The 55509-nt window shown below is 64.6% G+C and carries 58 protein-coding genes and 2 tRNA genes (1 of these 60 cut by a window edge); 34 read left to right on the top strand and 26 right to left on the bottom strand.

Annotated features, from left to right (window positions below; translation table 11 throughout):
* Positions 1-10: 10 nt before the first annotated feature.
* The 4 genes from ftsY to A6F65_RS09590 are packed head-to-tail and all read right to left on the bottom strand — an operon-like array spanning position 11 to position 4651.
* A complete protein-coding gene (gene ftsY, locus A6F65_RS09605) occupies positions 11-943 on the bottom strand; it encodes a signal recognition particle-docking protein FtsY (protein ID WP_067788193.1) in 933 nt (310 codons plus the stop codon).
* Positions 940-2136, bottom strand: coding sequence for a MiaB/RimO family radical SAM methylthiotransferase (locus A6F65_RS09600; RefSeq protein ID WP_067788191.1), 1197 nt, complete (start codon positions 2134-2136; stop codon positions 940-942). Before A6F65_RS09600 ends, ftsY begins: the two co-directional genes overlap by 4 nt.
* Positions 2118-2930 carry a diaminopimelate epimerase gene (gene dapF / locus A6F65_RS09595; protein ID WP_067788189.1) on the bottom strand — a complete coding sequence of 271 codons (813 nt, stop codon included), beginning with the start codon at positions 2928-2930 and terminating at the stop codon, positions 2118-2120. The genes A6F65_RS09600 and dapF overlap by 19 nt, the downstream gene beginning before the upstream one ends.
* Before the next feature lie 59 nt (positions 2931-2989).
* Entirely contained in the window at positions 2990-4651 is a 1662-nt protein-coding gene (locus tag A6F65_RS09590; RefSeq protein WP_237164807.1) for a putative bifunctional diguanylate cyclase/phosphodiesterase, read from the bottom strand.
* A 119-nt stretch (positions 4652-4770) separates the two neighbouring features.
* On the opposite strand from A6F65_RS09590, the gene A6F65_RS09585 reads away from it, so the two are divergent.
* On the top strand, positions 4771-5184 hold the full coding sequence (locus A6F65_RS09585; protein ID WP_157093111.1) for an EVE domain-containing protein: 414 nt from the start codon (positions 4771-4773) through the stop codon (positions 5182-5184).
* A gap of 14 nt (positions 5185-5198) precedes the next feature.
* On the opposite strand, the gene A6F65_RS09580 is transcribed toward A6F65_RS09585, so the two are convergent.
* Positions 5199-6848 carry a thiamine pyrophosphate-binding protein gene (locus tag A6F65_RS09580; RefSeq protein WP_067788185.1) on the bottom strand — a complete coding sequence of 550 codons (1650 nt, stop codon included), beginning with the start codon at positions 6846-6848 and terminating at the stop codon, positions 5199-5201.
* A 150-nt stretch (positions 6849-6998) separates the two neighbouring features.
* On the opposite strand from A6F65_RS09580, the gene A6F65_RS12930 reads away from it, so the two are divergent.
* Positions 6999-7196: a hypothetical protein gene (locus A6F65_RS12930; RefSeq protein ID WP_157093110.1), complete on the top strand. Its 198-nt coding sequence runs from the start codon at positions 6999-7001 to the stop codon at positions 7194-7196.
* Positions 7197-7200: 4 nt separating this feature from the next.
* Here A6F65_RS12930 and A6F65_RS09575 read toward each other — a convergent pair whose 3' ends face one another.
* Positions 7201-8541, bottom strand: coding sequence for an MFS transporter (locus A6F65_RS09575; protein WP_067788182.1), 1341 nt, complete (start codon positions 8539-8541; stop codon positions 7201-7203).
* A 119-nt stretch (positions 8542-8660) separates the two neighbouring features.
* Between A6F65_RS09575 and pgsA the strand changes: the two genes are divergently transcribed.
* Entirely contained in the window at positions 8661-9254 is a 594-nt protein-coding gene (pgsA, locus tag A6F65_RS09570) for a CDP-diacylglycerol--glycerol-3-phosphate 3-phosphatidyltransferase (protein ID WP_067788179.1), read from the top strand.
* A 26-nt stretch (positions 9255-9280) separates the two neighbouring features.
* On the opposite strand, the gene A6F65_RS09565 is transcribed toward pgsA, so the two are convergent.
* From A6F65_RS09565 to rnd, 3 genes are all read right to left on the bottom strand, one after another.
* Positions 9281-9658 (bottom strand): PilZ domain-containing protein, encoded by a 378-nt coding sequence (locus A6F65_RS09565; protein ID WP_067788176.1) that lies wholly within the window; start codon positions 9656-9658, stop codon positions 9281-9283.
* 72 nt (positions 9659-9730) lie between these two features.
* Entirely contained in the window at positions 9731-10627 is an 897-nt protein-coding gene (locus tag A6F65_RS09560; RefSeq protein WP_067788174.1) for a hydrogen peroxide-inducible genes activator, read from the bottom strand.
* Positions 10624-11871 carry a ribonuclease D gene (gene rnd, locus A6F65_RS09555; RefSeq protein WP_067788172.1) on the bottom strand — a complete coding sequence of 416 codons (1248 nt, stop codon included), beginning with the start codon at positions 11869-11871 and terminating at the stop codon, positions 10624-10626. The genes A6F65_RS09560 and rnd overlap by 4 nt, the downstream gene beginning before the upstream one ends.
* Before the next feature lie 212 nt (positions 11872-12083).
* On the opposite strand from rnd, the gene A6F65_RS09550 reads away from it, so the two are divergent.
* Both A6F65_RS09550 and aspS read left to right on the top strand, forming a co-directional pair.
* On the top strand, positions 12084-12941 hold the full coding sequence (locus A6F65_RS09550; RefSeq protein WP_067788170.1) for a JmjC domain-containing protein: 858 nt from the start codon (positions 12084-12086) through the stop codon (positions 12939-12941).
* Positions 12942-13059: 118 nt separating this feature from the next.
* Entirely contained in the window at positions 13060-14883 is a 1824-nt protein-coding gene (gene aspS / locus A6F65_RS09545; RefSeq protein ID WP_067788167.1) for an aspartate--tRNA ligase, read from the top strand.
* Between the two features lie 76 nt (positions 14884-14959).
* Here aspS and A6F65_RS09540 read toward each other — a convergent pair whose 3' ends face one another.
* A complete protein-coding gene (locus A6F65_RS09540) occupies positions 14960-15391 on the bottom strand; it encodes a PA2169 family four-helix-bundle protein (RefSeq protein ID WP_067788165.1) in 432 nt (143 codons plus the stop codon).
* 198 nt (positions 15392-15589) lie between these two features.
* Between A6F65_RS09540 and A6F65_RS09535 the strand changes: the two genes are divergently transcribed.
* The 9 genes from A6F65_RS09535 to A6F65_RS09495 all read left to right on the top strand — a co-directional run bounded on the left by A6F65_RS09535 (position 15590) and on the right by A6F65_RS09495 (position 23413).
* Positions 15590-15826 carry an acyl carrier protein gene (locus A6F65_RS09535; RefSeq protein WP_067788163.1) on the top strand — a complete coding sequence of 79 codons (237 nt, stop codon included), beginning with the start codon at positions 15590-15592 and terminating at the stop codon, positions 15824-15826.
* 96 nt (positions 15827-15922) lie between these two features.
* Positions 15923-17185: a beta-ketoacyl-ACP synthase II gene (gene fabF / locus A6F65_RS09530; RefSeq protein ID WP_067788161.1), complete on the top strand. Its 1263-nt coding sequence runs from the start codon at positions 15923-15925 to the stop codon at positions 17183-17185.
* A 1-nt stretch (position 17186) separates the two neighbouring features.
* On the top strand, positions 17187-18164 hold the full coding sequence (gene mltG, locus A6F65_RS09525) for an endolytic transglycosylase MltG (RefSeq protein WP_067788159.1): 978 nt from the start codon (positions 17187-17189) through the stop codon (positions 18162-18164).
* Between the two features lie 7 nt (positions 18165-18171).
* A complete protein-coding gene (locus A6F65_RS09520) occupies positions 18172-18699 on the top strand; it encodes a 2'-5' RNA ligase family protein (protein ID WP_237164806.1) in 528 nt (175 codons plus the stop codon).
* 55 nt (positions 18700-18754) lie between these two features.
* A tRNA-Met gene (locus A6F65_RS09515) sits at positions 18755-18831 on the top strand.
* Positions 18832-18916: 85 nt separating this feature from the next.
* Positions 18917-19426: a DUF421 domain-containing protein gene (locus tag A6F65_RS09510; RefSeq protein WP_237164805.1), complete on the top strand. Its 510-nt coding sequence runs from the start codon at positions 18917-18919 to the stop codon at positions 19424-19426.
* Between the two features lie 59 nt (positions 19427-19485).
* Positions 19486-20220 carry a trehalose-phosphatase gene (gene otsB, locus A6F65_RS09505; RefSeq protein ID WP_067788154.1) on the top strand — a complete coding sequence of 245 codons (735 nt, stop codon included), beginning with the start codon at positions 19486-19488 and terminating at the stop codon, positions 20218-20220.
* Complete coding sequence (locus A6F65_RS09500; RefSeq protein WP_067788151.1) at positions 20217-22022, top strand: glycoside hydrolase family 15 protein; 1806 nt, start codon at positions 20217-20219, stop codon at positions 22020-22022. Before otsB ends, A6F65_RS09500 begins: the two co-directional genes overlap by 4 nt.
* On the top strand, positions 22019-23413 hold the full coding sequence (locus A6F65_RS09495; protein ID WP_067788148.1) for an alpha,alpha-trehalose-phosphate synthase (UDP-forming): 1395 nt from the start codon (positions 22019-22021) through the stop codon (positions 23411-23413). Before A6F65_RS09500 ends, A6F65_RS09495 begins: the two co-directional genes overlap by 4 nt.
* 11 nt (positions 23414-23424) lie before the next feature.
* Here A6F65_RS09495 and A6F65_RS09490 read toward each other — a convergent pair whose 3' ends face one another.
* The 4 genes from A6F65_RS09490 to A6F65_RS09475 all read right to left on the bottom strand — a co-directional run bounded on the left by A6F65_RS09490 (position 23425) and on the right by A6F65_RS09475 (position 25907).
* Entirely contained in the window at positions 23425-23883 is a 459-nt protein-coding gene (locus tag A6F65_RS09490) for a response regulator (RefSeq protein WP_067788146.1), read from the bottom strand.
* Positions 23884-23968: 85 nt separating this feature from the next.
* Positions 23969-24409 carry an MAPEG family protein gene (locus A6F65_RS09485; RefSeq protein WP_237164804.1) on the bottom strand — a complete coding sequence of 147 codons (441 nt, stop codon included), beginning with the start codon at positions 24407-24409 and terminating at the stop codon, positions 23969-23971.
* Complete coding sequence (locus A6F65_RS09480) at positions 24409-24858, bottom strand: MAPEG family protein (protein ID WP_067788144.1); 450 nt, start codon at positions 24856-24858, stop codon at positions 24409-24411. Before A6F65_RS09480 ends, A6F65_RS09485 begins: the two co-directional genes overlap by 1 nt.
* Before the next feature lie 62 nt (positions 24859-24920).
* Positions 24921-25907, bottom strand: a complete 987-nt coding sequence (locus A6F65_RS09475) for a threonine ammonia-lyase (protein WP_067790443.1) — start codon at positions 25905-25907, stop codon at positions 24921-24923.
* A 55-nt stretch (positions 25908-25962) separates the two neighbouring features.
* Between A6F65_RS09475 and A6F65_RS09470 the strand changes: the two genes are divergently transcribed.
* Together A6F65_RS09470 and A6F65_RS09465 are read left to right on the top strand one after the other, a co-directional pair.
* Positions 25963-27039 (top strand): 1,9-bis(guanidino)-5-aza-nonane synthase, encoded by a 1077-nt coding sequence (locus A6F65_RS09470; RefSeq protein ID WP_067788142.1) that lies wholly within the window; start codon positions 25963-25965, stop codon positions 27037-27039.
* A gap of 176 nt (positions 27040-27215) precedes the next feature.
* Positions 27216-28421 (top strand): type III PLP-dependent enzyme, encoded by a 1206-nt coding sequence (locus tag A6F65_RS09465; protein WP_067788140.1) that lies wholly within the window; start codon positions 27216-27218, stop codon positions 28419-28421.
* A 27-nt stretch (positions 28422-28448) separates the two neighbouring features.
* Here A6F65_RS09465 and A6F65_RS09460 read toward each other — a convergent pair whose 3' ends face one another.
* The 3 genes from A6F65_RS09460 to murI all read right to left on the bottom strand — a co-directional run bounded on the left by A6F65_RS09460 (position 28449) and on the right by murI (position 32847).
* Positions 28449-30677: a putative bifunctional diguanylate cyclase/phosphodiesterase gene (locus tag A6F65_RS09460; protein WP_237164916.1), complete on the bottom strand. Its 2229-nt coding sequence runs from the start codon at positions 30675-30677 to the stop codon at positions 28449-28451.
* Positions 30678-30763: 86 nt separating this feature from the next.
* Positions 30764-31984, bottom strand: coding sequence for a 5-aminolevulinate synthase (gene hemA, locus A6F65_RS09455; protein ID WP_067788138.1), 1221 nt, complete (start codon positions 31982-31984; stop codon positions 30764-30766).
* A 68-nt stretch (positions 31985-32052) separates the two neighbouring features.
* Entirely contained in the window at positions 32053-32847 is a 795-nt protein-coding gene (gene murI / locus A6F65_RS09450) for a glutamate racemase (protein ID WP_067788136.1), read from the bottom strand.
* Between the two features lie 140 nt (positions 32848-32987).
* Between murI and plsY the strand changes: the two genes are divergently transcribed.
* The 4 genes from plsY (at position 32988) to A6F65_RS09430 (ending at position 36240) form a co-directional block, all read left to right on the top strand.
* Positions 32988-33587, top strand: a complete 600-nt coding sequence (gene plsY, locus A6F65_RS09445; protein WP_067788134.1) for a glycerol-3-phosphate 1-O-acyltransferase PlsY — start codon at positions 32988-32990, stop codon at positions 33585-33587.
* Between the two features lie 79 nt (positions 33588-33666).
* Entirely contained in the window at positions 33667-34773 is a 1107-nt protein-coding gene (gene dprA / locus A6F65_RS09440) for a DNA-processing protein DprA (protein WP_067788132.1), read from the top strand.
* Positions 34774-34786: 13 nt separating this feature from the next.
* Complete coding sequence (locus A6F65_RS09435) at positions 34787-35452, top strand: hypothetical protein (RefSeq protein WP_067788130.1); 666 nt, start codon at positions 34787-34789, stop codon at positions 35450-35452.
* Positions 35453-35529: 77 nt separating this feature from the next.
* A complete protein-coding gene (locus A6F65_RS09430; RefSeq protein ID WP_067788127.1) occupies positions 35530-36240 on the top strand; it encodes a hypothetical protein in 711 nt (236 codons plus the stop codon).
* Positions 36241-36259: 19 nt separating this feature from the next.
* Here A6F65_RS09430 and A6F65_RS09425 read toward each other — a convergent pair whose 3' ends face one another.
* Positions 36260-36796 (bottom strand): hypothetical protein, encoded by a 537-nt coding sequence (locus tag A6F65_RS09425; protein WP_067788125.1) that lies wholly within the window; start codon positions 36794-36796, stop codon positions 36260-36262.
* Positions 36797-36859: 63 nt separating this feature from the next.
* Here A6F65_RS09425 and A6F65_RS09420 point away from each other — a divergent pair, with 63 nt between their 5' ends.
* The 3 genes from A6F65_RS09420 (at position 36860) to A6F65_RS09410 (ending at position 40380) form a co-directional block, all read left to right on the top strand.
* Entirely contained in the window at positions 36860-37507 is a 648-nt protein-coding gene (locus A6F65_RS09420; protein ID WP_067788123.1) for a hypothetical protein, read from the top strand.
* A gap of 105 nt (positions 37508-37612) precedes the next feature.
* The gene (gene topA / locus A6F65_RS09415) at positions 37613-40198 is read left to right on the top strand and encodes a type I DNA topoisomerase (protein ID WP_067788121.1); all 2586 of its coding nucleotides are present in this window, start codon (positions 37613-37615) and stop codon (positions 40196-40198) included.
* The gene (locus A6F65_RS09410) at positions 40198-40380 is read left to right on the top strand and encodes a hypothetical protein (protein WP_067788120.1); all 183 of its coding nucleotides are present in this window, start codon (positions 40198-40200) and stop codon (positions 40378-40380) included. Before topA ends, A6F65_RS09410 begins: the two co-directional genes overlap by 1 nt.
* Positions 40381-40392: 12 nt before the next feature.
* Here the strand turns inward: A6F65_RS09410 and era are convergent, their stop codons facing one another.
* The 3 genes from era to lepB are packed head-to-tail and all read right to left on the bottom strand — an operon-like array spanning position 40393 to position 42829.
* Entirely contained in the window at positions 40393-41307 is a 915-nt protein-coding gene (gene era / locus A6F65_RS09405) for a GTPase Era (RefSeq protein WP_067788118.1), read from the bottom strand.
* Positions 41304-41975: a ribonuclease III gene (gene rnc / locus A6F65_RS09400; RefSeq protein ID WP_237164803.1), complete on the bottom strand. Its 672-nt coding sequence runs from the start codon at positions 41973-41975 to the stop codon at positions 41304-41306. The genes era and rnc overlap by 4 nt, the downstream gene beginning before the upstream one ends.
* Entirely contained in the window at positions 41972-42829 is an 858-nt protein-coding gene (gene lepB, locus A6F65_RS09395; protein ID WP_067788116.1) for a signal peptidase I, read from the bottom strand. Before lepB ends, rnc begins: the two co-directional genes overlap by 4 nt.
* Before the next feature lie 131 nt (positions 42830-42960).
* Here lepB and pgi point away from each other — a divergent pair, with 131 nt between their 5' ends.
* Together pgi and A6F65_RS09385 are read left to right on the top strand one after the other, a co-directional pair.
* Positions 42961-44499: a glucose-6-phosphate isomerase gene (pgi, locus tag A6F65_RS09390; protein WP_067788114.1), complete on the top strand. Its 1539-nt coding sequence runs from the start codon at positions 42961-42963 to the stop codon at positions 44497-44499.
* A gap of 23 nt (positions 44500-44522) precedes the next feature.
* Entirely contained in the window at positions 44523-44960 is a 438-nt protein-coding gene (locus tag A6F65_RS09385; protein WP_067788112.1) for a hypothetical protein, read from the top strand.
* Position 44961: 1 nt separating this feature from the next.
* Here the strand turns inward: A6F65_RS09385 and A6F65_RS09380 are convergent, their stop codons facing one another.
* The 3 genes from A6F65_RS09380 to A6F65_RS09370 are packed head-to-tail and all read right to left on the bottom strand — an operon-like array spanning position 44962 to position 47118.
* Entirely contained in the window at positions 44962-45384 is a 423-nt protein-coding gene (locus A6F65_RS09380; protein WP_157093109.1) for a hypothetical protein, read from the bottom strand.
* 52 nt (positions 45385-45436) lie between these two features.
* Complete coding sequence (gene aroB, locus A6F65_RS09375) at positions 45437-46546, bottom strand: 3-dehydroquinate synthase (RefSeq protein WP_067788108.1); 1110 nt, start codon at positions 46544-46546, stop codon at positions 45437-45439.
* Positions 46537-47118, bottom strand: a complete 582-nt coding sequence (locus tag A6F65_RS09370) for a shikimate kinase (RefSeq protein WP_067788106.1) — start codon at positions 47116-47118, stop codon at positions 46537-46539. Before A6F65_RS09370 ends, aroB begins: the two co-directional genes overlap by 10 nt.
* Positions 47119-47204: 86 nt before the next feature.
* Between A6F65_RS09370 and A6F65_RS12925 the strand changes: the two genes are divergently transcribed.
* The 5 genes from A6F65_RS12925 (at position 47205) to A6F65_RS09350 (ending at position 52610) form a co-directional block, all read left to right on the top strand.
* On the top strand, positions 47205-47342 hold the full coding sequence (locus A6F65_RS12925; RefSeq protein ID WP_157093108.1) for a hypothetical protein: 138 nt from the start codon (positions 47205-47207) through the stop codon (positions 47340-47342).
* Positions 47339-49174, top strand: a complete 1836-nt coding sequence (locus tag A6F65_RS09365; protein WP_067788103.1) for a hypothetical protein — start codon at positions 47339-47341, stop codon at positions 49172-49174. The genes A6F65_RS12925 and A6F65_RS09365 overlap by 4 nt, the downstream gene beginning before the upstream one ends.
* Positions 49174-50052: a tyrosine recombinase gene (locus tag A6F65_RS09360; RefSeq protein WP_067788101.1), complete on the top strand. Its 879-nt coding sequence runs from the start codon at positions 49174-49176 to the stop codon at positions 50050-50052. The genes A6F65_RS09365 and A6F65_RS09360 overlap by 1 nt, the downstream gene beginning before the upstream one ends.
* A 9-nt stretch (positions 50053-50061) precedes the next feature.
* On the top strand, positions 50062-51024 hold the full coding sequence (locus tag A6F65_RS09355) for an acetyl-CoA carboxylase carboxyltransferase subunit alpha (RefSeq protein ID WP_067788098.1): 963 nt from the start codon (positions 50062-50064) through the stop codon (positions 51022-51024).
* A 98-nt stretch (positions 51025-51122) separates the two neighbouring features.
* Positions 51123-52610 carry a M48 family metalloprotease gene (locus A6F65_RS09350; RefSeq protein WP_067788096.1) on the top strand — a complete coding sequence of 496 codons (1488 nt, stop codon included), beginning with the start codon at positions 51123-51125 and terminating at the stop codon, positions 52608-52610.
* Positions 52611-52762: 152 nt separating this feature from the next.
* Here the strand turns inward: A6F65_RS09350 and A6F65_RS09345 are convergent, their stop codons facing one another.
* Together A6F65_RS09345 and A6F65_RS09340 are read right to left on the bottom strand one after the other, a co-directional pair.
* Positions 52763-52936, bottom strand: coding sequence for a Flp family type IVb pilin (locus tag A6F65_RS09345; RefSeq protein WP_067788093.1), 174 nt, complete (start codon positions 52934-52936; stop codon positions 52763-52765).
* A 141-nt stretch (positions 52937-53077) separates the two neighbouring features.
* Positions 53078-53269: a Flp family type IVb pilin gene (locus A6F65_RS09340; protein WP_067788091.1), complete on the bottom strand. Its 192-nt coding sequence runs from the start codon at positions 53267-53269 to the stop codon at positions 53078-53080.
* A gap of 78 nt (positions 53270-53347) precedes the next feature.
* Between A6F65_RS09340 and A6F65_RS09335 the strand changes: the two genes are divergently transcribed.
* From A6F65_RS09335 to A6F65_RS09320, 4 genes are all read left to right on the top strand, one after another.
* Positions 53348-53758, top strand: a complete 411-nt coding sequence (locus A6F65_RS09335; RefSeq protein WP_157093107.1) for a (deoxy)nucleoside triphosphate pyrophosphohydrolase — start codon at positions 53348-53350, stop codon at positions 53756-53758.
* 76 nt (positions 53759-53834) lie between these two features.
* Positions 53835-53911: transfer RNA gene (locus tag A6F65_RS09330), tRNA-Arg, on the top strand.
* A gap of 365 nt (positions 53912-54276) precedes the next feature.
* Positions 54277-54762, top strand: coding sequence for a hemerythrin domain-containing protein (locus A6F65_RS09325; RefSeq protein WP_067788089.1), 486 nt, complete (start codon positions 54277-54279; stop codon positions 54760-54762).
* A gap of 28 nt (positions 54763-54790) precedes the next feature.
* Positions 54791-55509, top strand: partial view of a phospholipase D-like domain-containing protein gene (locus tag A6F65_RS09320; RefSeq protein WP_083989409.1) — the beginning only. 841 nt of this gene lie beyond the right edge of the window; 719 of the gene's 1560 nt are visible here — the first part of the coding sequence; the start codon lies at positions 54791-54793; its stop codon lies beyond the right edge, outside the window.

Below are 55509 nucleotides of genomic sequence, written 5' to 3'. Positions count from 1 at the left end.
GTGTCGTAGATTATGCCACACCCGCAATCACGCGTGCCACCAGGTCCGGGTCGAAGGGGCGCAGGTCGTCCATCGTCTCGCCCACGCCGATGGCGTGGATCGGCAGGCCGTACTGCTCCGCCGCCGCAACTAGGACGCCGCCGCGGGCCGTGCCGTCCAGCTTGGTCATGATCAGGCCGGTGACGCCCGCCACTTCCTTGAACACGTCGATCTGAGAAAGCGCATTCTGGCCATTCGTGGCATCCAGCACCAGCACGACGTCGTGCGGCGCCTCGGGGTTCAGCTTGCCAAGGACGCGGCGGATCTTCGCCAGTTCGTCCATCAGCTCGCGCTTGTTCTGCAGGCGTCCGGCGGTGTCCACCACCAGCGCATCGATGCCTGTATCGGTCGCCTGCTTCACAGCATCGAACACGATGCTGGCGGGATCGCCGCCTTCGGGACCGGTGACGATGGGCAAGCCGATGCGGTCGGCCCAGACCTTCAGCTGACCGATGGCAGCGGCACGGAACGTGTCGCCCGCCGCCAGAAGCACGCCGTAATCGTCTTCCTGAAACAGGTGGGCGAGCTTGGCGATGGTGGTGGTCTTGCCGCTGCCGTTGACGCCGATCACCAGCACCACCTGTGGGCGGGGGAAGGCGGTGACCTCCAGCGGCTTTGCCACCGGGCGCAGGATGGCGGCGATTTCCTCCGCCACCGCTTCCTTCAGCTCGGTTTCCGTGATGCTCAGGCCAAAGCGCTTTTCCGCCAGCTTCGCGCGGATGCGGCCGGCGGCAGCGGGGCCAAGGTCGGACAGGATCAGCGCGTCCTCGACATCGTCCAGCGTTGCATCGTCCAGCTTGGCCGTGCCGACCACGCCCGTCAGGTTCTCGCCCAACCGCTCCGACGTCTTGCGAAAGCCGCCAAACAGGCGGTCCGACCATGTCGATTGCGTGGGTTCACTCATGAAAGCAGGCCTTTTTTGTGTCCGGTCGGCGTGATGGGCAGGATTGTGCCGCGCGCTGTGCCAGGCGGCACGGCAACACGGGCGAAGTTCTCCGCATAGCCTGTCCCGTCGCTTTCCGCGACCACCTGCAGGCGCTGCCCGACGAGGGAGGTCAGCCATTCGTCGCGCAGGGCTGCGGCTTCGGCGCGAAGCGTAGCGGCGCGGGCCTTTACCGCGGTCCGATCGACCTGCGGCATGCGCGCGGCGGGCGTGCCGGGACGGGGCGAGTAAGGGAATATGTGTGCGTGGACGATTTCGCATTCACGGATGATGGAGAGGTTATCCGCATGATGCGCCTCCGTCTCCGTCGGGAAGCCGGCGATCAGGTCCGCGCCCACTGCGATGTCGGGGCGGGCAGCCTTCAGTCGCTGCACCAGCTCCACCGCTTCCGCGCGGCTGTGGCGGCGCTTCATGCGTTTCAGGATCAGGTCATGGCCGTGCTGCAGGCTGAGGTGGATATGCGGCATCATGCGATCGTGCCCGGCAAACAGCTCGAACAGCTCCTCATCCACCTCGATACCGTCGAGCGAGGACATGCGCAGGCGGGCCAATTGCGGGAATGTGTCCAGCACTGTGCGGACAAGCGTGCCGAGCCGCGGCGTGTCAGGCAGGTCATAGCCCCAGCTGGTGACGTCCACGCCGGTCAGGACCACCTCGGCTGCGCCGTGTTCCAGGTGGCGCTCCACTTCGCGCAGCACTTCTGCCGTCGTCAACGAACGGCTAGTGCCGCGGCCTTGCGGGATGACGCAGAAGGTGCAGGAGTGGTCGCACCCGTTCTGCACGGCGACGAAGGCGCGGGTGTGCTTTACGCTGGGCGCGGGTGCGGGGCGGGGCGCGATATTCCACGCGCGCGGGTCCAGCTTGGTGGTATTCGCGACCAGCCCGTCGACTTCGGGCATGGCTGCAAGCTGTTCGCGCTCGATATCGGCGGCGCAGCCTGTCACCAGCAGGCGCGATCCGGGGCGCGCGCGGCGGGCACGGCGGATCGCTTGCCGGGTCTGGCGCACGGCCTCGCTGGTCACGGCGCAGGAATTGACGATGACCACGTCCTCGTCATCGCGCAGCATCGCGCGAATGTTCTCGCTTTCCGACAGGTTCAGGCGGCAGCCGAGCGATATGACTTCCGGAGCATGGCTCACGCGTAATCGTCCCATTCGAAGCTGCCGCGATAGCTCTCGATCGCCGGGCCCGTCATGGTGATGCTGGCATCGTCGGATGGCCACGCGATGTGAAGGTCGCCGCCCGGCAGGCCGACGGTGACGGCGCGGTCGACGAGCTTCCTTCGCATCGCGGCAACCGCCGTGGCGCAGGCACCGGTCCCGCAGGCGCGGGTCAGGCCGGCGCCGCGTTCCCAGACACGCAGGCGTATGCGACTGCGAGTCTCGATGGAAGCGACATTCACGTTCACGCGCTGCGGGAAGAGCGGGTCATTCTCGATGACGGGGCCCAGCCGTTCCAGCTCTACCGCGTCGCAATCGGGCACGAGGAACACGGCATGCGGATTGCCGACATTGACGGCGACGGGGCGTTCAAGCGCCTCCCAGCCTACCGGCATGTCCAGCGTGTCCATCGGGTCCGCTAGCGGGATGTCCTGCCAGTCGAAGCGCGGCTGGCCCATATCCACTTCAATGCCTGCATCTGCGGGCGCGACATGCAGCAAGCCTCCAGCCGTGCGGATCGTGGCGGGTTTCCCCAGCAGCAGGCCAACGGCGCGGGTGGCATTGCCGCAGGCCTCCACTTCCCCGCCATCGTGGTTGAAGATGCGCATCGCGATATCGGCATTATCTGCTGCGCCGAGCACGATCAGTTGATCGCAGCCAATTCCCGTGTGCCTGTCCGCCAGAGCGGAGGCCATCGCAGGCGTCATCTCGGGCAGGGCCTGCGCGCGCGCATCCAGCACGACAAAGTCGTTGCCCAGACCGTGCATCTTGATGAATTCAGCGCGCATTGCCGCCAGTTAGGGGGCAGCGCGTCCAGAGGCAATGCCGGGGCGTGTCGGCCCGGCGCTCAGCTGGCCTTGGCCAGGCCCTCGTCACCGGGCTGATCGCGTTGTGCATCGCCCGCAAGCCGGCCTTCCTTACGCAGCATTTCGCGCGTTGCAGCGGCATCGGCAGGATGGCCGTAGAAATAGCCCTGGCCTTCCAGCTCACCCAGCTTGGCCAGCTGCGCCAGGACCGTCTCGTTCTCCACGCCCTCGGCCACTATGGGCATGCCCATGCTGCGGCCCAGGGCCACGATGGCGCCGACCATGGCACCCGAATCGCTTTCGCCGCCCAGCTCCGTCACGAAGCTGCGATCGATCTTGAGCCGGTCGAAGGGCAGGCTGCGAAGCTGGCTGAGGTTGGAATAGCCGGTTCCGAAATCGTCGAGGCTGACGCGCACGCCCTGGTTCTTCAGCGAGACCAGGATGGAGCGCACCATGGCCGGATTTTCATGCAGGCAGCTCTCGGTAATTTCAACGTCCAGCCGGTGCGGCGGGAAGCCGCTTTCCGAAAGGATCTTCAGCAGCTTCTGGGCAAACCACGGGTCGCGCAATTGCAGCGGAGAGATGTTGATCGCCAGCGAGAGGTTCGCATCCCACTCCTTGGCATCGTCCAGCGCGCGGCGGATCAGCTGTTCGGACAATTCGGAGATAAGCTCCATGTCCTCGGCCACCGGAATGAAGACTTCCGGCAGCACCGTGCCCAACTTGGGCGAGTGCCAGCGCGCCAGCATCTCGAAGCCGGTCAGCTCGCCCGATCCAAGGGCAATCTGACGCTCGTAATATGGCACGAATTCGCCGCGGCCGAGGCCTTCGCGAATCCCGTTTTCCAGCTCGCGGCGGAAGCGAAAATCGCTCTCCATGCGCGGTTCGAACCAGACGTGGCAGTTCCGGCCGCGGCCCTTGGCGTGGTACATTGCGATATCTGCGCAGTGCAGCATCCATTCGGCGTCCTTGCGCTCGTCTTCACGCTCCGCATCCGCATCGCTGCGGGCAATGCCGATGGACACGGTGATGCCGTATTCGGATTCCTCGTGCGTAATGGGTTTGCCCATGGCTTCGAGGATGCGCAGGACGACCTTCTCGATCCGCTCCTGGTCATCGCTCTCGAAGGCGATGGCGCAGGCGAATTCATCGCCGCCCGTGCGTGCCAGGATTCCGCCGACGGGCATTTCCCGGGTCAGGCGCGCTGCAGCCTCACGCAGCACGGCGTCGCCGACCTGGTGGCCGTTCTGGTCATTGACCTGCTTGAAATTGTCGAGGTCGAGTACGAGCACGGCTGCGGCCTGCTCATTCTCGCGGGCAGCCTGGATCAGCTCATCGATCCGGGCATTCGCGCTGCGGCGGTTGAGGCAGCCAGTGAGCGGGTCCGTCTCGGCCAGCAAACGCGCCGTTTCTTCTGCGCGGCGGCGTTCTTCCACTTCGCGGCGCAGCTCCGTGTACCGCCGCCATCCGAAGATCACGAGTGCGATATTGAGCAGCAACGCGTTGGTCAGAAGCAGGTCGGGCGGGGCCGCCGTGCCGAACCAGCTGTCCAGTACTTGCGGCATGATAGTGCCGCCGGTCCCCACAAAGAGGATCAACGCAGCGGCCGCAATGCCTAGCGTCACAATGTCGCGGTCTGCCTTCTGCAAGGCAGCCGAACGCGCGCCATCTTCGGCCTTTGCGCGTTTGCGGAATGCGATCACTCGTCCAGTCCCCCTAACTCGAAGGTCCGGGCATAATTGGTCAATGTCACTTTTCGGTTAATTGCGGTGAGGGGTCGGTTTCGCTAGGCCCGCCAGCCTTAGCTTGCAGGAGAAATTGCGTGGCCCGTCACTGGCTGATGAAATCCGAACCCTTCAAATACAGCTGGGACGACCTGCAGCGCGATGGTGAGACGGTATGGGACGGGGTTCGCAACCACCGGGCGAAGAACAACCTCGCCGCGATGGAGGTGGGCGACAAGATCTTCTATTACCACTCGCGCGAAGGGCTGGAGATCGTGGGCATCGCCGAGGTGAGCGAGGCGCATATCACCGACCCCACCGATCCGGAGGGTAAGTGGGCTGCGGTGAAGATCAAGCCGGTCCGCACACTGGATAACCCCGTGACCCTGAAGCAGATCAAAGCTGCATCGGACCAGCTGCCCGATATCGAGCTGGTGCGCCTGTCCCGCCTGTCCGTGGCGGAAATCCAGCCGGACGAGTGGGACATCATCTGCAAGATGGCCGAAGGCTAAGGGCGCAACGGGCCTTAGCGGGCGCGCAGCCCCTCGATCGTCACGCCCGATGCGGCGATCACGTCCTGATCCTGCAGGCAGTGGATCAGGCGAAGGCCCTTGGCGGAGACAGCCTGCTGTAGCGCCTCGGCAAATTCATCCGCCGTTTCCACGCGCCAGCTCTGCGCCCCGAACGCTTCGCCCAATTTCGCAAAATCCGGATTGGCAAGGCTGGTGCCGCTGACACGGCCGGGAAATTCCCGTTCCTGGTGCATGCGGATCGTGCCGTATGTCCCGTTGTCCACCACGATAACCAGCAGATCGAGGCCGTATTGCGCGGCCGTGGCCAGCTCCTGCCCGTTCATGAGGAAGTCGCCGTCGCCCGCCACCGCGACGACGCAGCGATCGGGCAGGGCCAGCTTCGCCGCGACTGCTGCGGGCACGCCGTAACCCATCGCGCCCGCGGTCGGCGCCATTTGCGAAGGATAGCCGGCATAGGGCCAGTACCGGTGCCACCAGCTGGAAAAATTGCCGGCCCCGTTGCAGATCACGCTGTCCGCCGGGAGGATCCGCCGCGCGGCGGCCAGGCATTGCGCAAGGTCCAGCTTTGTCCCGTCGCTGCCGGGCGTATTGAAGGCCAGCCATTGCTCATGCGCCTGCTGCCCGGCATCGAAGGACAGGATGTCGTGGTCCCACAGGTCCGCGCCCTCGGCAAACTCGCCCATGTCGGCGCAGATCGCCAGGTCTGCGCGATAGACGCGCTGGAGCTCCTCCGGGTCGGGATGGACATGGACCAGCAGCTGTCCGGGATGGTCCGGCGTGACGAGTTCATAGCCGTCGGTCGTGGCCTCTCCCATGCGTGCGCCCACCACCAGTAGCAGGTCTGCCTGCCTGATGCGCTCCAGCAGCTTGGGGTTCGGGCCGTAGCCCAGGTTTCCGGCATAGACCGGCGAGTCCGGGGAAATCGCGTCCTGCCGCCGGAATGCGGTGGCAACCGGCAGGCCGATGTCTTCGGCGAAACGGGTGAAGTGCTCGCGTGCCTTGGCATTCCAGCCTGCGCCGCCGACGATGGCGACGGGGGAAGACGCATCGCCGATCATCGCCATCATGGTGGCCAGCGCGTCGGGGCAGGGGGCCTGCGCCGGGCGGTGGACGAAGGGGCGCGGCTCCAGCCCCTCGACCTCGTCCGACAGCATGTCTTCGGGCAGGGCGATGACCACCGGGCCCGGACGGCCGGAGGTGGCGGTGGCATAGGCGCGGGCGATGTATTCCGGGATCCGCGCGGCATCGTCGATCCGGGCAGACCACTTGCAGATCGGGCCGAAATAGGCCGCGAAGTCCATTTCCTGGAAGCCTTCGCGGTCGCGCATCTCGCGCGCGACGTCGCCCACGAACAGGATCATGGGCTGCGAATCCTGCATGGCTACGTGGACGCCGATGCTGGCGTTGGTGGCGCCCGGTCCGCGCGTGACGAAGGCGACGCCGGGCCGCCCGGTGATGCTGCCATCCGCGCAGGCCATGAAGGCCGTACCGCCTTCCTGGCGGCAGATTATGGTTTCAATTCCGTCGCTATCGTGCAGGGCATCCAGCACGGGCAGGAAGCTCTCCCCCGGCACGGTGAAGATACGGCGGCATTCCTGCGCTTTGAGGCACTGGACGAGGAGCTTGGCGGCGCTTTGTTTCATGCGAAACCGATTAGCGGCGCGCCGCGGCGGCGGCAATGCGGCGCGGCGCACAAAACGCTCATGGTTGCCGGATTGGGTTAATGTCCCCGCTGTGGACAGGCGCATAAAGCCGGGGTTCCAAATGGTTAGCACCGCGTTAACCCCCTCGTCATGAGAAGAGCACTGGTCCTTACCGATGAGTCGGCCCGTCACCCTTTCCGGGCCAGCTTGCCCGCCTATGTCTGCAAGGACACGCGGCGTCGCCATCGCGCCTGGCGGGTGCCCTTCGCTGTGAATGCAGAGGATGTGCGCGGCTTTGCGCTCGCCTATTCCGCCTGCTTCGTCGCGGTGATGACCTTTATCTGGTAACGCCTCAGGCCGGGGCGGTCTCCGCCGCGTGGATCGCGGCATCCTGCTCCGCGCGGTAAAGTTTCATTCCCAGCCACACTGATACGAGGCACATGGCGCTCGACAGCAACACCTGCTCCGCCAGCGGTATCCCGATCGTACTGAGCGCGAAGGCCAGCAGCGAGCCGATCACCATCGAACCCGAATTCACGATATTGTTCGCCGCGACCGTGCGGCTGGCCATATTTGCCGCCACGCGCGTGGTCAGGAAGGCATAGAGCGGCACCACGAACATGCCGCCGAAAATTGCGATCAGCAGAAGGCTGCCGAGCACTACCCAGGCCAGCGGGTAGGACAGGAACATCGTCACATCCATCAGCTCGTCGCTGCGCAGCCCGGCATTCCATGCCCGGCATACCATGTAGAACAGCGCCACCATGATCCCCATCATCAGCACGGATATCGGGGCATAGCGGGCCGACACCCGGCCCTTCAGCAGCAGATTGATGGTGACCGATCCCACTGCCACGCCGACGGAGAAGGAGACGAGGAACAGGCTCGCCACCTTCGGATCGGCCAGTAGGACGTTCTTGGCCAGCGGCGGGAACTGGATGAACAGCACGCTGCCGATGGTCCAGAAGAAGCTGATAGCGATGATGGCGTAAAGGATCTCGCGGTTCTGCATCGTGTCGCGCAGCAGCGCCCAGGACGATGTGAAGGGATTGTAGTCGATCTTTTCCTTCTCGCCTTGCGGCGGGGCAGGCGGGACCTGCCGCGAAACGAGGTAGCCCATCACGGCAAAGGTAACGATGGCGAAGGCGGCAATCTCGACATTTTCGGACAGCAGGCCCGCCAGGATCGTCCCGCCCATGATGGCTATATAGGTCCCGGCCTCCACCAGGCCGGTGCCGGCCAGCACTTCATCCTTCTTCAGGTGCTGCGGCAGGATCGCGTATTTGATGGGGCCGAAGAATGCCGATTGCACGCCTGTGCCGAACAGCGTTGCCAGCAGCAGGGGGATGGCCACCGCATCCACCGCTATGCCGTTCCACGCCATGAACAGGCCCACGGCACCCACGCACATCAGCACGATTTCCGCCGCCTTGATGCGCCGGATCAGCACGGCCTTGTCGCGCAAATCGGACAATTGTCCGGCGATGGCGGAGAGCAGGAAGAAGGGCAGGATGAACAATCCGGAGGCGACGCTTGAGAACATCGTCTCGCTCTCCGCCGAATTGTAGATGGTGTAGACGACGAACAGCACCATCGTCGTCTTGTAGACGTTATCGTTGAAGGCGTTGAACAGCTGGGTGGCGAACAGCGGCAGGAACCTGCGCCGTTTCAGCAGGTGGGTGGAAGTAAACATCGTGCCCCTTGCATGGCGCCATCCGGCGTGTCCGGGCAGCTTAGCGGTGGAATTGCCGTGGGCAAGGCAAGCGGGGTCCTTTTTCCGGCACTCCGAACACGCTAGGGCTGCTGTCAGTCATGCTGAGCCTGCCAAACGTCCTGACCCTTTCGCGCATCGTCGCGATCCCGCTGCTGGCCTTCCTCCTGTGGTGGCCAGGCTGGGAACTGGGCTATGGCCTCGCCTTCGCACTGTATTGCGCGATGGGCATCACGGATTACTTCGACGGCATGTTGGCGCGCTCAAGCGGAGCGGTGAGCAAGCTGGGCATCTTCCTCGATCCGATTGCGGACAAGATCATGGTGGCCGCCGTCATCCTGGTGCTGGCGGCGCAGGGCGTGCTGCGCGGCCCCTATGTGGGCGACGCGCATGTGATCGCCGGGCTCATCATTCTGGTCCGAGAAATTGCAGTATCGGGGCTGCGCGAGTTTCTGGGCGGCCTGCAGGTCAGCATGCCCGTCAGCAAGCTGGCCAAGTGGAAGACCACTTTCCAGCTGGTCGCGCTGGGATCCCTGATTTTAGGGCAGGCGCTGCCTGGCTGGACCATGCCATTTGGCGCGATAGACGTGAACGTGCCGCACACCGTCGGCCTCACCACCTTGTGGGCAGCGGCCATCCTGACGCTGGTAACCGGCTGGGATTACCTACGCGTCGGCCTGAAACACATGGATTGAATCGCGGGCCGGAAGGCCGCGCAAGATCAGCCCAGGCGCGCACCGTCGACGATGGCGTCGCTGGCCCAGCTGTTCGTTTCCAGCGGGATGCCGAAGCGGTCGCGCGGATCGCTGGCGTCGAATTCCTCACCCGGCATGTAGCCCAGGCTTTCGACCAGGCGGCTGTGCAGCGGCACTTCGAACTTGACCCCGGCATTGCGGCCGCAGCGCCACACGATGCGGCCCGGCATCACCGTCATGTCGTTCAGGTGGACCTGGACAATGGCGTTGACCGCTGCGTCCGGGTGGCCCGTCTCGATCATGCAGCCCCCGCATGAGAGGTTGTACAGCTGCACGAAATCGCGACCACCGCTGATCGTGCAGGCAATTTCCCTGTCGGTTTCAAATCGATTGTAAGAACGCATGACCCGGTCCTGTTTTACTATTGTCCCGGATGCACTTTCCCAAATGGAGGTAAACTTGCGGTAAAACGCGTGTTAACCCGCTCTCAACTCTTCCGCGAGCAGGCGAAACTCGGCCGATCGCGGGGAATTTCGCCGCCAGATCAGGGCGATCTCGCGGTTCGCATTCTTGCTCTTCAGCGGCCGCGCGACGATATCCGTATCGCGCAGGATCCCGGCATCCACGGCCATGCGTGGCAGCATGGTCAGTCCAAGTCCGTTGTCCACCATCTGCACCAGCGTGTGCAGGCTGGTCCCGATCATGGTGGCGTTATCGCGCAGTTCCGGCCGGTTGCAGGCGGCCAGGGCATGCTCGCGCAAGCAGTGGCCATCTTCCAGCAGCAGCAGGCGGCCTTCGTCGATGGAGCCGGGGGAGACAATCTCAGGTGGATCGCGGGGGTCATCCTTGGGGAAGGCCACCATCAGCTCGTCGTCGCAGATCTTCGCGCTTTCCACTTCGCCCGTGGCAAAGGGCAGGGCAAGCAGGACGCAATCCGCCCGGCCATGATGCAGGCTTTCCACCGCATCGCCGCTGGTCTCCTCGCGCAGGAACAGCTTCAGCTGCGGGCGCTCGCGGCGCAGGCGCGGCAGGATCTTGGGCAGCAGGAAGGGCGCGATGGTGGGGATCACGCTCATGCGCAATTCGCCGGACAGGGGCTTCCCGCTGGCCTGCACCAGATCGGACAGCTCCTCCGCCTCGCGCAGCAGGCGGTGTGCCTTTGCCACCACCTGGTTGCCCAGCGGCGTGAAGCGCACGACGCGGCGGCTGCGTTCCACCAGCGTTACGCCCAGCAGGGTTTCCAGCTCGCGTATCCCGGCGGACAGGGTGGACTGCGACACGAAGCTGGCTTCTGCAGCACGCCCGAAATGATTGTGTTCGTGCAGCGCCACCAGATATTGCAGCTGCTTGATAGTGGGCAGGTACGTGCTCACTCCTGCGCGGTCTCGGGGTCGGTCTCGGGCTCCGGGTCAGGCTCGGTGGATTCGGCGGGCTCTTCGGGGCCTTTCGCAATGTCGGCAATGGGGGCCATCTTCAGCCTGCCACCCTCGACGGCAAAGGCCAGCTTTCCCTCCACCAGCTCGACCGCTTCCTTGCCGAACACCTCGTAACGCCAGCCTTCCAGAACGGGCAGGTCGCGCACGCCGGCGGCAAGCGCCTCCAGCTCGTCGGACCGGGTCAGCAGGCGGCTGGCGATCTCGATTTCGCGGCTGCGGATCTTAAGCAACAGCTTCAGCAGGTCCGCCACCAGCGCGCCTTCCTTGCCCAGCGGCGCGCCGCGCTTGGGCTTGGCCGGCATTTCGGACTTGGGCAATTCCTCCGCGCCTTCCAGCACCTTCATCAGGCGGCGACCGATGTCATTGTCCTTCCAGGCGTTGGAAAGGCCGCGCACCTTGCCGAGGTCCGCCTGTTTCTTGGGCGGATGGCTGGCGATGTCGGCCAGCGTCTCGTCGCGCATGATACGGCCGCGAGGAATGTCCTTGTCCTGCGCTTCGCCTTCGCGCCATGCGGCCAGCGCCTTCAGCCGGCCCAGCACCATGGCGTTGCGCGACGGTGCGCGGATCTTGCGCCACAGCTTTTCGGGATCGGCGTTGTAATTGGACGGGTCGGCCAGCTTTTCCATCTCCGCATTCAGCCAGGCACCGCGGCCGGTCTTGATCAGCTTTTTCAGCATGCGCGGGAATATCTGGGCGAGGTACGTCACATCGCCGATGGCATATTCGATCTGCCGTTCGGTCAGCGGGCGGCGGCTCCAGTCGGTAAAGCGCGCGCCCTTGTCGATCGTCTTGCCCAGCCAGCTTTCGACGAGGTTGGCATAGCCGATCTGCTCGGACTGGCTGATGGCCATCATCGCAATTTGCGTGTCGAAGATGGGATGCGGCGTCTTGCCGGTGAAGTTGTAGACGATCTCCACGTCCTGACCGCCGGCGTGGAAGATCTTCAGGACCTCCTCATTGTCGCACAGCAGGTCCCACAGCGGGGAGAGGTCGATGCCGTCTGCCAGCGGGTCGATGGCGGCGGCTTCCTCCTCATTGCCAAGTTGCACCAGGCAGAGCAGCGGGTAATAGGTATTCTCGCGCATGAATTCGGTGTCGACGCACACGAATTCGCTTTCCGCCATCTTTTCGCAGAAGTCGGCCAGCGTATCGCTATCGGTAATCAGCGGGTGTATCTTCATCGTCGCTTTTCAATCTGTGGGCGGAGTGCCGCCCCCGGGCCGGGCCCAAGGAAACCGTGCGGTTGAAGGCCGCGCCGGGCAAGGTAGCGGGAGTGCCCTGCGCACGGCAATGCCGCGCAGGCAGCTATGCACCGCTTCGCGAGCGCGCGCTGTAGAGGGGCATGGCCAGGGGTCAAGCTGGTCTTAACGGTATCAGCGTTAGGGAGGCGGCCATGCGGCATGACTTCCACCACGATGGCGACTGGATCGGCAGCGATATCGGCGTGTTCGATACGGACGCGCTGGCTGCCTGCTATCCGGACAGAGCGGCGCGTTTCGGCCATCTCCTCGCGCACCGGCAGTCCCTCTCATGGCCCGCGATCCGCGATGCGCTTGCCAGCGGCGCCCGCTCGCTGATGGAGGTGCGGGAAGATACGCCGGAGGGCCGCTTCCGTCCGCTCGCGGACCTTCCGGACGATTTCGGATCCTTGCTGGACGATCTCGCCACGGCCAAGCGCTGGATCATGCTGCGCGACCTTGCGCGCTGGCCGGATTTTGCCGATGTCGTTGCTGAGATCGTGACGGCCATCGGCCCTGTCGCGGAGAGCCCCACGGGCGCGCTGCTGCATCCGGTGGCGTTCCTGTTCGTCAGCTCGCCCGGGCTTCTGACGCCGCTGCATTTCGATCCGGAGTACAACGTCCTGTTGCAGATTGCGGGGAGCAAGCACTTTACAATTATCTCCCCCGAAGCGGGCCTGCCGTCGCCGCAGGACAACGAATATTACCATGCATCCGGCGACAATCTGCTGGAGTGGAGCGAGGGAGCCGCGCGTTTCGCGGTCCCGCATGAGCTGCGCAGCGGGGACGCCCTGCACGTGCCATTCAAGGCGGCGCACACGGTCACCGTGGGTGAGGAGCCGTCGGTTTCACTCTCGGTCACGTGGCGCTCTCGCAGCAGCCTGCTGCAGGACGATGCGTGGAGCTTCAATGCGGCGATGCGCCGGGTGGGCGTGGCCATGCCGCCGCCGGGGCAGTATCCATGGCTGCGCGGCGTGGCCATGCGGGCGCTCAGGCGCCTGCGGCTGGCCTGACACCGGCCAGACGAACCTTGACAAAACGCCGCCCGGTGGCTGTTAGGGGCGCGCTTTTGCGCGGCGCTCCAACGCGCGCGCAATTCCCGCTTATTCCGGCAGAAAGTTAGAGCTCCCCATGCACGCCTATCGTACCCACAACTGCGCCGCGCTCCGCCAAAGCGACGTCGGCGAGACCGTCCGCCTGTCCGGCTGGGTGCACAAGAAGCGCGACCATGGCGGCGTGCTCTTCATCGATTTGCGCGACCATTACGGCATCACCCAGATCGTGGCGGACGAGGATTCGGACGCGCTGCCGATCCTGGAAGGGCTGAAGCTGGAAAGCGTCGTCACCATCGATGGCGAGGTGAAGGCGCGGGCCGAGGCGACCGTCAATGCCAATCTGCCTACGGGTGAGATCGAAGTCTTCGCTCGGGCTGCCACGATCCAGAGCCGCGCGGAAGAATTGCCCATGCCGGTGGCCGGCGAGCAGCATTATCCTGAGGATATCCGCCTGAAGTACCGCTTCCTGGACCTGCGCCGCGAGACGATGCACCGCAACATCATGCTGCGCGCCAAGGTGATCGAGAGCCTGCGCGGCCGCATGCGCGATCAGGGCTTCACCGAATTCCAGACGCCGATCCTGACCGCCAGCAGCCCGGAAGGCGCGCGAGACTTCCTGGTGCCCAGCCGCATGCACAACGGCAAGTTCTACGCCCTCCCGCAGGCGCCGCAGATGTTCAAGCAGATGCTGATGGTGTCCGGCTTCGACCGGTATTTCCAGATCGCACCCTGCTTCCGCGACGAAGACCTGCGCGCTGATCGCAGCCTGGAATTCTACCAGCTCGATTTCGAGATGAGCTTCGTGACGCAGGAAGACGTGTTCCAGGCGCTGGAGCCCGTGCTGGCCGGCTGTTTCGAGGAATTCGCGGACGGCAAGAGCGTAACGCCGTCCGGCAGCTTCGCGCGCATCCCCTATGCCGAAGCCATGCTGAAATACGGCACGGACAAGCCGGACCTGCGCAACCCGCTGGTCATCAGCGATGTCACCTCGCATTTCGAGAAGTCCGGCTTCGGCCTGTTCGAGAAGATCGTGGGCGGCGGCGGGCGCGTGCGCGTGATCCCGGCGCCCAGCACTGCGGACAAGAGCCGCAAGTTCTTCGACGACATGAACAATTGGGCGCGCGGCGAAGGCTTCGCAGGCCTCGGCTATGTGACCCGCAAGGGCGGTGAGTTTGGCGGTCCCATCGCCAAGAACCACGGGCCGGAGCGGATGGAAGAGCTGTATAACGAGCTCGGCCTTGGCCCGGACGACGGATTGTTCTTCGCCGCCGGCAAGGAAAGCGAAGCGGCCAAGCTGGCAGGTGCCGCGCGCACGCAGGTAGGCGAGCAGCTGGAGCTGATCGAGCAGGATTGTTTCAAGTTCTGCTGGATCGTCGACTTCCCGATGTTCGAATATGACGAAGAGCAGAAGCGCGTCGATTTCAGCCACAATCCCTTCTCCATGCCGCAGGGCGAGATGGAAGCGCTGGAAACCAAGGACCCGCTCGATATCCTGGCCTGGCAATACGACATCGTGTGCAATGGCTACGAGCTTTCCAGCGGCGCGATCCGGAATCACCGTCCGGACATCATGTACAAGGCCTTCGAAATCGCCGGCTATTCGCAAGAGGAGGTCGATGCGAACTTCTCCGGCATGATCAACGCCTTCAGATATGGCGCGCCGCCGCATGGTGGCTCGGCCCCGGGCATCGACCGCATCGTGATGCTGCTGGCAGGCGAGCAGGCCATCCGCGAGGTCATCGCCTTCCCGATGAACCAGAAGGGCGAGGACCTGATGATGGACGCACCCAGCGCCGTCTCCGCCCAACAGCTGCGCGAGCTGGGTATCCGCATCGTGGAGCCGCCCAAGGCGGCCGCTGCGGAAAAGACGCCGACCGGCCAGGCAGGCGACGGCGCCTGAGCAGGACGCGGATTGGCATAGAAAAGGGCGCGAAACCAATCGGTCTCGCGCCCTTTTTCATGTGTGATGTGGGTGATTAGTCCATCTGGTTTTCGACCATGTCGCCAAAGCGTTCGCCTTCCGAAATCTCGGCATAGGCCTGCTGCACGACCTGGCGCTCTTCCATCTGCAGATCGTCATCGTTCAGCGCGCTTTCGAACTTTCCGCGCAGGTAATCTTCACCTTCCTCGACACGCTCTGCGGCATTCTCGTCGCCATTCTGGAACATGTCCGTCACCTTCATCCATGCCTGGTGCAGCTCACCCGACACCGTGCCTTCGGTGACGAGCTCTTCGCCCTGGCGCTGGAGTTCGGAATTCAGCGTGTTGAGCGTTTCCTGACGCTCGGTCAGCCGCTTGCTGAGTGCCTGCTTCATCGCCGGGCTGGAAGCGGATTCCGATGCCTTGCGATAGCCTTCGACCGAATCGAAGGTGGTGTCGACCAGCGTCTTGAATGCGGAGGTTGCCATGGAATATGTCCTTGAAATCAAAGTTGATGTTACCTGACCAACGGACGTGGATTGGGCCTGTTCCGGCCATTCGGCGGCCCATGGCACCGTTCGGCGCGCAGCATAGTCGCCCTGGCGCATCGGCTAGCCCTTGCGCTCTTACGCGCCGTTCATTAGGGCGAAAGGCGAGAGATTAACTCCCAAACGAGAGGGAACAGAATGAGCGATACTGCCGAACGCGTTAAGAAGATCGTTGTCGAGCACCTGGGTGTCGAGGAGTCCAAGGTGACTCCCGAAGCCAGCTTCATCGACGATCTGGGCGCCGACAGCCTCGACATCGTGGAACTGGTGATGGCGTTCGAAGAAGAATTCGGCGTCGAGATCCCCGACGATGCGGCTGAGAAGATCAACACGGTCGGCGACGCCATCAAGTACATCGAAGAGCACAAGGGCTGATCATTCGCCCATGCCGACCCGCCTCATCATAGGGCGGGACCTGACAGGCCCGACCCCCTTAGCGGGCCGGGCCTGTTGCATTTTTCGGAGACCAATATGCGCCGTGTCGTTGTAACCGGGCTGGGCCTTGTCACTCCGCTGGGCGGGGATGTGGATACGTCCTGGGCCAATCTCATCGCTGGCAAGAGCGGGGCGGGGCCGATCACCCGCTTCGATGCGAGCGACCAGAAATGCCAGATCGCCTGCGAGGTGAAGGGCAAGGATCATGAATTCGGCTTCGACCCGGACAAGCGCGTGGACACGAAGGTCCAGCGGCAGGTCGATCCCTTCATCGTCTACGGCATCGATGCTGCTGGCCAGGCGCTGGAAGATGCCGGCCTGACCGACATGGACGAGGCGACCAGGGCCCGCGCCGGCGTTTCCATCGGCAGCGGCATCGGCGGCCTTCCGGGGATCGAGAGCGAGAGCCTGGTGCTGGCGGAACGCGGCCCCGGCCGTGTGTCCCCGCACTTCGTACATGGCCGCCTGATCAATCTGATCGGTGGCCAGGTCAGCATCAAATACGGCCTGATGGGCCCGAACCACGCGGTCGTGACCGCGTGCTCCACCGGCGCGCATTCGATCGGCGATGCCGCGCGCATGATCAAGGATGACGATGCCGACATCATGCTGGCGGGCGGGGCGGAAAGCACCATCAACCCGCTGGGCGTGGCCGGCTTCGCGCAGGCCCGCGCGCTCAACTCCAGCTTCAACGACCGGCCGACCGAGGCCAGCCGCCCCTATGACAAGAACCGCGACGGTTTCGTCATGGGCGAAGGCGCGGGCGTCGTGGTGCTGGAAGAATACGAGCACGCAAAGGCGCGCGGCGCGACGATCTATGCCGAAGTGGTCGGCTATGGCCTGTCCGGCGATGCCTATCACGTCACTGCGCCCCATCCCGAGGGCAAGGGCGCCGAGGCTGCCATGCGCATGGCGCTGAAGAAGGCCGGCATGGAGGCGTGCGATATCGATTACGTCAATGCGCACGGCACCAGCACCATGGCCGACACGATCGAGCTTGCCGCGGTTAAGCGCGTGCTGGGCGATCATCTGTGCGGCGCCAGCATGAGCAGCACCAAGTCCGCCATCGGCCACTTGCTGGGCGGCGCGGGCGCGGTGGAGGCGATCTTCTGCATCCTGGCCATCCGTGACCAGATTGTACCGCCGACGCTGAACCTGGATGATCCGGACGAAGGCACGGACGGAGTCGACCTCGTTCCGCATCATGCCCGTGAGCGCGAAGTGCGCGCGGCGCTGAACAACTCCTTCGGTTTCGGCGGGACAAACGCCAGCCTGATCATCAAGCGCGTCGAAGACTAGGATGGCGCGCAAGGGTTGCAGCTTCCTGGCCGCCATCGCGCTGGCCTTCCTTGCCGTGGGCGGCTGGTTCGCCTGGGGCTGGTGGGGCACCAGCGCCGTCGGTGAGGAAGACCAGACCTTCATCGTGCCCAGCGGCTCCAGCCTGACGGCCATCGCAGGCAAGCTGGAGGACGAATCGATCATTTCCGACGCGCGCGGCTTCCTGCTGCGGGCCAAGGTGTTCGGCGGCGGCGAGGCCATCAAGGCGGGGGAGTTCATGCTTCCTGCAGGCGCCAGCCCCGCCACGATCCTGAGCACGCTGCAATCGGGCGATGTCATCCGGCGGATGATCACCATTCCCGAAGGCATGCCTTCCATCCTTGTTTACGAGGCGCTGATGGCGGAGCCGCTGCTGACGGGCGATATCGCCGTGCCGGCAGAAGGCAGCGTGTTGCCGCAGACCTATGACTTCGAACGCGGAGAAAGCCGCGGGGCCGTGCTGGCGCGCATGCAGCAGGCCATGAGCGAGACGATTGCCGAGCTTTGGCCCAAACGGTCGGCCAGGACCGTCGCGAAAACGCCGAACGAAGCCGTCACGCTGGCCAGTATCGTCGAGAAGGAAACCGGCAAGAAGGAAGAGCGCGGCATGGTCGCCGGGCTGTATTCCAACCGCGTGCGCACCGGCATGATGCTGCAGGCCGATCCGACGATCATCTATCCCATCACCAAGGGCAAGCCGCTGGGCCGCCGCATCCGCCGCAGCGAGATTGCCGCGATCAACGATTACAACACCTATACGATGGTTGGCCTGCCGCGCGGCCCCATCACCAATCCCGGACGCGCGAGTATCGAAGCGGTGCTCAATCCGGTCGACACGGATGTGCTGTTCATGGTGGCCGACGGCACGGGCGGACACGCCTTTGCCAAGACGCTGGACGAGCACAACGCCAATGTCGAAAAATGGTTCGCGATCCGGCGCGAGCGCGGCGAGATGGATTGAAGCGGTCTTGAGCGGGCAGGGCGAGCACGATGATGCGCCATTCATCCTGACGGCGCAGCTGCCAAAGGACATGGCCGCCTGGGCCACGGCGCTGCGGACCGAGCATTTCCCGCCGGAACGCAATTACCTCGACGCCCATGTCACCCTGTTCCACGCGCTGCCGCGAAGCTGCGAGGCGGAACTGCGTGAATGCCTTGCGCGCCTTGCCGGCGAATACGCGCCGCCAGCTGGCCATCTGGAAGGCCTGATGTCCCTGGGCGGCGGCACGGCGCTGAAGCTGACCAGCGCCGAAATGCTTTCAATCCGCGAGGAAATCGCCGATCGCTTCCACGGCATGCTGACGTCGCAGGACCAGCACAAGCCGCGCCTGCACGTCACCATCCAGAACAAGGTCACTTCGAAGGAAGCAAAGGCGCTGCAGGCGCGGCTCTCGCCCGAGATACAGCCGCGCGACTTCGCCTTTCGCGGCCTTGCCCTGTACATCTATCGCGGCGGCCCGTGGGAGTTCGTGCGCGACTTCGCGTTTCGCGGTTGACCGCCTGCCAAGCGCGCCCTAAATGCGCCGCCTTGCCCCGCGGGTCAGATCGTGTGGCGGAGTAGCTCAGGTGGTTAGAGCAGCGGAATCATAATCCGCGTGTCGGGGGTTCGAGTCCCTCCTCCGCTACCATTTTCCCTGATTCAGAAACCAATCGCCCGGCGGCGCGTCCTGACTGTGTAGCTTCAGGGGACGCACTATCTTTATTGAGAACGAATTGTTGGATGCAGCGCTTCGCGGCCTGATCCTGGGCGGGGTTGGCCTTGGATGGGTCGTGCTGATCGTCCGTTTCACCGGGCTGCGGTCCTTTTCCAAGATGACCAGCTTCGACTTCGTCACCACGGTTGCGCTGGGTTCATTGCTGGCCGGTGCGGCGCAGGCGAGCGACCTGCCTGCCTTCGTGCAGTCCATGGTCGGTATCGCCGGGCTGTTTGTCTTCCAATTCATGATATCCAAGGGCCGCAAGGTCAGCGACAATGTGGAGCATGTGCTTGCCAACAAGCCGTGCATCCTGATGCGCGATGGTGTGATCAACGAGGCCGCGCTGTCGCAAACACGCGTCACCCGCGCCGACCTGCTGGCGAAGCTGCGCGAGGCCAATGTCATGGCTTTTTCCGAGGTGCGCGCGGTGGTGCTGGAAAACACCGGCGACATCTCCGTGCTGCATGGCAAGGAGCTGGATGACGACCTGCTGGAAAGCATTGAGGAAATCGAGAAGGACGGCTGAATTGCAATACACGGGGCGCCCGTGTTGCAGTGCAGCGTGCAATCTGTAGGCTGCACGTCATGGAAGACCTTCCCCCGCCGCCATCTCTCGCGCACCTGCAGGGGCAGGGACCGGTCGCCCTATTCCTGGACTTCGACGGCACGCTGGTCGAGCTGGCACCTACGCCGGACGCAATTACCCCGCCGGACGATATCGCGCGCCGCATCCGGGCCTTGTCCGATAGGCTGGATGGCCGCGTGGCCGTGGTGACGGGCCGCGCACTGGACGACTTGCAGAAGCACACTGGCCCCCTGAGTGTGGCACGCGCAGGGTCGCACGGCAGCCACTGCCTCTCCGCCGATGACAGCATCTTGGGCGACGCTCCGCGCGAGCTCGACAGCGATGTCGTGAGCAGGCTGGAGACATTTGCCGCCAAGGAAGGCTTCCGCTTCGAGCGCAAGAGCCACGGCGCGGCGCTGCATTATCGCAGCGATCCCTCCCTGGAGGATAAGGGCCTTTCCTTTGCACAGGAACTGGCATCCGACGCCGGGCTGGACCTGAAGCGCGGCAAGGCCGTGATCGAACTAATGCACCCCGGAGCCGACAAGGGCAGCGCGGTGCGCGCTTTCATGCAGACCGACATCTTCGCCGGCGCGACGCCAGTGTTCGTGGGCGATGATGTAACGGACGAGGATGGCTTTGGCGCCGCCAGCGATCTTGGCGGCTTCGGCGTCCTTGTCGGCGAGATGCGAGAGACCGCGGCCAGCCACCGGCTGGACGGTGTAACCCAAGTACTGGATTGGCTGGACCTTTGACCCAAAGCACGCAGAACCTCGAACTCTGGCCGATCGGCAATTGCCAGGTTTCCGGCCTGATAGACCGCACTGGCTCATTGGTGTGGGGCTGCGTTCCGCGCGTCGATGGCGACCCGACCTTCTGCGCACTGCTGAATGGCGAGAAGCAGGATGCCGGCGTCTGGCGCTTCGAACTGGAAGGGCAGGTCAGCGCCAGCCAGGAATACATCCGCAACACGCCCAACCTTGTCACCACGCTGGAGGCGGAGGATGGCAGCGCGGTGGAGATCCTCGATTTCTGCCCGCGCTTCGAACACACCGGCCGCATGTACCGGCCCGTGGCGTTCTGCCGCATCGTACGCCCGATACGCGGCAATCCGCGCCTGAAAGTGGTGCTGCGGCCGATGAAGAACCACGGCGCGGCCCTGCCGGAGACGACCAACGGCACGAACCACATCCGCTACCTCATCGATCGCCATCCGCTGCGCCTCAGTACCGATGCGCCGGTTGGATATGTGTTGGAAGGCCGGACCTTCCGGATCGAGGATGATACGCATTTCTTCCTCGGCCCGGACGAGCCATTCCAGGGCAATCTGCGCGAGCAGATGCGCCGCATGGAACAGTCCACGCGCAAATACTGGCAGGAATGGTCGCGCGGGCTGGCCACGCCCTTCGAATGGCAGGACGAGGTTATCCGCTGCGCCATTACGCTGAAGCTGTGCCAGCACGAGGAAACGGGCGCGATCGTCGCCTCGCTCACCACCTCCATCCCAGAGGCGCCCGGCAGCGAGCGGAACTGGGATTACCGTTACTGCTGGATCCGCGATTCCTATTACACCGTGCAGGCGCTGAACCGGCTGGGCGCGCTGGACGTGCTGGAAAAATACCTCGGATACTTGCGCAACATCGTGGACAATGCGCGCGGCGGGCAGATCCAGCCGCTGTATTCGGTGATGGGCGAGAGCGAGCTGGACGAGACGACGGCTGCGCATCTTGCCGGCTATCGCGGCATGGGCCCGGTGCGGATCGGCAATGCGGCCTACAAGCAGGTGCAGCACGATTGCTATGGCCAGATCGTGCTGCCCACCGTGCAGGGCTTTGTCGACCGGCGGCTGCTGCGCATCGCGGACGAGAATGATTTCGAGAGCCTGGAGCAGGTGGGCGAAACCGCCTGGGCCATGCACGACCAGGCCGATGCCGGCCTGTGGGAATTCCGCACGCGGGAGGAGGTGCACACCTATTCCGCCGTGATGAACTGGGCCGCCTGCGACCGGCTGGCCAAGGTGGCCGACCATCTGGGCAAAGCCGACCGCGCAAAGCTGTGGCGCGAGCGCGCGCAGGCCATCACCGCGAAGATCGAGGACAAGGCCTGGAAGCCGGATGCCGACGGGGAAGGGGGCCATTACGGCGCCAGTTTCGAAAGCGACTACCTCGATGCCAGCCTGCTGCAATTGCTGGAGCTGAATTACGTCACGCCCGATGACGAGCGCTTCCGCCAGACTTTCGAGCAGATCGAGCAGGAGCTGCGGCGGGGCGAACACATGCTGCGCTATGCGGCAGAGGATGATTTCGGCGCGCCGGAAACCGCCTTCAACATCTGCACATTCTGGCTGATCGAGGCGCTGGCCCTGATGGACCGGCAGGACGAGGCGCGCGAATTGTTCGGCACGATGCTGGGCCATTGCACCGACAGCGGCCTGCTGAGCGAGGACATGGACTTCGAGACGGGCGAGCTGTGGGGGAACTTCCCCCAAACCTACTCGCTGGTTGGGGTAATCAACTGCGCAGGACTGCTGTCAAAGAGCTGGAGCGAAATCAGATGAGCCGACTGATCGTCATATCGAACCGTGTCGCCGTACCCAAGGCACGCGGGGCGGCTGGCGCGCAAGGCGGGCTTGCCGGAGCGCTGAACTCCGCGCTCAAGAAGAATGGCGGCATCTGGTTCGGCTGGTCCGGCGGCGAGTGCGAGGAATATACCGGCGACATCAACATCCGCCGCAGCGCCGATGGCGTGACCACCGCGACCATGGACCTGGCGAAGCAGGACGTGGACGAATATTACAACGGATACGCCAATTCGACGCTGTGGCCGCTGTTCCATTACCGTATCGACCTGACCGAATATGACCGCGAATTCGGCAAGGGGTACGAACGTACGAACGAACGCTTCGCCGAAAGCGTCCAGCCCCTGATCGAGCCGGACGACATGGTCTGGGTGCACGATTATCACCTGATCCCGCTGGGCGAGCGGCTGCGGGCGCGCGGCATCAGGAACAAGATCGGCTTCTTCCTGCACATTCCCTGGCCGCCGACGCGGCTGTTTGTCTCGCTGCCGTTCCACGAGCGGCTGGTGCGCACGATGCTGCATTACGACATCGTCGGCTTCCAGAATAACGAATGGCTCGAAAGCTTCCTGCACTACTGCCGCAAGGAATTGGGCGCGGAGGTGGACGAGGACACGGGCCGGGTCACGCTGGAGGGCCGGTCCTGCATCGCGCGGGCCTATCCCATCGGCATCGATTACGATCACTTCATGGAAAAGGGCGACACGGGCGAGGCGCGCAATGCGCAGCAGCGCATGGTTTCCTCCACCCGCCGCCGCACGGCCATGATCGGGGTGGACCGGCTGGATTATTCCAAGGGCCTGCCGGAACGTATCGACGGCATCGGCCGCTTCTTCGACCGCTTCCCGGAGCGTGTGCGTGACCTGGTCTATATCCAGATCGCGCCGCCCAGCCGCGAGGATATCGGCAGTTACCAGCATATCCGCGCCACACTGGAGCAGAAGACCGGCCAGATAAACGGCGCGCGCAGCGAAGTGGACCTCGTGCCCATCCGCTACGTCAACAAGGGGCATAGCCAGGAAGAACTGTTCGGCTTCTACCGCGCGGCGAAGATCGGCCTCGTCACGCCGCTGCGCGACGGGATGAACCTGGTGGCGAAGGAATATGTCGCCGCGCAGGACCCGGAGGATCCGGGCGTCCTGATCCTGTCACGCTTCGCGGGGGCAGCGGAGCAGATGCAGGACGCGCTGCTGATCAATCCGCACAGCCGGGACGATATCGCCCACGCCATCAACAAGGCGCTCGACATGCCGCTGGAGGAGCGCAAGGCGCGCTACGAAAGCCTTATCAAGACGGTTCGCGACGACAATGTCATCGACTGGACCGAGAACTTCATCGGCGATCTCGAAGCGGTGGTCTGCGACGATTGAGCCGCAGCCGCTCAGGCGGAGCTGCGATGCGGTGCGTAATCTTCGTTCATCCGCTGCTGCTCGGCCAGGAATTCCTTCAGGTCGCGGTGACCGGAACGGGCCGTGCTGGATTCCAGCACCTGGTTCACGCGCCACAGCAGGAACTTGGGATCGAACGGCTTGCGGATATAATCCTGCGCGCCGTTATACAGCGCCTGCTGTTCGTCCTCCGCGCCCTTCATGCCAGTAAACATGATCACCGGCAGGTCGTAGAATTTGGGGCTTGAGCGCAGGTGGCGCAGGAACTTGCCGCCGCTCATGCCGGGCATGTTCTGGTCCAGCAGCAGCAGGTCCGGCCGCCGCCAGCGCAGCAGGTTCATCGCCTCTTCCGCATCGCTGACCCAGCCGCAGGCGTGGCCGGCATTGATCAGCACCTGGCTGGCGGCTTCGGATATGATGTCGTCATCGTCGATGATCAGGATGAATGCCATGCGCGTGTCTCCGTGGAAGAGGTCCCGGAGCGATATTCGCAAATGGCGGTTTGCCAGTGGCTAACGCCGGCCTAGGTAGTCGCCGCTAGAATACTGCCATGGCTGCGTGGAGCACCAGCGCGATCAGCACCAAGCTGGACAGCGTGAAAAAGGCGAAACGCACGATCACGCGGTTCCAGACTGCCTGGACCAGCGAATGCGCAACGCGCAGCGCCAGATAGGCCCAGCCCAGCCATTCGTTGAACCCGTCCCCTGTGCCCGTAAGCGCGATGACGATCGCGACGGCGTAGAACACGGTCGGCGCCTCATGCAGGTGGTTGTAATTGTCCGCCTTCCACTGGACCTGTGGCGGCAGGACCCTGTTCAGAGACTGGTCCGGATCGCGCGCCGCGGCGTCCGGATCGATGCCGCCCGCCTTCATGGCCGGCAAGCGCGTGGCATACATCCACAGCCATACGACCATGGTCCAGGCCGCCAGCAGCACCATGGGCTTGAGTATGCCCATGCCGATCAGCTCGCCGCCCATCACGCCAGCGCCAGGAACAGGGCGCGCAGCGCGAGATAGACGAGGGCGAGCGTGCCTGCCGTGAAGAGCGCCAAGCGCACCGGAATGGTGTTTACCAGCGCCTGCCACAGCGAGTGGACCACGCGCAGGCCGGTGTAGATCCATGCCGCGATGACGGTGTCACTGGTGGGGCCCATGATGGCCAGCATCAGGACCGTGGCGTAGAACAGCGTGGGCTGTTCCATCAGATGCGTGAAATTGTGCGCCTTCCAATTTACATGGTCGGGGATGCGGCCTTCAAGGTCCTGCCCGCGGCCACCGGGGCGCGATGCACTGACGCTGCCGGTCTTCCCGCTCGCCTGGCGCATCGCCTTCATGGCGGGAAAGCGCGTGAAGACCATCCAGAACAGCATGATGATCGACCAGACCACCAGCGCTGCTGCCGGTGCCAGAATTGCGGTGTTTTCCATGCTGTCTTTCCCCTCCTGAAGCCGGCTGCTGGACTGCGCTCGGCAGCCCAGGTTGTCAATTGCTACTCACCTGCCAGCACGGATGCGAAACTGGCAGGATCGACATTGCCGCCGGTCAGCATCACGGCTGTGCGCGGGCCGGGCGGCAGCTTGCCTGACAGCATCGCGGCTAAGGCAACCGCGCCGCCCGGTTCAAGGACTAGGCGTAGCCGCTCGAAGGCATATCGCTGCGCGGCGCGGGTTTCTGCCTCGCTCACCCAGATGCCGCGGACATCGTGGGCGCGCATCACGTCGAAATTGACCTTGAAGGTGGCGAATGTCTGCAAGGCGTCACAGGCGGTCGTGGGCGGGTTCTCGCCCACGCTGCGGCGTACGCCATCGGCCAGGCTGCGTGCGACATCGTCCCAGCCTTCCGGCTCCACTGTGACAATTTCCGCATCGGGGCAGGCGAGGGCGAGGCCGCTCGCCAATCCTCCGCCGCCGCAGCAGGTGACGATCCGTTCCACCGGCCCGCCAGCCTGCCGGTTCATCTGCCCGGCCAATTCCACGCCGGCGCTGCCCTGTCCCTCGATGACCCAAGGGTCGGCAAAGGCGTGGACGTAAGCGCAGGCGCGCTTGTCGCACAGGGTCATGGCTATCGCCTCGCGGTCTTGCTTCATCCGATCGTATTCCACGATCTGCGCGCCCATTTCGCGCACCCGGTCCATCTTCACGCGTGGTGCGTCGCTGGGCATGATAATCGTCGCGGGCATCAGCAGCTCTCGCGCCGCCCACGCCACGCCCTGCGCATGATTGCCGCTGGAAACGGCGACGACGCCGCGCTCCCGCTCGCCTTTCGGCAGGCTGACGAGGCGGTTCCACGCACCGCGAATCTTGAACGCGCCCACGGGCTGCAGGCACTCGGCCTTGGCCCATAGCGTGGAACCATCCAGCTCCACCGGCAGTAGCGGGGTTGGAGGCAAGATTTCGGCGATACGGCTTGCCGCAGCCGTCACCCCATCGCGCGTCGGTGCGCGGGTAGGCTTGCGGAGTTCGGCGCGCTGGTCCATCTCGCCATCCATACGCAATTCCGGCCCGGATGGGCCAGAGCCAAAAGGACGACGAATGGCCGACGATACGATCAACGATACGCGCCCAAATGATCAGAGGAAGGCAGAGCTGCTTTCGACGGAAGTGGAGCACATCGACATCCGCGAATTCGACGCGCGCCCCATCGTCGATTCCATGCGGAAGATGAGCTTCACCAGCCGCGATCTCGGCCGCGCGACGGAAATCTACAACCAGATGCTGGCGGACAAGGACTGCACTATCTTCTTGGTCATTGCCGGTTCCACCAGTGCCGGCGGCTGCATGGATCTGTATGCAGAGCTGATCCGATCCAACATGGTCGATTGCGTCGTGGCGACGGGCGCCACCATCGTGGACATGGATTTCTTCGAAGGGCTTGGTCACAAGCATTACCAGGCCAACGAGGTGCCGGACGATGACACGCTGCGCAGCCTGTACATCGACCGCATCTACGACACCTATATCGACGAGGAGCAGCTGCAGGACTGCGACTTCACCATCAACCGCATCGCCAACGGACTTGAGCATCGCGGATATTCCAGCCGCGAATTCATCCGCGAGATGGGCAAGTACCTGGTCGAGCATGGCAAGAAGGACAACAGCCTCGTCAAGCTGGCTTACGAGCATGACGTGCCGATCTTCTGCCCCGCATTCGTGGACAGCAGCGCCGGTTTCGGCCTGGTGAAGCACCAGGTGGACCAGATGGCGAAGGGCGAGCCCTACATGATGATCGACGCCGTGGCCGATTTCCGCGAGCTGACCGACATCAAGATCAAGGGCGGCGAATCCGGCCTGCTGATGATCGGCGGCGGCGTGCCCAAGAACTTCATCCAGGACACGGTCGTGTGCGCGGAAATCCTGGGGCACGAGGATGTCTCGGTGCACAAATACGCCGTGCAGATCACGGTTGCAGACGTGCGCGACGGGGCCTGTTCTTCCTCCACGCTGCAGGAGGCTGCCAGCTGGGGCAAGGTTTCCACGGCGATCGAGCAGATGGTGTTCGCCGAAGCAGGCAGCGTGATGCCGCTGCTGGCATCCGATGCCTATCACCGCGGCCATTGGAAAACGCGCGAGAAGCGCCGCTGGGCCAAGTTGTTCCACGACGAGGGGTGAGGGGCCGATAACCGCCTTACCCACCCGTTTGGGAACAGCGGGGCGCGGCAAGCGTCAGACCATCAAATTCGCTTGCGAATTTGCGTTTGCGCACTATATCGCCGCTTCCAGCTGCCCCAAGGGACACCCACCGCAAGGCAGCCTTGTTGAACTTCAGTGTTTGGGGGTCCCTTGAATTGCACGCTTTCCCTGACGCCAAGGCTGTAATCCGCGAACTTGCGCCGGACGAACCGGTGCTGCTGCTGCGTCCGCAAGCTGCGGCGCGGGCCGCGAGTTTCTTTGCCAAGGGTTTTCCCGGTAAATCGCTTTACGCGGTGAAGGCCAATCCTTCGCCCGATCTGTTGCGCGTGCTGTGGGACAGCGGCATCACGCATTACGACGTCGCCTCCATTGCGGAGGTGCGGCTGGTGCGCCAGACACTGCCCGATGCGGTCCTGTGCTTCATGCACCCGATCAAGACGCGCAGCGCCATCCGCGAGGCTTATCATCAGCATGGCGTGCGCATCTTCAGCCTCGATACCGAGGAAGAGCTCGCCAAGATCGTCGAACAGACGCGCAGTGATGCGGGCGTGGACGCCGCAGACCTGAGCCTGCTGGTGCGCCTGCGCGTTTCTTCCGAATATTCCGAGCTTTCGCTGGCCGCCAAGTTCGGCGTGGACCTGGCCGATGCAGCGCCGCTGCTGCAGGCCGTGCGCCAGCATTGCGACGCGCTGGGCGTATGCTTCCACGTTGGCAGCCAAGCCATGACGCCCTTCGCCTATGTCCAGGCGCTGGAGCGCGTACGCGCAGCCATCGCAGAGGCCGCTGTCACGGTGGACATCGTGGATGTGGGCGGGGGCTTCCCCAGCATCTATCCCGGCATGGAACCACCGCCGCTGGAAGATTACTTCGCCCTGATTCACCGCCATTTCGAAGCCCTGCCGATCTCCTATTCGGCGGAGCTGTGGTGCGAGCCGGGCCGCGCGCTGTGCGCCGAATATTCCAGCATGATCGTGCAGGTGGAAAAGCGCCGCGGGAACGAGCTCTATATCAACGATGGCGCCTATGGTTCGCTTTACGACGCGGCGCATGTCGGCTGGCGTTTCCCGGTCCGCTCGCTGGAGGATGACCTGGAGCAGCCGGACGAGGAGTTCGCCTTCTACGGGCCAACCTGCGACGATGCCGACTTCATGCAGGGCCCCTTCATGCTGCCGGGCGACATCCAGGCAGGCGACTATATCGAGATCGGGATGCTGGGCGCTTATGGCGCAGCCATGAAGACCGGCTTCAACGGCTTTGGTGAGCAAGTGGTGATCGAGGCGCAGGACGAGCCGATGGCCAGCCTTTACCGCGGCGACCGGGCCGATCCGCGCAGCAGCGACAATGTGGTGAGCCTGCGCTGAGCAACGCAGCGCAGCGCAGCAGGGCGCTTAGGCCGCCTTGCTGGTGACGACTTCCATGAAGGCAGGCGGGCTCTTGGGCGTGGCATTGCCGCCCAGCTGTTCCACCGAATAGCTGCCGTCGGGCAGGCTGGTGAGCGGCATGCCCGCGGCCGCCAGCGCATAGGGTGATACGCGGTGGCGCGTGCACAGGCCGTTTGCGCCATCGCTGACCAGCTGCTGTTCGAATTCCACCGCGAAATCCGCATCGCCTGCACGCGTCACAACGCCCACGGCCAGCTGGCCCGCGCCCAGGTCGAGCACGATGGGCTCGCCCTGAGGGACGCCCGCCAGCCCTTCCACGCGCGCGCCGGTCTTGGACAGGTCGCGCAGCATGGCGTTGTAGCGATGATCCTCGTGGATCACGCCAATGCGGCGATAGACGCTGCGGCGTTCGGGGCGATGGCGGTCCGGACCTTCCGGCTCGATCTTGAAGCGGCCGTCGTGGATCCGTGCAAGCACCTGTTCCTGCGGCATGGCCTTGGCATACAGCCAGCCCTGGATAAGCGTCGCGCCCTTGCTGCGCACGACTTCCAGCTGGTCGAAAGCTTCGACGCCTTCCACCGTGGTTTCCATGCCCAATGCGTTGGACAGGCCGACGATTGCAGCGATGATCTTCGCGCTGTTCTGGTCAGTCTCGGTGCAGGAATCGACGAAGCTCTTGTCCACCTTCAGCTTGTCGAACGGCGCCGCGCGCAAATAGCTTAGCGAGGAATAGCCGGTGCCGAAATCGTCGAGCGCGAGGCGTACGCCCAGCTTCTTCAGGGTCGCGAAGGTCTTGTCCGTCACTTCGCTGTCGCCCAGGAACACGCTTTCGGTCAGCTCCAGCTCCAGCCGGTCCGGTTCCAGGCCCGATGCGGCCAGCGCCTTGGTCACGATGCCGGGAAATGCGGGATTGGTGAACTGCTTTGCCGAGACATTCACCGCCACGCGGACGGTGGACGGCCATGCCAGAGCAGCTTCGCTGGCCTGCATGAGCGCCCATTCGCCGAGCTGGTTGATGAGGTCCGATTCCTCCGCCACCGGGATGAAGACGCCAGGGCTGACAAAGCCGCGCTCCGGGTGCTCCCAGCGCATCAGCGCCTCAAGGCACTTCACGGTGCAATCCTCTGCCAGCACCACGGGCTGGTAATGCAGCTCCAGTTGGCCCGTTGCGAGTGCTTCGCGCAGGTCGTCGACCAACAGCTGGCGCTCCTCTTCCTCGTCCTTCAGATCGGTCGAGTAGAAGCGGAACTGGCCGCGGCCGCCCTTCTTGGCGGCGTAAAGCGCAAGGTCGGAACTGCGCACCAGCTCCTCGCGCTCGACGCCGTCAAAGGGCGCCACAGCAACGCCGACCGATGTGCCGATCACGGCGTGCTTGTCATCGATGGGGTAGGGTTGGGAGACGATCTGGATAATCTTGTCCGCCAGTTCGCCCAGCTTGCCGCGGTCTTCGAGGTCGGGCAGCAGGACCTGGAATTCGTCGCCGCCAAGCCGGCCGATTTCGCCGCGGTCGCCCACGACGCTGCGCAGGCGCTCGGCCACCTGCTGCAGCAGGCTGTCGCCTGCCTGGTGACCCAGCGTGTCGTTCACCTGCTTGAACCTGTCCAGGTCCAGCATCAGCAGCGCACAGCTGCGCTTGGCAGGCTTGAATGCCGCCAGCATGCCGTCGATCCGGCGGTCCATGTATACGCGATTGTGCAGGCCGGTCAGCGCATCGTGGTCCGCCAGGCGGTTGTCGATGATTTCGCGTTCGTATTCGACGGTCACGTCGCGCGCCGATCCGCGATAGCCGACGAACTTGCCGCCATCGTCGAATTTGGCGCGGGCGTTCAAGGTCCACCAGGTCTGTTTCACTTCGCTGGCGGACTTGCCGACCGCGAAGCGCACGACCGTGCTTTTCAGCTTGGAGCGGGATTTCAGCAGGAACTGGAGCGGGCGGCCGCTGGTGTCGGGATTGTCGCGATCGGTCTCGAACAGGACGGTCAGCGGCTGGCCGAGCAGGTCGGTCTGCTCACGGCCGAGCGAACCTGCCGCGCTGTCCGAAAGATATGTCAGGCGCCCTTCGGCGTCGGAGGCCCAGAGCCAACCGATTTTCGCGTCTTCGAAGTCATCGAGAATGGCGAGCCGGCCCTGTGCGTTCTCGCGCGTGACGATGGCGATCTCGCCCGATGCCAGCGGATCGCGCACGTCACCGCTCGGGGCCAATTGGCCGCCAAGGGACTGGAACATGCGTTTCATGGACACGTGTGGTGCGACTCCGCTCGAATATCGAGGGGAAGCAATGCAGCAACAGGGTTATTATTCAGCTAACAAACGCGCCGAAATTACGCGGCTTTTGCCAGTTCGAGGTCCAGCCGGTCCCAGATTTCGACGAGCGCCTTGGTCAGCTCCGCCATCATCGCTTCGGTATGGGCCGGGCCGGGGGTAAAACGCAGCCGTTCCGTACCGCGCGGGACGGTGGGGAAATTGATCGGCTGAACATAGACGCCGTATTCGGCCAGCAGGATGTCGCTGATCCGCTTTGCGCGGACGGGATCGCCCACCATCAGCGGCACGATATGCGTGCTGGACGGCATGACCGGCAGGCCGGCTTCGGCGAATTGCGCTTTCAGCGATGCCGCGGCGGCCTGCTGGGCATCGCGCTCCACGCTCGACTGCTTCAGGTGCTTCACGGCTGCCAGCACGCCGGCGACAAGCACCGGGCTGAGCGAGGTGGTGAAGATGAAACCGGGGGCATAGCTGCGAATGCAGTCGATGATCTTGGCGCTGGTGGCGATGTATCCGCCCATGACGCCGAAGGCCTTGCCCAGCGTACCCTCGATAATGTCGATCCGGTGCGCAGCCTCGTCACGCTCCGTAATCCCGCCGCCGCGTTCGCCGTACATGCCCACGGCGTGGACTTCGTCGATATAGGTCAGCGCGTTGTACTTCTCGGCGAGGTCGCAGATCGCGTGGACCGGGGCGACATCGCCATCCATGGAATAGACGCTCTCGAAGGCGATCAGCTTGGGCGTTTCGGGATCCTCGGCAGCCAGCAGCTCTTCGAGATGTGCGAGGTCATTATGCCGGAAGACGCGCTTCTCGCAGCCTGAATTGCGGATGCCGGCAATCATGCTGGCATGGTTCAGCTCGTCGGAGAAGATGATGCAGTTCGGCAGCAGCTTTGCGAGCGTGGACAGCGTCGCGTCGTTGGAGACGTATCCGCTGGTGAACAGCAGCGCGGCTTCCTTGCCGTGCAGGTCCGCCAGCTCGCGCTCCAGCTCCACATGCAGATGCGTGTTGCCGCCGATATTGCGCGTGCCGCCGCTGCCTGCGCCGACATCGTGCAGCGCCTCTTCCATCGCCTCGATCACCTTCGGGTGCTGGCCCATGGCGAGGTAATCGTTGCTGCACCACACGGTGATGGGCTTGGGCCCGTTATGTCCGTGGAAGCAGCGCGCGTTGGGGTATGCGCCCTTATTGCGCAATATGTCGATGAAGACGCGGTAGCGCCCCTCGGCATGCAGGCGATCAATGGCCTGGTCGAAGACGTGTTCGTAGTTCATCGCTTCGGGGGCGCATCTAGGCGGGTGCGGCGCAGCTTTCCACCCGAATCTTTGCGAATGATTCGCAGTCAGAAACCGGAAATCTCGTTCAGTCCGTATGTCGCCAGTGCCGGGGCGAGCTCGCGGGCCATATCGATGTCGCCCGTGGCGATGAAACGGTCCGGACCTGAGCGCTTGAAAGACTGGCCTTCTGTCAGGCGCGCGACCTGCCGGGCGATGCCATCAGCGCCGTGCACGAATCGCACATTTTCGCCGAAAACCTGCGCCAGTTCCGGCTCCAGCAGCGGGAAGTGCGTGCAGGCCAGCACCACCGTATCGATCTGCGCGCCGTCTTGCTGGGACCGAAGCCCCGATACCGCGTCGGCAACGTCTGCCAGTGCCACATCCTGTCCGCGCAGCCGCGCCTCCGCCAGTCCGACCAGGCCAGGCGCGGCGTGGCGCAGCAGCAGCTTGTCGCCTGCGAAGCTGGCCTCCAGCCGGTCGACGTAGCCCTGCCGGATGGTCGCCTGCGTGCCGAGCAGGCCTATGGTCCCGCTGCGGGTGAGGGCGGCGGCAGGCTTGATCGCAGGCACCGTGCCCACGATCGGGATCTCCAGCACCTCGCGCACCATGCCCAGCGCAATGGTGGAGGCGGTGTTGCAGGCGATGCAGGCGAGGCGCGGCTGGTATCGTTCTGCCATCCGCCCCAGCAGGCCGCAGGCGCGCGCGGCGACCTCTGCCTCGGTCTTCGTGCCGTAGGGCAGTCCGGCCAGGTCGGCGGCGTAGATGACGGGCGCTTCGGGCAGGACTTTGCGCAATTCGGACAGGATGGTGAGCCCGCCGACGCCGGAATCGAACAGCAGGATGGGGGCGCTTGGGTCCATTTCGGCCTCATACCGTTCGCCCTGAGCTTGTCGAAGGGCCGCTTTTGCTTCTAGCACTGCGCATAAGGTGAACGGCAGGGGTAGGGCAACAGGCCCAGCTTCGCTTCCGACAAGTTCAGCCTGAACGGTAAGGGGTATTTGTGGACATTCTTCTCGCGGCATTACTGGGCTACGCCTTCGGTTCCATCCCCTTCGGCCTGTTGCTGGCAAAGGCCGCGGGCAAGGGCGATATCCGCCAGATCGGCAGTGGCAATATTGGCGCGACAAACGTGCTGCGCAGCGGCAGCAAGGGACTGGCGGCGGCGACGCTGTTGCTGGACCTGGCGAAGGGGCTGGTGCCTGTGCTGCTGGCGCGGGAATTTTTCGGTTCGGCTGACGGATATGTCTCGCCCGCCGCCGCCGCGGCGTTGGGTGCTGTGCTGGGCCATTGCTTCCCCGTCTGGCTGGGTTTCAAGGGTGGGAAGGGCGTTGCGACAAATGCCGGTGTCAGCTTCGGCCTCGCCTGGCCCATCGGCCTTGCTTACGCGCTGGTCTGGATCGGCGTGCTTGCCATCACCCGCATTTCCTCGCTCGCCGGCATGAGCGCTGTCGTCGCCGCCGCGATCGGCGCGGCACTGCTCGGCTATCCGCTATTCGTGCCCGTCCTGATGGTCATCGCCCTGCTGATCATCTGGCTCCACCGCGCCAATATCGGCCGCCTGATGCGCGGTGAGGAACCGAAGGTGGGGAGCAAGAAGTGAACCCCAGCGAAGGCTGGGGCCTCCAACGGTTGAAGCGCAAATTTGCGGGAGGCCCCTGCCTGCGCAGGGGCTCACAGCCATGACCAAGCTCTCCCAAACGGAGGCCTTTGCCCGCATCCGCCTTCTGCGCTCGCCCAATATCGGGCCGGTCAGCTACGCCCAGCTCCTCGCCCGGTTCGGCACTGCCGAGGCTGCACTCGACGCCCTGCCGGACATGGGCAAGCGCGGCGGGCGGCAATACCGCGCGGCGCCGGTCGCGAAGATCGAGGACGAAGTCGCCGCCGTACGCAAGGCTGGCGCGCGTTACCTGTTTCACGATGCGCCGGATTATCCGGCATTGCTGGGCGAGATCGGCGGTGCGCCGCCTATCCTGACGGCGCGCGGCGACCTTTCGCTGGCCAGCAAGCCATGTGTGGCGATGGTTGGCGCGCGCAATGCCAGCGCGGCGGCGGTGAAACTGGCGCGGGACTTCGGCAGCGAGCTGGCGGAAGAGGGCTTCACCGTCGTGTCCGGCCTGGCGCGCGGCATCGACGGGGCGGCGCATGAAGGCGCGCTGGCGGATCCCTCGCGCGCCACCATCGGCGTGATCGCCAGCGGCATCGACATCGCCTATCCGCCGCAGCACGAAGACCTGCAGGAACGGATTGCGAGCGAGGCGCTGCTGCTGGCCGAACAGCCACCCGGCACGCAGCCGCGCGGCAGCCACTTTCCCACCCGCAACCGCATTATCGCAGGGCTGGCCGCTGGCACGCTGGTGGTGGAAGCCGCGCTAAAGTCCGGCAGCCTCATCACCGCGCGGCTGGCGGGCGAGGCGGGGCGCGAGGTCATGGCCATCCCCGGCAGCCCGCTCGATGCGCGAAGCCACGGCTGCAACCAGCTGATCCGCGACGGCGCAGTGCTGGTGCAGGACCCCGCCGATGTCGCAGAACTGCTGCGCGGCTTCGACGGCAGCCCGCGCAGCACCTTCCGCGAAATGGCCGCGACATACGACCATGTGCCGGATGATTTTGCCGATGCAGAGCCGGCCGATGTCAGCGACCTCCTGACCACCGCACCCGTTGGCGTGGACGAGCTGATCCGCCAGTCCGGCACCACCGCGGGCGCCGTCCAAATGGCCTTGCTGGAACTGGAAATTGCGGGCAGATTACAACGACATGCCGGGGGACGTGTAAGCTTGGCGGGATAGCGTGGGGGCGCATATGGAACACAGAGAACTCGACGTCGGACGACTGCTGGCGACGATCTGGCAGCTGACGAAAGAGAATATCGGCGCCGTGCTGCTGACCGGCGGAATCCTCGTCGCGCTCGGCATGATTGTCGACATCTATTTCTTCGAGGAATGGTGGGCGGACTTCACATACACAATTTCGCAGTTCGTGATTGGTTACATCCTGAGCCGGCGGCTCGCCATCGCGACGGGCCTGATGGAGGAGCCATCCAGCACGGGCTTTGGCGAGTATTTCGGCCTTTCGGTCATCTTCGGTATCGGCACCACGCTCGCGGGCTTGTTGCTCCTGATCCCCGGCATCCTGCTGACGGTGAAGTGGATGCTCGCCTTTCCGGCGCTGTTCGATGACAACAAGGGCCTGAGCGGTACGGAGCCGCTTTCGGAAAGCTGGGAGCTCACGCGGGGCCCGACATTCTGGCGGCTGTTGGCAGCCTACTTGGTCAGCCTGCTGTTGGTGGGCGTCACCTTCCTGGCCTATTGGAACTTACCGTTCGAAGAGAACGCGGCATATTACGGCATCCTCGCCGCTGGGCAGGTCGCCCTTGCGGGCAGTGTCATTTACACGATCCTGCTCGGCTACGCCTCCTATCTTGAACTGCGCGACGACAGTGCGGAGGCGGCGGAGGTGTTCGCCTGACACGGCGAGCAGGCGGTTGGTGACCTTGCACGCGCATGATTACGAACGGGCAGGGATAGATTTAGGGGGATTTTGACGTGAATGACGACGTAAGCCTGGGCAGCATCCTGTCGCGCACTTTCGGTATTGTGAGCGATGCAGGGCGCGCGACGCTTCTTTACACGCTGGTGCTTGGCGGACTGACAGCGGCAGGCATCCTGCTGGGCTATATCGATACGTCCGAACTGCGCGCAGGCTTCGGCGGCGGCTTCGTGGTCGACGAGCATACCTCGCTTGAAGCCGGTCTCTTCGAACTCGGCCTGTTCGTGCTCACGGTGGTGGGCATGTACATGGTCCTGCGCGAACAGCTTGCCAGCCAAGGCAGGCTGGGGCGCTCTTCCGGATCGTTCTGGCTGTTCCTGGGCATGTCGATCCTTGCCCTGCTGGGTGTAGGGTTAGGGCTGCTGCTGCTGGTTGTGCCGGGCCTCTTCCTGATCGTGCGCTGGTCTGCGGCCAATGGCTTCGCCGTGTCGCGCGGCCTTGGCCCGGTCGACGCACTGAAAGCGAGCTGGGAGGCGACGGACGGCCATTCCTGGTCGATCTTCTTTGCCGGTCTCATCCTGGTGTTCGGCGCTTCGATCGCTTTCGGCGTCATCATGGCCTCGATGATGGCCATCAGCGCGCAGGTCGCTGGCGTGGTGGCCGGCCTGCTCGATGCCTTCGCAGATGTGCTCAGCTACGCCTTTTCCATCGCCGTTTTCTGCGCGGTGGCGAGTGACGAGGAGGAAGCAGCAGCAGTCTTCGCCTGAGCGCCGACGCCGCGGCAAATCAGTCCGCCAGGCAGTCCGCGTCGCACAGGCGCGTCGCCTGCAGATATTCGACGGCGGACGCGGACTCCTCCCGCTGCTGCCGGTATCGGAACGCGAACTGCTTCATATGCATCGCTTCATCGCCCTTGATGACGATGGCCATGAACAGCTCGTAACCCCCGTTTGTGGGGCTCTGCGGACACATCAAGCCAAACAGTGCAGCTTCCCGCCCGTTGTGGTCGATCGCACTCGGGTCGAAGACGTTCGCGTCAGGGCATGAGGCCCGGGCCTGGTCGACCCACATCGCTGCGAAGTCTATCGCGGACCAATCCCTGTAGGAGCCGAGGGAAATGGTCGTCGCCATGCGGGTCCAGTTCTCCAGCGTCTCGCCTTCCGGGATTTCCTCCCGGATCGACTGGTCCCCCACCGTCTGGTCATGCGCCGTGTAGAAGCCTTCCAGTGGCGGCGAGACGACCCGCTCCTGCGCCGATGCGGCAGAGGCCGGCGTCAGCAGTGCGGCGGCAAAGGCGGCGAAAGCGGTGATGATGCGATCCATGCCTTGTGCGATAGCGCCATTTCGGTCAGGCGCAAATCGTCGAATTAAGGGGCAAAAACCGACATGAGCGAGAATGCGCCGTCCGTTGGCGACATGATGAAAGCGGCTTTCGCAGTAATCGCGCGGCACCCGGTGGCCTTTGCTGCCTATCTCGCTTTCGTGCTGCTGCTTGGCAACATCGGCCTGTTCACACAGGCTCTCGACGAACCGTACCTGTTCATGTTCTTGCCAACACTGCTTTGCTGGCTCGCCCAATTCCTGCTGTTCAGCCACCTTTTGAATGGCCCGATCCGCGACGGCCTGCCCTGGCGGCTGTTGCCCTCTTTCGTGGGTCAGGCCGTGATGGTCAGCCTGGCAATCAGCATGGCTATGCAGATTTTCATTGTCCCGGCGCTGCTGCTGGGTGCGCGGTGGATCGCGGCGCCCAGTTTCCTCATGCGAGCGGAAGAGGGCGCGGTTCGATCTCTGTCGCTCAGTTGGCAGGCGACAAGCGGCCTCACGATGCGCACCACCACCGCGCTGTTCGTGATGGTGCTGGTTTCGTTTGTGCTGGTGACGGTCGCGACGACGATCAGCAGCGCCCTGGGCCTTTACGAGCAGGGGATATTCGCTCTGCTCCAATTGGTGTTCGTCGGCCCGCTCGCCCTGTCGGTGGCGCTTTATGGCCTGCTGGACCGCGATTACGACGCGCTTACCGACGTTTTTGCCTGACCACGCCAAAACGCGCTTGACCATGCTCAGCAACCGCCACCACTCTCGCGCGTATACGCATACGCACACGTAAGGCCTGAAATTTAGGGACGCCCCGGAACCTCCATGCAACTTGTTATCGTAGAATCCCCCGCCAAGGCGAAGACCATCGAGAAGTATCTCGGCCCCGGCTTCAAGGTGCTGGCCAGTTACGGCCACGTCCGCGACCTTCCGCCCAAGGACGGGAGCGTGCGCCCGGACGAGGATTTCGCGATGGACTGGGAGGTCTATTCCGACAAGCGCAACCGGGAGCAGGTGAAAGCCATTTCGGACGCGGCGAAGAAATCCGACCGCCTGATCCTGGCCACTGACCCTGACCGCGAGGGCGAGGCGATCAGCTGGCACGTGTTGGACCTGCTCAAGAAGCGCAAGGCGCTGCCCGCCGATGTGCAGCGCGTGACCTTCAACGCCATCACCAAGGCCGCCGTGACGGGCGCGATGGAAAAGCCGCGCGAGCTGGACCAGGACCTGATCGACGCATATTTGGCGCGCCGGGCGCTCGATTACCTCTTCGGCTTCACGCTCAGCCCGGTGCTGTGGCGCAAGCTGCCCGGTGCCAAGAGCGCGGGCCGGGTGCAGTCCGTGGCGCTGAAGCTGATCGTGGACCGCGAGCGCGAGATCGAGGCCTTCCGCGCGGATGAATACTGGTCCGTCGTCGCCAAGATGGAGCAGGACGGCACGGCTTTCGACGCGCGCCTTGTCCGCTTCGATGGGGAGAAGCTGGAGAAGCTGACGCTCGGCAATGAAGGCAGCGCCATGGCGGCGAAGAAGGCGGTCGAGGACGGGCGCTTCACGGTGGAGGAGGTGGAGACCAAGCCCCTCAAGCGCCATCCGTCGCCGCCGTTCACCACCAGCACGCTTCAGCAGGAAGCCGCACGCAAGCTGGGCTTTTCGGCCAGCCACACAATGCGCTGTGCCCAGTCGCTGTATGAAGCGGGCGCGATCACTTACATGCGTACCGACGGCGTGCAGATGGATGGCAGCGCCATCAGTGCCGCCCGCCGCGCCATCGCGGACCGCTATGACGGGCACTACCTGCCTGAAAAGCCGCGCATGTATTCCAGCAAGGCCAAGAATGCGCAGGAAGCGCACGAGGCCATCCGGCCCACCGATTTCAGCCGCGACCGCGCCGGATCGGGGGACGAGGGCAAGCTGTATTCCCTGATCTACAAGCGCGCAATGGCGAGCCAGATGGCGGCTGCCAACCTTGAGCGCACCACCGTGACGCTGCGCGATCCCACGGGACGCCACGAGCTGCGCGCCACGGGTCAGGTCGTGAAATTCCCCGGTTTCTTCGCGGTTTACCAGGAAGGCTTCGACGACAAGGATACAGACGACGAGGACGGCCTGCTGCCCGCCATGGCCAAGGGTGACAGCCCGGCCAAGAACGGCGTGGATGCCACCCAGCACTTCACCCAGCCGCCGCCGCGCTTTGCGGAAGCGAGCCTGGTGAAGCGGCTGGAGGAGCTGGGCATCGGCCGCCCGTCCACTTACGCCTCCACCATCCAGACCCTGCGCGACCGTGATTATGTGCGGATGGAGAAAAACCGTTTCTTTGCAGAGGATTCCGGACGGCTCCTGACAGCATTTCTGGAGCGGTTCTTCCCGCGTTACGTCGCTTACGACTTCACCGCCGGCATGGAGGACGAACTCGACGAAGTCTCTGGCGGGCGCGAGGAGTGGAAGACGCTGCTCAGCCAGTTCTGGAAGGACTTCAAGCCCAAGGCCGATGAGGTCATGGAGCAGATGCCCTCCGAAGTGACCAAGGCGCTCGACGTCTACCTGGAGGATTACCTGTTCCCTGCGCGCGAGGATGGCCACAATCCGCGCTGGTGTCCGGTGTGCGCCGAGAATGGCCGCGAGGGCGGGGAGCTGCACCTGCGCGGCGGCCGTTTCGGCGCCTTCATCGGCTGCGAGAATTACCCGGAATGCAACTTCCGCCGCCGCTTCGGCCAGCCCGGGGCGGACGATGGCAGCGACGATGCTGTCATGGGCGAGGATCCCGAATCCGGCCTGCCGGTGGAGCGCAAGACGGGCCGCTTCGGTCCCTACGTCCAGCTTGGCGAGGGCAAGGAGGCCAAGCGCGCCAGCATCCCCAAAGACCTCGACGATTTCGACCTGGAATGGGCGCTGAAACTGCTCGCCCTGCCGCGCATCGTCGGCGCGCATCCGGAGACGGGGCTGGAGATCGAGGCCGCCATCGGCCGCTACGGCCCCTACCTGCGGCATGACGGCAAATACGCCAAGCTGCAGGGCACGCGCGACGTGTTCGACGTGGGCATGAACCGCGCCGTGGACCTGCTCGCCCAGGCCGCAGCACAGCGCGGCGGCGGACGGCAGAAGGCGGAACCGATCAAGACGCTCGGCAAGCATCCCACCTCCGAAGCTGAGATGAAGGTAATGCCCGGTCGCTACGGCCCCTACGTCACCGACGGCACGACCAATGCGACCATTCCCAAGGACATGAAGCCGGAGGATGTGACCGAGGCGCAGGCGATCGAGCTGATCGACGCCCGCATCGCCAAGGGCCCGGCCAAGAAGAAGGGCCGCAAGAAGGCCCCGGCCAAGAAGAAGGCTCCTGCCAAGAAGAAGCCGGCAACGAAGAAGAAGCCAGCGGCCAAGAAGACGGCCGCCAAGAAAGACGCCGACTGATGGGCAAGGAGCGTTTCGAGCGTCACAAGCAACCTTGGACGGGCGAGGAGGCGGGTCAGCTCCGCACTCTCGCCGCCAAGGGGCAGGGCCTGAAACAGATCGCCAAGGCGCTGGGGCGCAGCGAAGATTCCACCAAGGACTTCGCCAAGAAGAACAAGATCAAGGTGGCGAAAAAGCGGTAGCTCCCGCCCGGGCTATTTCACCCAGTCCAGCCCCATTTCCTCGTACATTTCGCGGTTTTCTTCCCAGCGTTCGTCCACCTTTACATGCAGGAAGAGGTGAACTTTCTGGCCGAGGATCTCGCTGAGTTCCTTGCGCGCGGCCTCGCCGATTTCGCGAATGCGGGCGCCGCCCTTGCCGAGCACGATCGGCTTGTGGCTTTCGCGGCCGATCACGATCTGCTGGCGGATTTCCACGCTGCCATCCTTGCGCGGAGTGTAGCTTTCCGGTCGCACGGCGGCGGCATAGGGCAGCTCGTCATGCAGCTGGCGATACAGCTGTTCGCGGGTGATCTCCGTCGCCATCAGGCGCTCGCTGGCGTCGCTGACCTGGTCGTCCGGGTAATGCCACGGGCCTGCGGGCATCAGGCCCGCGACATGCGCCTTGAGTTCCGGCACGCCGTCGCCCGTTTCGGCGGACACGAAGAAGATTTCATCGAAGGCGACCTTGCCTGAAAGCTCCTGCGCCAAGGCGAGAAGCGGTTCCTTCACTGCCTTGTCCACCTTGTTCAGCACCAGCAGCTTACGCTCCGGACGGTCCTTCAGCGCCTCCAGCAGCGGCTCCAGCTCGTGCCGGCGCTGCTTGATCGGGTCCACCACCAGCAGGATGGCATCGGCGGATGTCGTACCTTCCCACGCGGCGTTGACCATGGCCCGGTCCAACCGGCGCTTGGGAGCGAAGATGCCGGGCGTGTCCACCAGGATAATCTGTGTGTCGAACTGATCGTCCTTGGCCAGCGCGATGCCCAGAAGGCGGGCACGGGTCGTCTGCGCCTTGTGGCTGACGATGGCGACCTTCTGCCCCACCAGCTGGTTGACCAGCGTGGACTTGCCCGCATTGGGCGCCCCGATGATGGCGGCGACACCGCATTTCTGCTTGTTGTCGGTCATCCGTATTGCTCCATGAAAGCCTTTGCCGCTGCGGTTTCGGCTTCCTGCTTGCTATCGGCGGTGGCTTCCGCTTCACCCACATTCTTCACGCTCACCCGCACGGTGAAGCGCGAGGCGTGGTCGGGGCCAGAGCGGTCGACGAGTTCGTATTCCGGGCCCTTGCGCTGGTTGCCTGCCGCCCATTCCTGCAGTGCGGACTTGGGATGTTTCATCCGGCCCGTGCCGCCTTCCAGCAGCGGCTGCCACAGCACGTGGATCAGGTCGCGCGTGGCATCGAAGCCCGCTTCGTTGAAATTGGCGCCCAGCAGGCTTTCCATGATGTCGCCCAGGACGTTGACGCTGTCCGCCGCGCCATCGTCGCGGGCCTGCTTGCCCAGCCGGACATGGCCTGCTGCGCCAAGGTCGCGTGCCACCTGCGCGCAGGCCTGCTTGGAGACGAGGGCATTCAGGCGCTGGGCCAGCTTGCCTTCCGCCGCCGGATTGTTGGCGAACAGCCATGCGGCCACGGTCAGGCCCAGCACGCGGTCACCCAGGAATTCCAGCCGTTGGTAATCCACCTCTTCCGCGCGGCTGCCATGCGTAAGCGCTTCCAGCCACACGGCCTCGTCGCGCACGGTGAAGCCGGATGCGTCCAGCCACTTGCGCGTATCGCCTTCAAGGCTGCTCACAGGCCATCCCCGATGCGGCTGCCGCGCGCGGCGGTGAACCATGTCCACGGCTTGATCCAGCTGGCGCTGCCATCGGTGGAGAAGGCGATGAAGCTGGCGCGCCCGACGATGTTTTCCGCCGGCAGGTAACCGACGCCGAAGTCCGCCTCGGCAGGGAAGCGGCTGTCGAGCGAGCTGTCGCGGTTGTCGCCCATCACGAAGACGTGGCCTTCGGGCACGATCTGCGGCGTGGTCTCGTCCGGGTTCACGCCCCAGCGATTGAGGCCGGTATCGGCCCCGAAATCGAGCACGTTGTAACTGCGTCCGCCGGGCAGCGTTTCCTTGAACTGCGGGTAGCTGCAGATGGTGGTCCCACCGCGCAGCTCCACAAAGCGCTGGTCGCGGCACAGCGTGTTGGGGCTCGCCTCGACCTCGAAATTGGCGATCCGCTGCTTGGGGATCGCCTCGCCGTTCAGGAACAGCTGGCCGCCGCGCATCTGGACGGTGTCGCCGGGCAGGCCGATAACGCGCTTGATGTAATCCTGCCGGTCGACGGGATGCTTGAAGACCACCACGTCGCCGCGATCGGGCAGGGCATCGGGCACGCGCCCGTCCCACAGCTCGATATCGAAGGGCATGCTGGCCTGCGAATAGCCATAGGGCCATTTGGCGGTGAACAGGTAATCGCCCACCATCAGGCGCGGCAGCATGCTCTCGCTGGGAATGGAGAAGGTGGCGAAAACGAAGGTGCGGAAGATCAGCACCACCACGATCAGTTTCAAAAGGAAAACGGCGAAGCTGCCTTCTTCCTTCTTCTTCGGGGTCGTTTCTGCCTCTGCGCCTTCGGCGGGCGTGGTGTCTTTGGTGGTATCCATCGGGCAAGGTGCATGTTTCCTGCCGCCTTTGCGGTCAAGCGATTTACCGGCAGGAAGGGGCAGAACCGGGTTTATTTCAGGCCGCCAAGCCCGTAGCGACGCTGGCGAACCCGATACGGAGCAAACACCCCATGACCGACGCCCGCGACGCCGCCTGGAAGAAGCTGGACCTGCATCCCGATCCGCGCCTGCAAGCGATGTTCGCCGCCGATCCCGACCGGCTGGCCAAGCTGTCGGCCCGGCTGGAGCTGGGCGACGGGTCGGAAGATGCACCCGGCGGCATCCTGTTCGACTGGTCGAAGACGCATCTGACCGATGAGCTGATGACCGATTTCGAGGCTCTGGCCGAGGCATCGGACTTCGCCGGCATGCGCGCGAAATTGTTCTCCGGCGAAGTGGTAAATCCCACGGAAGGCCGCGCGGCGGAACACACCGCCCTGCGCGGCGTGGGCAAGGACGCCAGCGTGGAAGAGGCGGACGCTCTTCGCCGCCGCATGGGCCTGCTGGTGAACGCCATCCACGACGGCGCGCTGGGCGATGTGAAGCACCTGATCCACATTGGAATCGGCGGCAGCGCGCTGGGCCCGGCGCTGGCGGTGGATGCCCTTGCGCGTGACCTTGCCAAGGTGGACGTGCATGTCGTCTCCAACATCGATGGCGTCGCACTGGAGGAGGCCTTTGCCGCCTGCGACCCGCAAACCACCATGATCGCGGTGGCCAGCAAGACCTTCACCACGATCGAGACGATGACGAATGCGGCCTCGGCGCTGAATTGGCTGAAGCAGCAGGGCGTGGACGACCCTTCCGGCCGCGTCGTGGCGCTTACTGCCAATCCGGACGCGGCGGTGGAATGGGGCGTCGATGAAACCCGCATCCTGCCCTTTGGCGAGAGCGTGGGCGGGCGCTATTCCATCTGGTCCAGCATCGGATTCCCGGTAGCCATGGCCATCGGCATGGAGGAATTCGAACAGATGCTGGCCGGCGCGCGAGCGGTGGACGAGCATTTCCGCGACGCCGATGGCCGGGCCAATCTGCCGCTGCGCGCCGCCTTCGCAGACCTGTATTACAGCCGCATCAAGGGTGCGCAGACCCGCGCGGTCTTCGCCTATGACGAGCGGCTTGGCCTGTTCCCGGACTATCTCCAGCAGCTGGAAATGGAATCAAACGGCAAGGCGGTGATGGCCGACGGCACGCCGCTGGATGGTGAGAGCGCGCCCATCACCTGGGGCGGCGTCGGCACGGATGCGCAGCACGCGGTGTTCCAGCTGCTGCACCAGGGCACGCGGCTGGTGCCGGTGGACTTCATCGCCAGCATCGCCCCGGGCGATATGCTGGATGCAGCGCACCACCGGATCCTGCTTATGAATTGCTTCGCGCAAGGCGCGGCCCTGATGGCCGGCAAGGAGAGCGAGGATGCGGCGCGCGCCTATCCGGGTGATCGGCCGTCCGCCACCATCCTGTGCGACGATCTGGACCCCGCCACGCTGGGTGCGCTGATCGCGTTCCACGAGCACCGCACCTTTGCCGCCGCGGTGTTGTTGGGGATCAACCCCTTCGACCAGTTCGGCGTGGAACTGGGCAAACAGATTGCCAAGCAGATCGAAGCAGGCGATGTGACATTCGACCCCAGCACCCAGGCGCTGCTGACTGCCGCGGGCCTCTCTGGCTGAGATGAAACCAAGGATTTGAAGAGATGATCGTTACTATCGGCACGGCCATGGCGCTCGCAGCGGCAGGCACATTCGGTGACCCCGGCTTCCCCACGCAGGAGGAAGTGCTGGCCTGCCAGGAGCCGGTGTCCATGGTGATGGCAACGACCATCATCGAGGTCGAGCAGAACAAGGACAACCCGGACCCGGACATGGTCGCGATGTCCGACCGCGCAGGCCTGGCAAATGCCAAGCTGCTGGCGTGGGAGCAGTATTATGCCGGCTACCTGTTCGACCACCCCGAGTTCGAAGAGCGCGCAAAGGCCCGCAACAAGGTGCTCGCAACCGCGTCATTCGAATGGCTGCGCGCCACGGACAAGACCGAAGCGGAAATGGCCGGCATCAAGGGCACGGTCGCCAAGGCCTTCGAATGCATCGCCATGACCGAAGCGCACGACTTCGTCGCCCGGTCGGCCGGTTGAGCTAGTTCTTGCCGAGTACGTCGCTGAATTTGTCGTCGAACTTGATGTAGCCGCCCTGCCAGCCGTTTGGCAGGCGAATGAACGTCAGGTGCCAGCGTGTGATCATCCGGTCATGCTGGCAAAGGTATCTATAGCTTGCGAGCAGGGTGGCAGCGCTTTCCTGCTGGTAGACGTGGCACTCGCGGAGCGGCCCATACAGCGTGATTGCGTTGTCGAACTGCCTTTCAAGGTCTGACAGCGCAACTGGCTTGATCAGGCTTTGCCCGGCTTTCACGAACAATGCCTCCAGCGCCTCCCCGGTCCGCCCTTCTTTCATCCGGGCGAAGAAAGCCTCGCGGATCGGCGCAGTGGCAGCGTCGGCGTCGGCCGTGTTTTCGGTTGCGGCAGCATCCTGCGCGGCGGCCGGTGTGGCTGTCAGTGCCATTGGTGCAAGGGCCAGGGTCGCTGCGAGCCATTTGCCGGACATATCGGTCTCCTCAATGCGCTTGTAATTGTTCGCCCATGAAGGCGGCCACGTCGCTTAGCGCCACTTCGCGGTCCAGATAGGCCTCGCCGATGGAGCGGAGCAGGACGAAGGGCAGGGTGCCTGCGTCCATCTTCTTGTCGTGCAGCATATGGGCGACGAGCGCCTCGCCGCCGCTATCTATGCCGAGCGCGCTGATTTCGGACGGCAGGCCCGCGGCGTCCACGGCCTGTGTGACACGTGCGGCATCCTCCAGCGAAAGATTGCCGATGCGTGCGGAGTAGCGCGCGGCCAGCACCATGCCCAGCGCCACCGCCTCGCCATGCAGCAGGCGGTCGGAGAAGCCGGTTTCCGCTTCCAGCGCATGGCCGAAGGTGTGGCCAAGGTTCAGCAGCGCACGCGTGCCGCTCGTCTCGCGCTCATCCTGCGCCACGATGCGCGCCTTGGCTGCCACGCTGCTTTCGACGGCATATGCCTGCGCCCGCACATCTCCGCCGATGACGTCCGCGCCGTTTTCCAGGCACCAGTCGAAGAAGCCGGCATCGCCAAGCACGCCGTATTTCAGCACTTCGGCATAGCCTGCGCGCAGCTCACGGGCGGGCAGGGTGGCCAGCGCGCCAAGGTCGGCCAGCACCAGCGATGGCTGGTGGAAGGCCCCGATCAGGTTCTTGCCCGCCGCCGTGTTGATTGCCGTCTTCCCGCCCACGGAGCTGTCCACCTGTGCCAGCAGCGTGGTGGGCAGCTGGATGAAGCCGCAGCCGCGTTTCAGCATGCTGCACGCAAAGCCGACGAGGTCCCCGATCACGCCGCCGCCCAGCGCCAGCACATGATCGCCGCGCTCGACTTCCTCGGCCAGCAGCCAGTCGGTCACGCGTTGCAGGCCCTGCCAGCTCTTGGCCGATTCGCCCGGGTCCAGCACCAGCCAGCGCGGCTGCTTGCCTGCCGCCGCCAGCGAGGCGGACAGCGTATCCTGCCACTGCGCCGCGACATTGGCATCGGTAACGATCGGGACGCGGTCCTTGCGCAGCAGCGCCCCGCAATGGGTCGCCGCGTCCTGCAGCAGGCCTTCGCCCACGCGCACTTCGTAAGATCGGCCGGCGAGTTCGACCGGGATTACAGCCATTGTTGCAGTGCCTTCGCTATCCTGAGCGCCGCATCGCCGTGCGGCCCGGGGCTGCTGGTGACATGGACCGGGGCCTTCGCATAGTGGCTTTCCCGCTCCGCCTTCAGCCGGGTCACGATTTCCTTCGGGTCGCCCTGCCGCAGCAGCGGGCGGGTATCGCGCCGCGTCACACGCTCCACCAGCACATCCGTCTCGCAATCGAGCCATACGGCGATGCCGCGCTGCAAGATGAGGTCGCGCGTATCTTCCTGCACGAAAGCCCCGCCGCCGGTGGCCAGCACGCGCGGCCCTTCCTCCAGCAGGCGCATGATCACGCGGCGTTCCCCGTCGCGGAAATAGGCCTCGCCATATTCCTCGAAGATCTCGCTCACGCTCATCTGGGCGGCCTGTTCGATCTCGTCATCGGCATCCGCGAAGTCCAGGTCCAGCAGCGCCGCCAGCCGCCGCCCCACGGTGGATTTGCCCACGCCCATCATGCCCACCAGCACCACGGGCCGGTCCAGCCGCGCGGCCAGGCCCGCCAGTTCGGCCGGGTCCATCCGCAAATTGTCGGGAGAAGCGGGATCGGTCATTGCCGCATTGTCTATACTTGCGCTAACCCGCTTTGCCTACCGCCCGCACGGCGGATCGGCCCGCATCGGGCACGGGAACTGGATTGATGGGACTACGCACTTTGATCATCGCCTTGGCTGCTATCGCCCTGTTCGTATTGCTGCTGGCCTGGCTGGACGGCGGACAGGTGGAGCTGCGCCCGATCGAACAGGATGTCGACCTTGGTCCGGGAGAGCCGGTATGAACGGGATGATCAGGCCGCGCCACGCCTTTGCAGGCGCAGTGCTGCTGGCAAGCTCCGCCATGGCGCTCGCCGCACCGGAATCGCTGCTTCCGCCCAACATGGCGGGGCCGACGCCCGCGCCGACAGCCGCGCCTGCTCCTGCGCCAGCGCCTGCGACCACTTCCTCGCCGGTCGTGCAGCCCCTGCCGGGCGACAATGCCGGTGGCGGCTCTTCGAGCAGCGCGCCCTCGCGCGGCAGTGCCGTGGTCCTGCCGCCCGGCTTCCCGACGCTGGAGGAGCTGGAGCGGATGGAGGATGAGGAGATCGACCGCGTCCTCGGCCTGAAGCCCGATTTCGATACGCCGCCCGCCGCCCAGCGCGCCCTGCGCCAGGTTGGCGTGATCGGCCCTGAAGAGGGCGGCTTCCCGGTGGCCGCACTGGCCGGCCAGCCCGCCACGCTGGTCGCCGCGCTGGTCGGGGAAAACAGCGGAGACCTCGTGTCTCGCTGGGGACATATATTGATGCGCCGCACGCTGGCCAGCCGCATGGATGCGCCGGACGGGATGGGCCCCATCGCCTTCGCTGCCGGCCGCGCCGCGCTGCTGGGCCGCATGGGGGAAAGCATGGTGGCCAGAGCGCTGGTACAGGATGTGGACACGCGCAACTACAATGCGGCGCTGTCCGGCGTTGCGCTGAACTCCTACCTGATGACGGGCGACGTGCTGGGGATCTGCGCTGCGCGCCAGCTCAACCCCGAAGTGCGCGACGATGCCAGCTGGCAGATCGCAGGCGCGCTGTGCACCGCTTATCGCGGCGATGCACGCGCGGCCGACCGCCGCCTGACCGGACTGATGCGCGAAGACGAGATCACCGACATCTCCGGCTTTTTAGCGCAGCGATACGCCGGGGCCGCTGGCGAAGGCCGGCAGGCCGTCACCATCGAGTGGGACGGCGTAGAGCGGCTGACGCCGTGGTCTTATTCGCTGGCCCGCACGCTGGGCGTGGAGATACCGGCAAACCTGCGCCAAGATGCCGATCCGGCCTTCGATTATGCGGATGTACTGATCCCCGCCACGCCGCTGGCCGACCGGGTCGCCGCATCGGGCAGGGCGGCGGAGCGGGGCATCCTGTCCTCTGCCGCCATGGTGGACCTGTATTCACAGGCTTACGCAGCGCAGGACTTCCCGGACAAGGCACCCGCCCGCGCGCTGCGCCGCGCCTATGTGGGGGAAACGAATGCCGATCGCCTTTCCGCCATGCGCGAATTGTGGGGCGAAGGCACGCCCGACTATGGCATGCTGGTGCTGACCGCCACGGCGGCCGCGCGCCTGCCGGTCGATGGTGAACTGGAAGAAGATGCGCCCTGGCTCATCGCCTCAATGCTGTCTGCCGGGCTGGACCGCAACGCCATGCGCTGGGGCAGCGTCGTGAACGAAGGCTCGCTGGGCTGGGCGCTCTTGGCGCTGGCCCAGCTGGAGCGGGATTCCCCGGTCGACGACGGCGCGCTCAGCGATTTCATCGGCGATGACGAGAGCGAGGGTCAGCGCAAGGCGAAGTTCCTCGTCGCCGGCCTGGCAGGTCTGGGCCGCCTCGACCCGGCAGACGCTGCCGATGCGGCGGAGCAGCTGGGGCTGGATTTCACGCGCGAAACGCCATGGAGCCGCGCCATCGGTCAGGCGGCGCAATATGGCAATGCGCCCCTGGTCGCGCTGCTGGCAGGCCTGGGCATGCAGGGCAGCGGCTGGGAAGCAATGACCGGGCGGCACCTCTTCCACATCGTGCGCGCGCTCGACACGGTGGGCCTGTCCGCCGAGGCGCGCATGATCGCCGCGGAAGGTGTCACAAGGGGCTGATGGCCGGGGAAGTCGATAGCTTCCTCGCCATGCTCGCGGCGGAACGCGGTGCGGCGGCCAATACGATTGCAGCCTATCGCCGGGACCTGGAGCAGGCCGACAGCCTGACCGGCGGAATTGCGGGCGCGGACCGCGCTGCTCTGGAGAGACTGGGCGGGAAATGGGCGCAGCTGGCGCCCAGCACGCTGGCGCGCAAATCCTCTACGCTGCGGCAATTTTTTGCCTTCCTGCAGGACGACGGGCTGCGGGACGACGATCCCTCCGGCGCGCTGCCACGCCCGGCTGCGCGGCGTCCGCTGCCCAAGATCCTCGACCACGCGCAGGTGGAGGCGCTGTTCCACCGCGCCGAGGAAGACGCAGCATCGGGCAAGCCGCCTGCCATCCGCCTGCTGTGCCTGCTTGAGCTGCTATACGGATCGGGCCTGCGCGCGACGGAGCTGGTCTCGCTGCCGCTGTCGGCCGTGCCGCGCGATGCGCCTTTCCTGACCGTGACGGGGAAGGGCGGCCAGCAGCGCATGGTCCCGGTGTCCGGCCGTGCCAAGGAGGCGCTCGCCCGATGGCTGGATGTGCGCGGCGAAGGGCGCTTCCTGTTTCCCTCGCGCGGGGACAAGCACCTGACCCGCGTGCGCCTGTTCCAGCTGCTGAAGGATCTGGCTGCGCGCGCCGGCCTGGATCCGGCCAAGGTCAGCCCGCACGTCCTGCGCCATGCCTTTGCGACTCACCTGCTGGAAGGCGGAGCGGACCTGCGCGTGCTGCAGACCCTGCTCGGCCATGCGGACATCGCGACCACGCAGATTTACACGCATGTCGATTCCGCCCGCCTGGTCGCGCTGGTGAATGAGCGGCACCCGCTTGCGCGCAAGGGCCAGCGGGGTTAGCGGCAAGGCATGACAACCTTCCTGGAATTCGAAAAGCCTGTCGCCGCGCTGGAAGCCCGCATCGTGGAGCTTCGCGAGGCCGCCGGCGAGGACGTGGACCTTTCAAACGAGATACAGCGGCTGGAACTGAAGAGCGCGCAATTGCTCGCCAGCACCTATGCCGCACTGACGCCTTGGCAGAAGACGCAGGTCGCGCGCCACGGCAGCCGCCCGCACTTCCGCGATTACATCGACCTGATGTTCACCGATTTCATGCCGCTGGGCGGGGACCGGTTCTATGGCGAGGATAACGCCATCGTGGGCGGCATGGCGCGGCTTGATGGCCGCAAGGTCATGGTGATCGGCCACGAGAAGGGCAACGATACGCAAAGCCGCATCAAGCACAATTTCGGCATGGGCAAGCCGGAGGGCTATCGCAAAGCGATCCGCCTGATGGAACTGGCCAGCCGCTTCGAACTCCCGGTCGTGACACTGGTGGATACCTCCGGCGCATTTCCCGGCATCGAGGCGGAAGAGCGCGGGCAGGCCGAGGCCATCGCGCGCAGCACCGAAGCCTGCCTGGCGCTGGAGACCCCGATGGTCGCCTGCATCGTGGGCGAGGGCGGTTCGGGCGGCGCTGTTGCGCTGGCGAGTGCCGAACGCGTGCTGATGCTGGAGCACGCCGTTTACTCCGTCATCAGCCCGGAAGGCTGCGCATCAATCCTTTGGCGCACGGCGGAGAAGGCTCCCGATGCGGCCGGCGCGATGAAGATGACCGCGCAGGACCTGCTGCAGCTGGGCGTGATCGACCGTATCGTGCCGGAACCCGTGGGCGGCGCCCACCGCGATCATGCCGGCGCGGCGGCAAACCTGTCCTCCGCCATCCGCGAGGAGCTGGAGATGCTGGGCGGCAAATCGGCCAAGCAATTGCAAAGACTGCGTGAAGAGCGATTCCTGCAGATCGGGACCGAGAAGAAGCGCCGCCGCCGCTAGCCGCGGCGATACGGGAACATCGCGGACGCCTGCGGGTTCGTTCGGGCAGAGATACCGGCGGTCTGTTCCAGGCCGCCATTGCCTGAGGGAGCCGAAGTATGAGCGTCAAGACAACTGCCCGCGTGAAGTCCGCCCTGTTTGCAGGGATTGCGACGCTTTCCCTTTCCGCCTGTGCGTCCGTGCCCGGTGCCAATGTCGCGCCCGGTACGCCAATCACCACGGAAGAGGCGCAGCTGGGTGCGAAATACCACCCGCAATTCGTGGCTGAATTCGGCGGCGAGATGACCGGCCCGCAGGCGACTTACGTGCGCCAGATCGGCCAGAACATCGCCGTGCAATCCGGCCTTTCGGGCGCGCGCAACGATTTCACGGTCACGCTGCTCAATTCCTCGGTCAACAACGCCTTCGCCGTGCCGGGTGGCTATGTCTATGTGACGCGCCAGCTGGTCACGCTGATGAATAACGAGGCAGAACTGGCCGGCGTGCTGGGCCATGAGGTCGGCCACGTCGCCGCACGCCACTCTGCCAAGCGGCAGGCCGCAGCTCAGCGCAATTCCGTGCTCGGCGTGCTCGGGGCAGTGCTGACCGGCGCGGTGCTGGGCAACAACCCGCTTGGCCAGCAGTTGCAGCAAGGCTTCCTGCAGGGTTCGCAGCTGCTGACGCTCCGCTATTCGCGCAGCCAAGAATTGGAAGCAGACGCTCTGGGCGTCGAATATCTGACCAGCGCCGGTTACGATCCGCGCGCCATGGGCACCGTGCTGCAGAGCCTCGCCGCGCAGAACGCGCTCGACGCTTCGCTGCAGGGCCGCGACGCGACGATCCCGGAATGGGCCAGCACCCACCCCGATCCCGCCAGCCGCGTGCAGAACGCGTTCAGCCTCGCGCAGCGCACCGGCGTGACCGGCGTCACCAACCGCGACACCTTCCTCTCCCGCATCGACGGCATGATCTATGGCGATGATCCGGAACAGGGCGTGATCGAAGGCCGCGCCTTCATCCACCCGGAACTGCGCCTCAGCTTCGTTGCGCCGGAAGGCTTCTACATGATCAACAGCACGCGCGCCGTTTCGGTAAACGGCAATGGCGGGCAGGCGCAGCTGACCACGGCGGCCTATAATGGCAATCTGGACAGCTACGTCACGCAGGTCTTTGCCTCGCTGGGCAACGAACAGCAGCAGATTCGCCCGCAATCGGTGCAGCGCACTTCGGTCAACGGGCTGACGGCCGCGGTGGGCCAGGCACGCGTCAACACCGGACAGAACAATGTGGATGTCACCGTGTTCGCTTACGAGTTCAGCAACAGCCAGGCGTTCCACTTCATCGGCATCACCCCGGCCGGCCAGTCGGGCGTGTTCAGCAGTATGTACCAGTCCATGCGCCGAATCAGCGCAGCGGAGGCCGCGCAGGTCATCCCGCGCCGGATTGACGTGATCACGGCGCGCAGCGGCGATACCGTCCAGTCCCTGTCACGCCGCATGGCTTACGACCGGGCGCAGGAAACGCGCTTCCGCGTGCTGAACGGCATGGGTTCCGGAGACCGGGTGGTGGCAGGTCAGAAGTACAAGATCGTAATCAAGTCCAACTGACGCGCCGCACGCTGCGGCACGGACAAAGGGGCGGGGCGCATATCGCGCTCCGCCCCTTTTCCTTTGCCGGAATGCAGTCCGGGCAAAAGAAAAGGGCGCCCGGTTTCCCGAGCGCCCTTCCTGTAAGCTACCGGTTTAACCCGGTCGTCTGATTAGACGTTGCCCTTCGACATCGTGGTCGAGACCTTGTTGAAGGTCGTGGACAGTTCGTTGCCGAGGCTCTGCATGGCAGTGATGGCAGCAACGGCGATCAGAGCGGCGATCAGGCCGTATTCGATTGCGGTGGCGCCCTGCTCGTCGCGGATCAGCTTGTTGAAAAACTTCATGGTCAGTCTCCTGGTTCGTATTCTTCGGTACCCGGCCCGCCATTGCCTCAGTAGAAGCTCTGATCGGACGTTTCCGGGGATAGGGTTCAAATGTTGAGAAATTCCTAACCCGGTGTTCGATTTTCCGACATCGAGTGGGGCTTAGACATTGCCCTTCATCGCGGTCGTCGTCTTCTTCTCGACATTGGTCCAGACGCCTTCATCGCTCGAACCGAGTTCTGCGATGCCGCCGGCAACAGCCAGGAAGACAAGAGCCAGGATCAGGCCATACTCGACCACCGTCGCGCCGCGTTCGCATTTTGCGATGCGGGCAAGAGTGAACATGAAACGCATGGGATTTCCCCTTTTCCGTGGTCCTGCACGGGTTTCTGGTCCCACATCCCTAAGATTTGGTTTACGCGGACCTCCGAAATGGAAAAAAATCCGACATGGATGGCAGTCGTCGCCGTGGCGATGGCGGATGGGGCAAGGCGCTGGCTGCTGCAGCAACGCCCTGCGGGCAAGCATCACGCGGGCCTATGGGAATTCCCCGGCGGCAAGGTGGAAAGCGCGGAATCCCCCCGCCGCGCGCTTGTCCGGGAGATTGCCGAGGAGCTGGGCGTGACGCTGGATGAGCATGCGCTCGTGCCGGCAGGCTTCGCCGAAGGGACCGGGGGATCGCCCGAAATGCCGATTGTCCTGTTTCTTTACACCTGCGCTTTTCCCGGCGGCGCGATCACGGCGCATGACGGGCAGGAATGGCGCTGGGCCACTGCGCAGGAGGCCGGAAGCCTGACCCTCGCCCCGATGGACCGGCAGCTGCTGCAATTTCTGCCCGGCTAGCCCTGTTTTGGCCAAAACAGGGCCAAAGAGGTGTTGCCAAGCCCGCATGCCCCGCTTATGTGCCGCCCCCTAGCGCGCGCCCGTAGCTCAGCTGGATAGAGTACCTGACTACGAATCAGGTGGCCGGAGGTTCGAATCCTTCCGGGCGCGCCAAACAAGGCCATCCTCCAACCGGAGGGTGGCCTTGTTTGGTTCTGTCATGGAGGATGCGGACTTCGCACTCGAAGCGCCGCAGGCGCGCAGAGGGCCAGAGCCGCGAAGCGGCGGCGGCCAATCCTTCCGGGCGCGCCATTATAAAGGCCAGTCACCCCTGCGGTGGCTGGCCTTTATAGTTTCGGGTCACGGCAGGTTCGAACTTCGGAGTCGGAGCCGCGCAGCGGCGGAGACGGGTGCGCGCGCAGCGCGTGCCCAATCCTTCCGGGCGCGCCGCCACACCAGCTGCCTCTTCCCTCACATCCAGCAATCGTGGAACCGCCCCTGCCGCTTCCGGTTAGTCCTGCAACAGCAGGAGAACACCGATGTCCCAAGATATTTTCGCCCGCCTCAAGGAAGACCACGACCATCATCGCGAGATCCTCGACAAGATGGCCGAGACGAGCGGCGAGACCGAGGAGCGCAAGCAGCTGCTCGAACAGTTCACGAAGGAAGTGAAGAGCCATGCGGCTGCCGAGGAGCAGGCGCTCTATTCCACCATGCTGCGCAAGCCGCCCACCACGGACGAGACGCGCCATTCCGTCGCCGAGCATCACGAGCTGAACGAGGCGCTGAACGATCTGGCTGCTACGGACATGTCCTCCAGCGCGTGGATGACCAAGTTCAAGCAGCTCGACCACGATTACCGCCACCACATCGAGGAAGAGGAAGAAGATCACTTCCCCGATTTCGAAAAGCACCTGACCGATGAAGACCGCGAGCACATGAAGTCCGTGTTCGATCGCCGCAAGAAGGCGGAAAAGGCCGAAGTCGAGGTCACGCCGGAAGAGGCGGAAGAAGCCAAGGAATGAGCCTGGCTGCACAGGGGGTCTGCAGCTTGTGAAAGAAGAGCCGGACAGCGAGTCGAAGCCGAAGCCGAAGCCCAAAGAGGTCTCGCGCCTGGAAGATGGCGTGGAGCCCGGTGTGTGGCGTTATGTCCATGCCGAGCGTGCGACCGTGATCGTGGACGCGGCGGATTATTTCGCCGCGATCCAGTCCAGCATGCTGAAGGCGCGGCGCCGCATCATGATGGTGGGTTGGGATTTCGATACCCGCATCCACCTGACCGAAGGGCGCCGCTGGTGGCAGCGGATCAGGACCAGCAAGTATCCCAGTCGCCTGGGCAGCTTCATCGTCTGGCTGACCAATCACCGCGACGACCTGGAAATCCGCATCCTGAAATGGAGTTTCGGGGTGTTCAAATTCGTCGTGCGCGGCGCGATGTGGGCGGATCTGCTGCGCTGGTTCCCCCATCGCCGCATCGACTTCAAATTCGACAATGCCCATCCCGTGGGTTGCAGCCACCACCAGAAGATCGTGGTGCTGGACAACCGGCTGGCCGTGTGCGGCGGCATCGATATGACCATGGAGCGCTGGGACACGCCCGACCATGACGAGCATAACGAGGCCCGCAAGACGCCGGACGGCGCTGAGTACGGCCCTTGGCACGATGCCACGATGATGATGGAAGGCGAGGTTGCCGGCGCGCTGGACGATCTTGGCCGCGATCGCTGGGTCAGGGCGGGCGGCAAACCGCTGGACGAAATCGAGCCTGCCGA

Origin of the sequence: Paraurantiacibacter namhicola (assembly GCF_001687545.1) — a bacterium.
GTDB lineage: Bacteria > Pseudomonadota > Alphaproteobacteria > Sphingomonadales > Sphingomonadaceae > Paraurantiacibacter > Paraurantiacibacter namhicola.
Note: the sequence above shows the minus strand (reverse complement) of the source record. Positions and strands in the feature narration are given on the sequence as shown.

Coding starts and splice junctions, on each gene's coding strand:
- ftsY (WP_067788193.1), bottom strand. CDS start 943: ATGAGTGAACCCACGCAATCGACATGGTCGGACCGCCTGTTTGGCGGC.
- A6F65_RS09600 (WP_067788191.1), bottom strand. CDS start 2,136: ATGGGACGATTACGCGTGAGCCATGCTCCGGAAGTCATATCGCTCGGC.
- dapF (WP_067788189.1), bottom strand. CDS start 2,930: ATGCGCGCTGAATTCATCAAGATGCACGGTCTGGGCAACGACTTTGTC.
- A6F65_RS09580 (WP_067788185.1), bottom strand. CDS start 6,848: ATGAAACAAAGCGCCGCCAAGCTCCTCGTCCAGTGCCTCAAAGCGCAG.
- A6F65_RS12930 (WP_157093110.1), top strand. CDS start 6,999: ATGAGAAGAGCACTGGTCCTTACCGATGAGTCGGCCCGTCACCCTTTC.
- A6F65_RS09575 (WP_067788182.1), bottom strand. CDS start 8,541: ATGTTTACTTCCACCCACCTGCTGAAACGGCGCAGGTTCCTGCCGCTG.
- pgsA (WP_067788179.1), top strand. CDS start 8,661: ATGCTGAGCCTGCCAAACGTCCTGACCCTTTCGCGCATCGTCGCGATC.
- A6F65_RS09565 (WP_067788176.1), bottom strand. CDS start 9,658: ATGCGTTCTTACAATCGATTTGAAACCGACAGGGAAATTGCCTGCACG.
- rnd (WP_067788172.1), bottom strand. CDS start 11,871: ATGAAGATACACCCGCTGATTACCGATAGCGATACGCTGGCCGACTTC.
- A6F65_RS09550 (WP_067788170.1), top strand. CDS start 12,084: ATGCGGCATGACTTCCACCACGATGGCGACTGGATCGGCAGCGATATC.
- aspS (WP_067788167.1), top strand. CDS start 13,060: ATGCACGCCTATCGTACCCACAACTGCGCCGCGCTCCGCCAAAGCGAC.
- A6F65_RS09540 (WP_067788165.1), bottom strand. CDS start 15,391: ATGGCAACCTCCGCATTCAAGACGCTGGTCGACACCACCTTCGATTCG.
- A6F65_RS09535 (WP_067788163.1), top strand. CDS start 15,590: ATGAGCGATACTGCCGAACGCGTTAAGAAGATCGTTGTCGAGCACCTG.
- fabF (WP_067788161.1), top strand. CDS start 15,923: ATGCGCCGTGTCGTTGTAACCGGGCTGGGCCTTGTCACTCCGCTGGGC.
- mltG (WP_067788159.1), top strand. CDS start 17,187: ATGGCGCGCAAGGGTTGCAGCTTCCTGGCCGCCATCGCGCTGGCCTTC.
- otsB (WP_067788154.1), top strand. CDS start 19,486: ATGGAAGACCTTCCCCCGCCGCCATCTCTCGCGCACCTGCAGGGGCAG.
- A6F65_RS09495 (WP_067788148.1), top strand. CDS start 22,019: ATGAGCCGACTGATCGTCATATCGAACCGTGTCGCCGTACCCAAGGCA.
- A6F65_RS09490 (WP_067788146.1), bottom strand. CDS start 23,883: ATGGCATTCATCCTGATCATCGACGATGACGACATCATATCCGAAGCC.
- A6F65_RS09485 (WP_237164804.1), bottom strand. CDS start 24,409: ATGGGCGGCGAGCTGATCGGCATGGGCATACTCAAGCCCATGGTGCTG.
- A6F65_RS09480 (WP_067788144.1), bottom strand. CDS start 24,858: ATGGAAAACACCGCAATTCTGGCACCGGCAGCAGCGCTGGTGGTCTGG.
- A6F65_RS09475 (WP_067790443.1), bottom strand. CDS start 25,907: ATGGACCAGCGCGCCGAACTCCGCAAGCCTACCCGCGCACCGACGCGC.
- A6F65_RS09470 (WP_067788142.1), top strand. CDS start 25,963: ATGGCCGACGATACGATCAACGATACGCGCCCAAATGATCAGAGGAAG.
- A6F65_RS09460 (WP_237164916.1), bottom strand. CDS start 30,677: ATGAAACGCATGTTCCAGTCCCTTGGCGGCCAATTGGCCCCGAGCGGT.
- hemA (WP_067788138.1), bottom strand. CDS start 31,984: ATGAACTACGAACACGTCTTCGACCAGGCCATTGATCGCCTGCATGCC.
- murI (WP_067788136.1), bottom strand. CDS start 32,847: ATGGACCCAAGCGCCCCCATCCTGCTGTTCGATTCCGGCGTCGGCGGG.
- dprA (WP_067788132.1), top strand. CDS start 33,667: ATGACCAAGCTCTCCCAAACGGAGGCCTTTGCCCGCATCCGCCTTCTG.
- A6F65_RS09435 (WP_067788130.1), top strand. CDS start 34,787: ATGGAACACAGAGAACTCGACGTCGGACGACTGCTGGCGACGATCTGG.
- A6F65_RS09425 (WP_067788125.1), bottom strand. CDS start 36,796: ATGGATCGCATCATCACCGCTTTCGCCGCCTTTGCCGCCGCACTGCTG.
- A6F65_RS09420 (WP_067788123.1), top strand. CDS start 36,860: ATGAGCGAGAATGCGCCGTCCGTTGGCGACATGATGAAAGCGGCTTTC.
- topA (WP_067788121.1), top strand. CDS start 37,613: ATGCAACTTGTTATCGTAGAATCCCCCGCCAAGGCGAAGACCATCGAG.
- A6F65_RS09410 (WP_067788120.1), top strand. CDS start 40,198: ATGGGCAAGGAGCGTTTCGAGCGTCACAAGCAACCTTGGACGGGCGAG.
- era (WP_067788118.1), bottom strand. CDS start 41,307: ATGACCGACAACAAGCAGAAATGCGGTGTCGCCGCCATCATCGGGGCG.
- lepB (WP_067788116.1), bottom strand. CDS start 42,829: ATGGATACCACCAAAGACACCACGCCCGCCGAAGGCGCAGAGGCAGAA.
- pgi (WP_067788114.1), top strand. CDS start 42,961: ATGACCGACGCCCGCGACGCCGCCTGGAAGAAGCTGGACCTGCATCCC.
- A6F65_RS09385 (WP_067788112.1), top strand. CDS start 44,523: ATGATCGTTACTATCGGCACGGCCATGGCGCTCGCAGCGGCAGGCACA.
- A6F65_RS09380 (WP_157093109.1), bottom strand. CDS start 45,384: ATGGCACTGACAGCCACACCGGCCGCCGCGCAGGATGCTGCCGCAACC.
- aroB (WP_067788108.1), bottom strand. CDS start 46,546: ATGGCTGTAATCCCGGTCGAACTCGCCGGCCGATCTTACGAAGTGCGC.
- A6F65_RS09370 (WP_067788106.1), bottom strand. CDS start 47,118: ATGACCGATCCCGCTTCTCCCGACAATTTGCGGATGGACCCGGCCGAA.
- A6F65_RS12925 (WP_157093108.1), top strand. CDS start 47,205: ATGGGACTACGCACTTTGATCATCGCCTTGGCTGCTATCGCCCTGTTC.
- A6F65_RS09365 (WP_067788103.1), top strand. CDS start 47,339: ATGAACGGGATGATCAGGCCGCGCCACGCCTTTGCAGGCGCAGTGCTG.
- A6F65_RS09360 (WP_067788101.1), top strand. CDS start 49,174: ATGGCCGGGGAAGTCGATAGCTTCCTCGCCATGCTCGCGGCGGAACGC.
- A6F65_RS09355 (WP_067788098.1), top strand. CDS start 50,062: ATGACAACCTTCCTGGAATTCGAAAAGCCTGTCGCCGCGCTGGAAGCC.
- A6F65_RS09350 (WP_067788096.1), top strand. CDS start 51,123: ATGAGCGTCAAGACAACTGCCCGCGTGAAGTCCGCCCTGTTTGCAGGG.
- A6F65_RS09345 (WP_067788093.1), bottom strand. CDS start 52,936: ATGAAGTTTTTCAACAAGCTGATCCGCGACGAGCAGGGCGCCACCGCA.
- A6F65_RS09340 (WP_067788091.1), bottom strand. CDS start 53,269: ATGCGTTTCATGTTCACTCTTGCCCGCATCGCAAAATGCGAACGCGGC.
- A6F65_RS09335 (WP_157093107.1), top strand. CDS start 53,348: ATGGAAAAAAATCCGACATGGATGGCAGTCGTCGCCGTGGCGATGGCG.
- A6F65_RS09325 (WP_067788089.1), top strand. CDS start 54,277: ATGTCCCAAGATATTTTCGCCCGCCTCAAGGAAGACCACGACCATCAT.